58 protein-coding genes and 1 tRNA gene (2 of these 59 cut by a window edge) are annotated in these 54,780 nt (G+C 65.7%); 44 read left to right on the top strand and 15 right to left on the bottom strand.

Going from position 1 to position 54,780, the window contains the following annotated elements:
- The 9 genes from AAFN89_RS00530 to AAFN89_RS00570 form a co-directional block, all read left to right on the top strand.
- Nucleotides 1–102: the 3' end of a ScpA family protein gene (locus AAFN89_RS00530; RefSeq protein ID WP_347534805.1), read on the top strand. Its footprint begins 678 nt before the window's first position; 102 of the gene's 780 nt are visible here — the last part of the coding sequence; the start codon falls outside the window, past its left edge; it ends in the stop codon at nt 100–102.
- 41 nt (nt 103–143) lie between these two features.
- Entirely contained in the window at nt 144–752 is a 609-nt protein-coding gene (locus tag AAFN89_RS00535; protein WP_347535507.1) for an SMC-Scp complex subunit ScpB, read from the top strand.
- Between the two features lie 166 nt (nt 753–918).
- Nucleotides 919–1,152 (top strand): twin-arginine translocase TatA/TatE family subunit, encoded by a 234-nt coding sequence (gene tatA / locus AAFN89_RS00540; protein WP_347534807.1) that lies wholly within the window; start codon nt 919–921, stop codon nt 1,150–1,152.
- 63 nt (nt 1,153–1,215) lie between these two features.
- On the top strand, nt 1,216–1,713 hold the full coding sequence (gene tatB / locus AAFN89_RS00545) for a Sec-independent protein translocase protein TatB (protein ID WP_347534809.1): 498 nt from the start codon (nt 1,216–1,218) through the stop codon (nt 1,711–1,713).
- Nucleotides 1,714–1,764: 51 nt separating this feature from the next.
- Nucleotides 1,765–2,532 carry a twin-arginine translocase subunit TatC gene (gene tatC, locus AAFN89_RS00550; protein WP_347535509.1) on the top strand — a complete coding sequence of 256 codons (768 nt, stop codon included), beginning with the start codon at nt 1,765–1,767 and terminating at the stop codon, nt 2,530–2,532.
- A gap of 95 nt (nt 2,533–2,627) precedes the next feature.
- The gene (gene serS, locus AAFN89_RS00555; protein WP_347534811.1) at nt 2,628–3,905 is read left to right on the top strand and encodes a serine--tRNA ligase; all 1,278 of its coding nucleotides are present in this window, start codon (nt 2,628–2,630) and stop codon (nt 3,903–3,905) included.
- A 7-nt stretch (nt 3,906–3,912) separates the two neighbouring features.
- A complete protein-coding gene (gene surE, locus AAFN89_RS00560) occupies nt 3,913–4,683 on the top strand; it encodes a 5'/3'-nucleotidase SurE (RefSeq protein ID WP_347534813.1) in 771 nt (256 codons plus the stop codon).
- Nucleotides 4,680–5,348 (top strand): protein-L-isoaspartate(D-aspartate) O-methyltransferase, encoded by a 669-nt coding sequence (locus AAFN89_RS00565; protein ID WP_347534815.1) that lies wholly within the window; start codon nt 4,680–4,682, stop codon nt 5,346–5,348. The genes surE and AAFN89_RS00565 overlap by 4 nt, the downstream gene beginning before the upstream one ends.
- 77 nt (nt 5,349–5,425) lie before the next feature.
- Nucleotides 5,426–6,196: a M23 family metallopeptidase gene (locus AAFN89_RS00570; RefSeq protein WP_347534817.1), complete on the top strand. Its 771-nt coding sequence runs from the start codon at nt 5,426–5,428 to the stop codon at nt 6,194–6,196.
- Here the strand turns inward: AAFN89_RS00570 and AAFN89_RS00575 are convergent.
- Nucleotides 6,193–7,272: a LacI family DNA-binding transcriptional regulator gene (locus AAFN89_RS00575; RefSeq protein WP_347534819.1), complete on the bottom strand. Its 1,080-nt coding sequence runs from the start codon at nt 7,270–7,272 to the stop codon at nt 6,193–6,195. The genes AAFN89_RS00570 and AAFN89_RS00575 overlap by 4 nt on opposite strands.
- A 119-nt stretch (nt 7,273–7,391) precedes the next feature.
- Between AAFN89_RS00575 and AAFN89_RS00580 the strand changes: the two genes are divergently transcribed.
- Genes AAFN89_RS00580 through AAFN89_RS00590 form a run of 3 tightly spaced genes read left to right on the top strand, consistent with a single transcriptional unit; the run spans nt 7,392 to nt 8,397 of the window.
- Entirely contained in the window at nt 7,392–7,667 is a 276-nt protein-coding gene (locus AAFN89_RS00580) for a hypothetical protein (RefSeq protein WP_347534821.1), read from the top strand.
- A gap of 32 nt (nt 7,668–7,699) precedes the next feature.
- Nucleotides 7,700–7,951 (top strand): hypothetical protein, encoded by a 252-nt coding sequence (locus AAFN89_RS00585; RefSeq protein ID WP_347534823.1) that lies wholly within the window; start codon nt 7,700–7,702, stop codon nt 7,949–7,951.
- Entirely contained in the window at nt 7,948–8,397 is a 450-nt protein-coding gene (locus tag AAFN89_RS00590; RefSeq protein WP_347534825.1) for a hypothetical protein, read from the top strand. The genes AAFN89_RS00585 and AAFN89_RS00590 overlap by 4 nt, the downstream gene beginning before the upstream one ends.
- 17 nt (nt 8,398–8,414) lie before the next feature.
- Here the strand turns inward: AAFN89_RS00590 and putP are convergent, their stop codons facing one another.
- Both putP and AAFN89_RS00600 read right to left on the bottom strand, forming a co-directional pair.
- Entirely contained in the window at nt 8,415–9,914 is a 1,500-nt protein-coding gene (gene putP, locus AAFN89_RS00595; protein WP_347534827.1) for a sodium/proline symporter PutP, read from the bottom strand.
- A 59-nt stretch (nt 9,915–9,973) separates the two neighbouring features.
- On the bottom strand, nt 9,974–10,837 hold the full coding sequence (locus tag AAFN89_RS00600) for an ATP-binding protein (RefSeq protein WP_347534829.1): 864 nt from the start codon (nt 10,835–10,837) through the stop codon (nt 9,974–9,976).
- A 169-nt stretch (nt 10,838–11,006) separates the two neighbouring features.
- Between AAFN89_RS00600 and yajC the strand changes: the two genes are divergently transcribed.
- From yajC to AAFN89_RS00615, 3 genes are read left to right on the top strand one after another with little or no spacing between them, the layout of a single operon-like run.
- Nucleotides 11,007–11,444, top strand: a complete 438-nt coding sequence (gene yajC, locus AAFN89_RS00605) for a preprotein translocase subunit YajC (RefSeq protein ID WP_347534831.1) — start codon at nt 11,007–11,009, stop codon at nt 11,442–11,444.
- A gap of 57 nt (nt 11,445–11,501) precedes the next feature.
- A complete protein-coding gene (gene secD / locus AAFN89_RS00610; protein ID WP_347534833.1) occupies nt 11,502–13,091 on the top strand; it encodes a protein translocase subunit SecD in 1,590 nt (529 codons plus the stop codon).
- A 13-nt stretch (nt 13,092–13,104) separates the two neighbouring features.
- On the top strand, nt 13,105–13,482 hold the full coding sequence (locus AAFN89_RS00615; RefSeq protein ID WP_347534835.1) for an Mth938-like domain-containing protein: 378 nt from the start codon (nt 13,105–13,107) through the stop codon (nt 13,480–13,482).
- 72 nt (nt 13,483–13,554) lie between these two features.
- On the opposite strand, the gene AAFN89_RS00620 is transcribed toward AAFN89_RS00615, so the two are convergent.
- On the bottom strand, nt 13,555–14,157 hold the full coding sequence (locus AAFN89_RS00620) for a superoxide dismutase (RefSeq protein ID WP_347534837.1): 603 nt from the start codon (nt 14,155–14,157) through the stop codon (nt 13,555–13,557).
- Nucleotides 14,158–14,333: 176 nt separating this feature from the next.
- On the opposite strand from AAFN89_RS00620, the gene AAFN89_RS00625 reads away from it, so the two are divergent.
- Complete coding sequence (locus AAFN89_RS00625) at nt 14,334–15,200, top strand: phytoene/squalene synthase family protein (RefSeq protein WP_347534839.1); 867 nt, start codon at nt 14,334–14,336, stop codon at nt 15,198–15,200.
- 4 nt (nt 15,201–15,204) lie between these two features.
- Here AAFN89_RS00625 and trmFO read toward each other — a convergent pair whose 3' ends face one another.
- The gene (trmFO, locus tag AAFN89_RS00630; RefSeq protein ID WP_347534841.1) at nt 15,205–16,563 is read right to left on the bottom strand and encodes a methylenetetrahydrofolate--tRNA-(uracil(54)-C(5))-methyltransferase (FADH(2)-oxidizing) TrmFO; all 1,359 of its coding nucleotides are present in this window, start codon (nt 16,561–16,563) and stop codon (nt 15,205–15,207) included.
- A gap of 145 nt (nt 16,564–16,708) precedes the next feature.
- On the opposite strand from trmFO, the gene AAFN89_RS00635 reads away from it, so the two are divergent.
- Nucleotides 16,709–17,497, top strand: coding sequence for a hypothetical protein (locus AAFN89_RS00635; RefSeq protein WP_347534843.1), 789 nt, complete (start codon nt 16,709–16,711; stop codon nt 17,495–17,497).
- A gap of 220 nt (nt 17,498–17,717) precedes the next feature.
- Here AAFN89_RS00635 and uvrA read toward each other — a convergent pair whose 3' ends face one another.
- From uvrA to AAFN89_RS00650, 3 genes are all read right to left on the bottom strand, one after another.
- Nucleotides 17,718–20,582 carry an excinuclease ABC subunit UvrA gene (gene uvrA / locus AAFN89_RS00640; RefSeq protein ID WP_347534845.1) on the bottom strand — a complete coding sequence of 955 codons (2,865 nt, stop codon included), beginning with the start codon at nt 20,580–20,582 and terminating at the stop codon, nt 17,718–17,720.
- Nucleotides 20,583–20,694: 112 nt separating this feature from the next.
- Nucleotides 20,695–21,123: a PIN domain-containing protein gene (locus tag AAFN89_RS00645; RefSeq protein WP_347534847.1), complete on the bottom strand. Its 429-nt coding sequence runs from the start codon at nt 21,121–21,123 to the stop codon at nt 20,695–20,697.
- Entirely contained in the window at nt 21,120–21,419 is a 300-nt protein-coding gene (locus AAFN89_RS00650) for a hypothetical protein (protein ID WP_347534849.1), read from the bottom strand. The genes AAFN89_RS00645 and AAFN89_RS00650 overlap by 4 nt, the downstream gene beginning before the upstream one ends.
- 156 nt (nt 21,420–21,575) lie before the next feature.
- Between AAFN89_RS00650 and ssb the strand changes: the two genes are divergently transcribed.
- Entirely contained in the window at nt 21,576–22,070 is a 495-nt protein-coding gene (ssb, locus tag AAFN89_RS00655; RefSeq protein WP_347534851.1) for a single-stranded DNA-binding protein, read from the top strand.
- 1 nt (nt 22,071) lies between these two features.
- Here the strand turns inward: ssb and AAFN89_RS00660 are convergent, their stop codons facing one another.
- Nucleotides 22,072–22,758, bottom strand: coding sequence for an endonuclease/exonuclease/phosphatase family protein (locus tag AAFN89_RS00660; protein WP_347534853.1), 687 nt, complete (start codon nt 22,756–22,758; stop codon nt 22,072–22,074).
- 5 nt (nt 22,759–22,763) lie between these two features.
- Complete coding sequence (locus AAFN89_RS00665) at nt 22,764–24,899, bottom strand: VTT domain-containing protein (RefSeq protein WP_347534855.1); 2,136 nt, start codon at nt 24,897–24,899, stop codon at nt 22,764–22,766.
- 196 nt (nt 24,900–25,095) lie between these two features.
- On the opposite strand from AAFN89_RS00665, the gene AAFN89_RS00670 reads away from it, so the two are divergent.
- The 7 genes from AAFN89_RS00670 (at nt 25,096) to AAFN89_RS00700 (ending at nt 31,726) form a co-directional block, all read left to right on the top strand.
- A complete protein-coding gene (locus AAFN89_RS00670) occupies nt 25,096–26,496 on the top strand; it encodes an MATE family efflux transporter (RefSeq protein ID WP_347534857.1) in 1,401 nt (466 codons plus the stop codon).
- 142 nt (nt 26,497–26,638) lie between these two features.
- A complete protein-coding gene (gyrA, locus tag AAFN89_RS00675; protein WP_347534859.1) occupies nt 26,639–29,419 on the top strand; it encodes a DNA gyrase subunit A in 2,781 nt (926 codons plus the stop codon).
- 9 nt (nt 29,420–29,428) lie between these two features.
- Nucleotides 29,429–29,950, top strand: a complete 522-nt coding sequence (gene coaD, locus AAFN89_RS00680; RefSeq protein ID WP_347534861.1) for a pantetheine-phosphate adenylyltransferase — start codon at nt 29,429–29,431, stop codon at nt 29,948–29,950.
- 132 nt (nt 29,951–30,082) lie between these two features.
- On the top strand, nt 30,083–30,733 hold the full coding sequence (locus AAFN89_RS00685; RefSeq protein WP_347534863.1) for a LysE family translocator: 651 nt from the start codon (nt 30,083–30,085) through the stop codon (nt 30,731–30,733).
- Between the two features lie 124 nt (nt 30,734–30,857).
- A tRNA-Lys gene (locus AAFN89_RS00690) sits at nt 30,858–30,933 on the top strand.
- Nucleotides 30,934–31,034: 101 nt separating this feature from the next.
- Nucleotides 31,035–31,355, top strand: coding sequence for a hypothetical protein (locus AAFN89_RS00695; protein WP_347534865.1), 321 nt, complete (start codon nt 31,035–31,037; stop codon nt 31,353–31,355).
- A 149-nt stretch (nt 31,356–31,504) separates the two neighbouring features.
- Nucleotides 31,505–31,726, top strand: coding sequence for a hypothetical protein (locus AAFN89_RS00700; RefSeq protein WP_347534867.1), 222 nt, complete (start codon nt 31,505–31,507; stop codon nt 31,724–31,726).
- A gap of 5 nt (nt 31,727–31,731) precedes the next feature.
- Here AAFN89_RS00700 and AAFN89_RS00705 read toward each other — a convergent pair whose 3' ends face one another.
- Together AAFN89_RS00705 and AAFN89_RS00710 are read right to left on the bottom strand one after the other, a co-directional pair.
- A complete protein-coding gene (locus AAFN89_RS00705; protein WP_347534869.1) occupies nt 31,732–32,268 on the bottom strand; it encodes an NUDIX hydrolase in 537 nt (178 codons plus the stop codon).
- Nucleotides 32,269–32,539: 271 nt separating this feature from the next.
- Nucleotides 32,540–33,244 carry a Crp/Fnr family transcriptional regulator gene (locus tag AAFN89_RS00710; protein WP_347534871.1) on the bottom strand — a complete coding sequence of 235 codons (705 nt, stop codon included), beginning with the start codon at nt 33,242–33,244 and terminating at the stop codon, nt 32,540–32,542.
- Nucleotides 33,245–33,478: 234 nt separating this feature from the next.
- Here AAFN89_RS00710 and AAFN89_RS00715 point away from each other — a divergent pair, with 234 nt between their 5' ends.
- Nucleotides 33,479–34,144 carry a DUF502 domain-containing protein gene (locus AAFN89_RS00715; protein WP_347535511.1) on the top strand — a complete coding sequence of 222 codons (666 nt, stop codon included), beginning with the start codon at nt 33,479–33,481 and terminating at the stop codon, nt 34,142–34,144.
- A 2-nt stretch (nt 34,145–34,146) separates the two neighbouring features.
- On the opposite strand, the gene recG is transcribed toward AAFN89_RS00715, so the two are convergent.
- Entirely contained in the window at nt 34,147–36,228 is a 2,082-nt protein-coding gene (recG, locus tag AAFN89_RS00720) for an ATP-dependent DNA helicase RecG (protein ID WP_347534873.1), read from the bottom strand.
- A 47-nt stretch (nt 36,229–36,275) separates the two neighbouring features.
- Between recG and AAFN89_RS00725 the strand changes: the two genes are divergently transcribed.
- From AAFN89_RS00725 to AAFN89_RS00740, 4 genes are all read left to right on the top strand, one after another.
- On the top strand, nt 36,276–36,566 hold the full coding sequence (locus AAFN89_RS00725; RefSeq protein ID WP_347534875.1) for a succinate dehydrogenase assembly factor 2: 291 nt from the start codon (nt 36,276–36,278) through the stop codon (nt 36,564–36,566).
- 11 nt (nt 36,567–36,577) lie between these two features.
- The gene (gene mfd / locus AAFN89_RS00730) at nt 36,578–40,060 is read left to right on the top strand and encodes a transcription-repair coupling factor (RefSeq protein ID WP_347534877.1); all 3,483 of its coding nucleotides are present in this window, start codon (nt 36,578–36,580) and stop codon (nt 40,058–40,060) included.
- Nucleotides 40,061–40,128: 68 nt separating this feature from the next.
- Complete coding sequence (locus AAFN89_RS00735; protein ID WP_347534879.1) at nt 40,129–40,413, top strand: hypothetical protein; 285 nt, start codon at nt 40,129–40,131, stop codon at nt 40,411–40,413.
- Entirely contained in the window at nt 40,404–40,733 is a 330-nt protein-coding gene (locus tag AAFN89_RS00740) for a type II toxin-antitoxin system PemK/MazF family toxin (protein ID WP_347534881.1), read from the top strand. Before AAFN89_RS00735 ends, AAFN89_RS00740 begins: the two co-directional genes overlap by 10 nt.
- A 268-nt stretch (nt 40,734–41,001) precedes the next feature.
- On the opposite strand, the gene AAFN89_RS00745 is transcribed toward AAFN89_RS00740, so the two are convergent.
- Nucleotides 41,002–41,673: a DsbA family oxidoreductase gene (locus tag AAFN89_RS00745; RefSeq protein ID WP_347534883.1), complete on the bottom strand. Its 672-nt coding sequence runs from the start codon at nt 41,671–41,673 to the stop codon at nt 41,002–41,004.
- Between the two features lie 96 nt (nt 41,674–41,769).
- On the opposite strand from AAFN89_RS00745, the gene AAFN89_RS00750 reads away from it, so the two are divergent.
- Nucleotides 41,770–42,168 (top strand): hypothetical protein, encoded by a 399-nt coding sequence (locus AAFN89_RS00750; protein ID WP_347534885.1) that lies wholly within the window; start codon nt 41,770–41,772, stop codon nt 42,166–42,168.
- Between the two features lie 3 nt (nt 42,169–42,171).
- Here the strand turns inward: AAFN89_RS00750 and AAFN89_RS00755 are convergent, their stop codons facing one another.
- Entirely contained in the window at nt 42,172–42,741 is a 570-nt protein-coding gene (locus tag AAFN89_RS00755) for an HD family hydrolase (RefSeq protein ID WP_347534887.1), read from the bottom strand.
- A 266-nt stretch (nt 42,742–43,007) separates the two neighbouring features.
- Between AAFN89_RS00755 and rpsB the strand changes: the two genes are divergently transcribed.
- From rpsB to lpxA, 13 genes are all read left to right on the top strand, one after another.
- Nucleotides 43,008–43,856 carry a 30S ribosomal protein S2 gene (gene rpsB, locus AAFN89_RS00760; RefSeq protein WP_347534889.1) on the top strand — a complete coding sequence of 283 codons (849 nt, stop codon included), beginning with the start codon at nt 43,008–43,010 and terminating at the stop codon, nt 43,854–43,856.
- A gap of 90 nt (nt 43,857–43,946) precedes the next feature.
- Nucleotides 43,947–44,873, top strand: a complete 927-nt coding sequence (tsf, locus tag AAFN89_RS00765) for a translation elongation factor Ts (RefSeq protein WP_347534891.1) — start codon at nt 43,947–43,949, stop codon at nt 44,871–44,873.
- A gap of 50 nt (nt 44,874–44,923) precedes the next feature.
- Nucleotides 44,924–45,649 carry a UMP kinase gene (pyrH, locus tag AAFN89_RS00770; protein WP_347534893.1) on the top strand — a complete coding sequence of 242 codons (726 nt, stop codon included), beginning with the start codon at nt 44,924–44,926 and terminating at the stop codon, nt 45,647–45,649.
- 3 nt (nt 45,650–45,652) lie between these two features.
- Nucleotides 45,653–46,210, top strand: a complete 558-nt coding sequence (frr, locus tag AAFN89_RS00775) for a ribosome recycling factor (protein ID WP_347534895.1) — start codon at nt 45,653–45,655, stop codon at nt 46,208–46,210.
- 26 nt (nt 46,211–46,236) lie between these two features.
- On the top strand, nt 46,237–46,968 hold the full coding sequence (locus AAFN89_RS00780; protein WP_347534897.1) for an isoprenyl transferase: 732 nt from the start codon (nt 46,237–46,239) through the stop codon (nt 46,966–46,968).
- Nucleotides 46,934–47,755, top strand: coding sequence for a phosphatidate cytidylyltransferase (locus AAFN89_RS00785; protein ID WP_347534899.1), 822 nt, complete (start codon nt 46,934–46,936; stop codon nt 47,753–47,755). The genes AAFN89_RS00780 and AAFN89_RS00785 overlap by 35 nt, the downstream gene beginning before the upstream one ends.
- 4 nt (nt 47,756–47,759) lie before the next feature.
- Nucleotides 47,760–48,941 carry a 1-deoxy-D-xylulose-5-phosphate reductoisomerase gene (locus AAFN89_RS00790; protein ID WP_347534901.1) on the top strand — a complete coding sequence of 394 codons (1,182 nt, stop codon included), beginning with the start codon at nt 47,760–47,762 and terminating at the stop codon, nt 48,939–48,941.
- 61 nt (nt 48,942–49,002) lie between these two features.
- Nucleotides 49,003–50,127 (top strand): RIP metalloprotease RseP, encoded by a 1,125-nt coding sequence (rseP, locus tag AAFN89_RS00795; protein WP_347534903.1) that lies wholly within the window; start codon nt 49,003–49,005, stop codon nt 50,125–50,127.
- Between the two features lie 87 nt (nt 50,128–50,214).
- Entirely contained in the window at nt 50,215–52,464 is a 2,250-nt protein-coding gene (gene bamA / locus AAFN89_RS00800; RefSeq protein ID WP_347534906.1) for an outer membrane protein assembly factor BamA, read from the top strand.
- A 3-nt stretch (nt 52,465–52,467) separates the two neighbouring features.
- Nucleotides 52,468–53,055 (top strand): OmpH family outer membrane protein, encoded by a 588-nt coding sequence (locus tag AAFN89_RS00805; RefSeq protein WP_347534908.1) that lies wholly within the window; start codon nt 52,468–52,470, stop codon nt 53,053–53,055.
- Nucleotide 53,056: 1 nt separating this feature from the next.
- Nucleotides 53,057–54,079, top strand: coding sequence for a UDP-3-O-(3-hydroxymyristoyl)glucosamine N-acyltransferase (lpxD, locus tag AAFN89_RS00810; protein WP_347534910.1), 1,023 nt, complete (start codon nt 53,057–53,059; stop codon nt 54,077–54,079).
- A 4-nt stretch (nt 54,080–54,083) separates the two neighbouring features.
- Nucleotides 54,084–54,551, top strand: coding sequence for a 3-hydroxyacyl-ACP dehydratase FabZ (fabZ, locus tag AAFN89_RS00815; RefSeq protein ID WP_347534912.1), 468 nt, complete (start codon nt 54,084–54,086; stop codon nt 54,549–54,551).
- A protein-coding gene (lpxA, locus tag AAFN89_RS00820) for an acyl-ACP--UDP-N-acetylglucosamine O-acyltransferase (protein ID WP_347534914.1) crosses the window boundary here: on the top strand, nt 54,551–54,780 show its 5' portion. It continues 574 nt past the right edge of the window; only the first 230 of its 804 coding nucleotides appear in the window; its start codon is at nt 54,551–54,553; the stop codon falls past the right edge of the window. Before fabZ ends, lpxA begins: the two co-directional genes overlap by 1 nt.

A 54,780-nucleotide genomic window follows, 5' to 3' on the forward strand; every position in this document is an offset into this window, starting at 1 on the left:
CATTTCTCCGCCTCGCTGGAACTCGCCAAGGCCGGAAAGGTGGCGATCCGGCAGGACGGGGCTTTCCAGCCGATCTTCCTGAAAAGGACGGAAGAGCCATGACCGACTCCGGAGACAACATCATCCATCTGGCGAGACCGTCCATGCCGGAAGGAATGGCGGACCAGGTGCGGGTGGTGGAGGCGCTGCTGTTCGCCTCGCCGACGCCGATGGACGATTCGGCGATCAGGGACAGGCTGCCGGCCGATGCCGATCTGGCGGCGATCATGAACGCGTTGGAGCAGCATTATCACGGCCGCGGCGTGACCCTCGCCCGGGTTGCCGGCGGCTGGGCTTTCCGCACCGCGCCCGACCTGACGGCCCGGCTGAAGATCGAGATCCCGGCCAACCGGAAGCCCAGCCGCGCGGCGGTCGAGACGCTGGCCATCATCGCCTACCATCAGCCCGTGACCAGGGCTGAGATCGAAAGCATCCGCGGCGTCGCCACCAGCCGGGGAACCCTCGACGCGCTGATGGAGATGGGCTGGGTCAGGCCCGGCCGGCGGCGCATGACCCCCGGAAAGCCGCTGACCTGGATCACGACGCCCGCCTTCCTCGACCATTTCGCGCTCGGCTCGATCAGCGAGCTTCCGGGCGTGGAGGAGTTGAAGGCGGCCGGTCTGCTCGACAGCCGCCCCGCCGTCGTGACCCTGCCGGGCGGCCGGGCAGGGGAGGAAGCTGAGGAGGACGGGGAAGGCGACGAGGATGAGTGAGCGGCGCCTTTTCCAGTTTTGCCCGCTAAACCATTGACATAAAATCACAAATCAGTTCGGTGATACGAACCGGCAATCGTTGCGGGGGGGCACCCTTTCTGCCATTATCCCGGCCCGAGGGAGGGCTGGCGCGGGAAATGCCGGCTGAAGAGCGGAGTCGTCTTCAATGAGCATCGGTATCTGGCAGGTCGTCCTTATCCTTTTGATCGTCCTGATCATCTTCGGCGCGGGCAAGCTGCCGAAAGTGATGGGCGACGTCGCCAAGGGCGTGAAGAACTTCAAGTCCGGCCTGAAGGACGAGGAAGACACGCCGGAAGGGCGGAAGATCGAGGGCGAGAACGTCGTGCCCCCGACGGCTCGCTCCACCGAGAAGGATGAAACGACCTCCAGGACGCCCTGAGCTTGACGACCATGACCGCTGGAGCGTGGCGGCCAGGTCCGTCGCGAGCGTGGATCCCCGAACATGTTTGATATCGGATGGCCTGAACTTGCCGTCATCATAGTGGTCGCCCTGGTGGTCATTGGCCCCAAAGACCTGCCCAAGGCGCTCTACACCGTCGGCAAATGGGTCCGCGCCGCCCGCAAGGTCACGGGCGACTTCCAGCGCCATGTCGACGACATGATGCGCGAGACCGAGCTGGACGAAATGCGCAAGACCGTCCAGAAGGCGGGCCAGCTCAACATCAAGAAGCAGATCGAGGACAGCATCGACCCGGAGGGCGAGCTGAAATCGACGCTCGGGACGAAGCCGGGCGGCGTCGCCAAGGCCTCCACCAGGACCGACAAGCCGAAATCCGACGGCGCAAAGCCGAAGACGCCACCGCCATCACCTGACGCCGCGCCGGAGACGGCCCCGCCCTCGGCCGAAGTCGACAAGCCCGCCACGGAGCCTGAAGGTTCGGCCTCCAAGGACTCGGGCCAAGACGCCGGCGACCGGCGCACTCCCGTTTCGCGCGCTTAGGAACTGACGCCCGTGCCCGCCTCATCCTCAGAGAACATCAACGACAAGCAGATGCCGCTGATCGACCATCTGGTCGAACTGCGGAACCGGTTGATGTGGGCCGTGGGCGCTTTGTTCATCGCCTTCCTGGTCTGCTACTTTTTCGCGTCGGACCTCTACGGTTTCCTGGTCCAGCCGCTGGCCGACGCCATGACCGGAGAGGGAAGGCGGCTGATCTATACCGGCCTGACGGAGGTGTTCTTCACCTACATCAAGGTCGCCTTCTTCGCCGCGTTCTTCTTCTCTTTCCCGATCGTCGCCGGGCAGCTCTACATGTTCATCGCGCCCGGCCTTTATAAGAACGAGCGTCACGCCTTCCTGCCGTTCCTGGTGGCGACCCCGGTGCTGTTCGTGACCGGCGCGGCGCTGGTCTACTACATGATCATCCCGCTCGCCTGGCGTTTCTTCCTGGGATTCGAGACGCCGGGCGGGCCGAACACGTTGCCGATCGAGCTGGAGGCGCGGGTCGGCGAATATCTGAGCCTCATCATGAAGCTCATCTTCGCCTTCGGCCTCGCCTTCCAGCTTCCGGTCGCGCTGACGCTGATGGCGCGGGCGGGGATCGTCACCGCCGACGGGCTGGCGAAGAAGCGGCGCTACGCCATCGTCATCACCTTCATCGTCGCGGCGGTTCTGACGCCGCCGGACATCATCAGCCAGGTCGGCCTCGCCGTGCCGATCCTGATTCTCTACGAGATCTCGATCTTCCTGGCCCGGATGATGGAAAAGAAGCGGGCGGAGCGCGAGGCGGCGGACGAGGCGGAAACCCCCGACGGTTGAGGCGCGGGGTGGATTCGATCCCCGGCGCGCCCTATAACCGGCGTCCCTGTCCCGCCCTCCTGATATCCAAGCTCCAGATACGCAAGCCTTGACCCATGCATGACATCCGCTGGATCCGCGAAGCGCCCGAAGCCTTCGACCGGGCGATGAAGCGCCGGGGGCTCGCCCCCCAGGCCGGCCGCATCCTCGGGCTGGACGAGACCCGCCGGTCCGTCCAGACGGAGTTGCAGGCCCTGCAGAGCCGCCGGAACGAGGCGTCGAAGCAGATCGGCCAGGTCAAGCGGGAAGGCGGCGACGCCCAGGCGCTGATGGACGAGGTTTCCGCGCTCAAGGACCGCATGGGCGCGCTGGAGGACGATCAGCGCCGGATCGAAGCCGAGGTGACGGCCGCTCTCTCGGAACTCCCCAACGCGCCGGCCGACGACGTGCCGGACGGGCCCGACGAATCGGCCAATGTCGAGGTCCGCCGGGTGGGCGAGCCGCGGCGGTCCAACTCGGCGCGGGAGCATTTCGAGCTGGGGGAGGCGCTGGGCCTGATGGATTTCGCCGGCGCGGCGAAACTCTCCGGCTCCCGCTTCGTCGTGCTGAAGGGCGCGCTGGCCAGACTGGAACGGGCGCTGGGTCAGTTCATGATCGACCTTCACGTGACCGAGCATGGCTATCAGGAGGTCGCGCCACCCTTCCTGGTGCGCGACGAGGCGCTCTACGGCACCGGCCAGCTTCCGAAATTCGCCGACGATCTTTTCCGGACCACCGCCGACCATTGGCTGATCCCGACGGCGGAAGTTCCGCTGACCAATCTGGTGGCGGGAGACATCCTCGACCTCGATTCGCTGCCGCTGCGCATGAGCGCGCTAACTCCCTGCTTCCGGTCGGAGGCGGGGGCCGCCGGGCGCGACACGCGCGGCATGATCCGCCAGCACCAGTTCCAGAAGGTGGAGATGGTGTCCATCACCACGCCGGAGCAGTCGGCGGCGGAGCTGGAGCGCATGATCGGCTGCGCGGAGGCGGTGCTGTCCCGGCTGGGGCTGGCCTATCGGGTGATGGCCCTTTCGACCGGCGACATGGGCTTTTCCGCGACCAGGACATACGATATCGAGGTCTGGCTGCCGGGGCAGAACGCCTATCGCGAAATATCCTCCTGTTCTGATTGCGGGGATTTCCAGGCGCGCCGGATGAACGCCCGCTGCCGACCGAGGGGCGAGAAGGGAACGCGGTTCGTCCATACCCTCAACGGTTCCGGCGTGGCGCTGGGCCGGGCGCTGATCGCGGTCATGGAGACCTACCAGCAGGAGGACGGCTCCATCACCGTCCCCGACGCGCTGCGCCCGCTGATGGGCGGGATCGAGATCATCCGACCGGAGCCCAGATAGGATCTTCATGGCCGACAACCGCCCCCCGCGCATCCTGCTCAGCAACGACGACAGCATCCATGCCAACGGCTTCGCCGTGCTGGAGAAGATCGCCGCCCAGATATCCGACGACGTCTGGGTCTGCGCGCCGGAGACGGAGCAGTCGGCCGCCAGCCATTCCCTGACCATCCACCGCCCGCTCAGGCTGCGGAAGCTGGGGGAGAAGCGCTTCGCCGTCGACGGCACGCCGACCGATTGCGTGCTGCTGGCGGTCAACCACATCATGAAGGATTGCAAGCCGGACCTCGTCCTGTCCGGCGTCAATCACGGCCGGAACATCGCGGAGGATGTGACCTATTCCGGCACCATCGCCGCGGCGATGGAGGCGACCCTGCTGGGCATCCGCGCCATCGCTCTCAGCCAGGAACTGCCCTACGACAAGGCGCCGGACTGGTCGGCGGCGGAGAAGTGGGGGCCGGAGGTGGTGCGTCGGGCGATGGCCGTCGATTGGCCGCCCCAGGTCCTGGTGAACGCGAACTTCCCCGCGCGCTCCGGCGACCAGGTGGCGGGCATCAAGGTCGTGGCGCACGGCAACCGGAAGATCGGGGACGAGCTGGTGGAGCGGAAGGACCCGCGCGGCCGCTCCTATTTCTGGATCGGCACCAGCCGGAACGACGATCTGATCCCGGACAACACCGACAGCCACGCCATTTCCGAAGGCCATGTGTCGGTGACGCCGCTCTATCTCGACCTCACCCATTACGACACGATCGGACGATTGAAGAAGGCGTTTTCTTGAGCATCGAGGCACGAAAGATCCGGCTTCTGATGCAGCTTCGGAAGTCGGGGGTGACCGATACCAGGGTGCTGGGCGCGATCGAGCGGGTGCCCCGGGAGATCTTCGTGCCGGAGACGTTCCACGATCAGGCCTATGAGGACATGGCGCTGCCGATCGGCATGGGCCAGACGATCAGCCAGCCTCTGATCGTCGCGTTGATGACCCAGGCGCTGGAGGTCGGCGACCGGCACAAGGTGCTGGAGATCGGCACCGGCTCAGGCTACCAGGCGGCCGTCCTGGCGCGCCTCTGCCGACGGCTCTACACCATCGAGCGGCACAAGCCTCTTCTGGACGTTGCGCAACAACGTTTGGCCCAAATGCGTATACATAATGTGACGGCGAAAGCGGGAGACGGCACGAAGGGATGGCCCGAACAGGCGCCTTTCGAACGCATCCTGGTCACGGCCGCCCATGGCGGCATTGAGGCCCCGAAGGCTTTGACCGATCAGTTGGGGGTTGGTGGGATCATGGTGATTCCGATGGGCAGCGAGCGGCGCAAGCAGCGCGTCGTCCGTTTCCGCCGGTCGGACGCCGGTATCGAGCGGGAGGATCTGTGGCCGGTACGCTTCGTTCCATTGCTGCCGGACGAACCGGAAGGGGACGCTTCGGCGGCGCATCGGGAATAGCCGCGCTGGCGCTTGCTCTGCTGGTTGCGGCTTGCGGGCCGCTGCCCCAGGGACCGCGGGTAGCCTCCGGCGGCGGCGTGATTGTCGTCGAGAGGGGGGACACGCTCTACGGCCTCTCCCGCGAATATGGCGTGGATTTCCAGGATCTGGCGCGGGCGAACGGCCTGCTGCCGCCCTACCTGATCTATGTCGACCAGCGGCTTCGCCTTCCCGGCGGCGGCGCGCAGGTCGCGTCAGGTGGCCGGCCGCCCTTCAGCCCGCCGCTGCCGCCGCCCCAGTCCAACCCGGACATTTCCATCGTTCCCGAACCGCCCGTCCTCGGCGCGCCGGAGCCCGAGCCGCTGGATGAGGAAGCGCAACCCGCGCCCGTCATCACGACAGCGCCGGTGGACGAGGTGGTCGCGACGCCTTCGGCGCTGGTTGTCCCGGAAACGCCGGACCCGCCGCCGCGCGCGGGGGCGAAGTTCCAATGGCCGCTGGTCGGCGAGGTGATCTCCGCCTTCGGCGCGAAGGATGAAGGCACCCGCAATGACGGCATCAACATCGCCGCGCCAGAGGGCACGCCCGTCCGCGCCGCGGAGAACGGCATCGTCGCCTATGCCGGGAACGAGCTTCGCGGCTTCGGCAATTTGATCCTGATCCAGCATGAGGATGGCTGGGCCACGGCCTATGCTCATAACGGCCGTATACTGGTCGAACGCGGGCAGCGGGTCTCCCTCGGCGACACCATCGCCACCGTGGGGTCGACCGGCGGGGTCGACAGGCCGCAACTCCATTTCGAGATCAGGCAGGGCACCACCGCCACGAACCCCATTGAAAACCTGCCGCCTTTGGTGACGTCGGGTTAGGGAGTCCGCGCCGTCGTCCCGCGCACGACCAGTTCGGTCGGCAGCACCAGCGATTCCGCAGCGGTTTCCGTATTGAGCAGCATCCGGGCGGCTGCGGCCGCTTTCTCGACCAGCGGCTGGCGGATCGTCGTCAGGCCGGGGTCCACTCGGGACGCTATCGGGATATCGTCGAAGCCGACGATCGATAGATCCTCCGGTACGCTGAGACCGAGGGACCGGGCAGCCTTCATCGCGCCGATCGCCAGCCGGTCGCTCATCGCCAGCAGGGCGGTGGGGCGGTCGGGCTCGCGCAGCAGCCTCAGCGCGGCGTCGACGCCCGACTGCTCCTGATTGCCGCAGCATTCCTCGATCGCCCAGCTTTCGGCCGGCAGCCCCGCCGCCTTCAGCGAATCCTCATAGCCCAGGATGCGCTTGAGGGAGATCGGGAACGCGACATCGTTCCGCCGCTCCTCCGTCACCGGTCCGGCATAGCCGTCATTCCGGAGTTCCAGTCCGATAATCCCGAACCTGCGGTGCCCGAGGTCGAGGAGATGGCGCGCCGCGACGGCGGCGGCGGCCCGATCGTCGATGCCCACGCTGGGTACGCCGGGAATCGTCCCCAGATCGACCGACACCACCGGCAGCCGTCGTTCCAGGACGGCGTCGACGATAGGATGGTCCCGCGACAGGCAATAGATGATGAAGCCGTCCACGGCTGCCGCCCGGATGGTCGCCCGCGCGCTGTCCGGGTTGCTGGCCGGCGTCACCAGGATGCTGTGGCCCGCTTCCTCGCAGACCTTGGCGACGCCCTGGAGGAAGGCGATTGAGGCCGGATCCTCGAACGCGTAGGAAAGCGAATCCTCGAACACGAAGCCGATCGCCTCCGCCCGGCCGGTCCGCAGCATCCGCGCCATCGGGTTGGGGCCGGGATAGCCCAGCGCCTTCGCCGCCTCCATCACCTTGTCGCGCAGTTCGGTGGAAAGCTGGTCCGGCCGGTTGAAGGCATTTGAGACGGTAGTGCGCGATACGCCGAGCGCCGCCGCGACATCGTTGAGGGTAGGGGCCGGCTTCGCCGGATTGCGGGAGGTCTCGCTCATTCAGGCACTAGGCCGCGAACCGTCCGATAATTCAAGCCGCCTCCATCTTGAACGATACAGAAGGAGCGTGCATATTGAACTGAATGCATTCAGAAGCCTTTCGAGAAAGGAGGATGACCATGAGCGGACTCGTTCCCCTTCTGGCGGTGACGCCGAGACTGCTGGCCCTCTGGTGGCGCCGTGCATATGACCGTCAGCGCATGGCCGCGCTCCCCGACCGCCTGCTGGCGGATGCGGGGCTGGACCGCGAGATGGCGGAGGCCGAGGCGGCCCGGCCATTCTGGCGGCCTATCGGCGGGACTGCAGCCGCGCCCGCCGAGGCAGGTCGCAAGGACACACAGGGGGAAGCTGCCCCGGCGACTGCTGTTCGACCCGATGCAATACCGGCGGCTTGACTCTTCATGTACATTAGTACATAGATACCAACATGAAATCGGGTCCAGAGCGCGTCCAGACCGGAATCCGGATTGAGAAACGTCTGCTGAAAGTCCTGAAGGGGCTTGCGGAGCATCTGGAAATCTCGGTCGGTGATCTGATCGAGGGTATCGCCCTGCATAGTTTTGAGAATAAGACACCATTTTCAGCGGAGACCATCTCGAAGATCGAACAACTGAAGGAAGTCTATGATCTGGATTGGACTGCCGAGGAAAGCCACAGGTTCAAAGAGGCCGAGCCATGAACGATCCTGCCGGATATTCGGACCTGACCCGCGCATTTGAAGCCCATGAGATTGACAATGCGGCCTTCCGTCATGCCGAGCACGTCACGGTCGCGTTTGGTCTCCTGAAGAGGTACGACTTCATTGATGCGGCCGCCATCTATGCAAGAGGCATTCGTACACTTGCCTCAAAGGCGGGCGCTCCCGGCAAGTTCAACTTGACGATCACCTATGCGTTCATGAGCCTGATCGCCGAACGCATGGCGGGGAGCGCCTGTGACGATGCTGAGAGGTTCATCCAGGACAACCCCGACTTGATGTCCAAGGACATTCTGGCGAAGTGGTACGCTCCGGATCGGCTGCACTCGGACATCGCCCGCAGCACGTTCCTGATGCCTGTGGCTTCCAAGGACGGATTGGCGGAAGTCGGTCAGGGACGCATGGGAGCCGCGTCACCGCTATACTGATGGGCTTCCGCCTGCCGTTATCCGGCTTCGCTTGGCGCCGGCCGAAATTCGTTAGACGATTCCGTCGCGAGGCTGACGGCGTAGATGGCGAGCAGCGAGGCGAAGAAGCCTGGAATGATCTCGTAGACGCCGGGACCGCCAAGGAAGCTCGCGTTCCAGCCGAGTTGGATCCAGACCCCGACGGTGACCGCTCCGACGACAAGGCCCGCGACTGCGCCGGCCCCTGTCATCCGCTGCCATGTGAGCGAAAGGAGGATGAGCGGACCGAACGCGGCGCCGAAACCCGCCCACGCGTTTGCCACGAGACCCAGCACCTGCGATTCCGGATCGGCGGCGATGAAGGCCGCGACGATCCCGACCAGCAGGACGGAGAGCCGACCGATCATGACAATCTCTTTCTCGGGCGCTTCCTTGCGCAGGAAGAGGCGGTAGAAATCCTCCGTCAGCGACGATGAGGATACGAGAAGCTGGCTGGAGATGGTGCTCATGACCGCGGCGAGCAGCGCGGCGAGCAGGAAGCCCGTGATCAGTGGGTGGAACAGCAATTCCGCCAGGATGATAAAGATCGTCTCGGGGTCGTCGACCGGCAGGCTGTTACGCTCGGCGTAGGCGCGGCCGAAAATGCCCACGCACACGGCGCCGATGAGGGAGATGATCATCCAGCCCATGCAGATATTTCGCGCCGCCGGAACGTCTTTCACGCTGCGGATCGCCATGAAGCGGACGATGATATGAGGCTGGCCGAAATAGCCGAGCCCCCAGGTGACGGCCGAAAGAAAGCCTATGACGCCGAGGCCGCTTGTCCACGACAGGAAGTCCGGATCGACCGAGCGTAGCGTCTCCGCCGCCTGATCGAACCCGCCGCCGCCGCTGCCGGTCAGGATCACGATCGGCATGATGACGAGCGCCAGCATCATGATGCAGCCCTGGACGAAATCGGTGAGACTGACCGCCAGGAAACCGCCGATGACCGTATAGACAAGGACGACCCCAAGGGTCAGCCAGATGCCGATGGAATAGTCGCTCATGCCCGGCCATCCGATGAAATCGGCGAACGCGGTTTCAAACAGCTTTCCGCCGGCGACGAGGCCTGACGCGGTATAGACCACAAAGAACACGACGATGATGACGGCCGATACGGTCCGGAGCGCCAGAGCCTTGCTCGGGAACCGGTTGGCCAGGAATTCCGGGATGGTCAGGCTGTTGTCGTAGCGCGCGGTCTGCTCACGCAAGCGCGGCGCGACGACAATCCAGTTTGCCAGCGCTCCGACGGTAAGACCGATGCCGATCCAGGCCTCGACGAGGCCGCTTACATAAAGGGCGCCGGGGAGCCCCAGCAGAAGCCAGCCGCTCATGTCGGAGGCGCCGGCGGAGAGCGCGGCCACCGGAGGGCTGAGCTGACGGCCGCCAAGCATGTATTCTTCAGAACTGGAGGTCGACTTACGCCAGGCGTAGAAGCCGATAAGGAGCATAAGCACGAAATACGCGGTCAGGCTGATCCAGACGCCCACTGCCATATCGACCTCCATCGTTCCTCAACTGAGGATAGCATCTTTCGGCGAGAGGCGCGCGGAGATCACTCCGCGGCCAGCCTTTTCCCCAGCCTGCCGGCCAAATCCTGGATGAACTGCCAGGCGACTCGGCCGGACCGCGCGCCGCGCGTGATCGACCATTCCCGCGCCTCGGCGTGCAGCGCCTCCTTCTCGATCGGCAGCCCATAGGCTTCGGCGTAGCCGTCGATCATGGCGAGGTAGGTTTCCTGATTGCAGCCATGGAACCCAAGCCACAGCCCGAACCGGTCGCTGAGGGAAACCTTCTCCTCAACCGCCTCGCCGGCGATGATGGCGGTGGAGCTTTCATTCTCGATCATGTCGCGGGCCAGCAGGTGCCGGCGGTTGGAGGTGGCGTAGAAGATCACGTTGGCCGGACGGCCTTCGATCCCGCCTTCCAGCACGGCCTTCAGCGATTTGTAACTGGCGTCGTTCTGGTCGAAGGACAGATCGTCGCAGAACAGCACGCAGTTCCGGTCCGATTCCCGCAGGATGGAGAGCAGGCGGGGCAGGGAGACCAGGTCCTCTCGATGGATCTCGATCAGCGCCAGCGCGTGCGGACTGCGGGCGTTGACGGTTGCGTGGATCGCCTTGACCAGGGAGCTTTTTCCCATGCCCCGCGCGCCCCACAGCAGCGCGTTGTTCGCCGGTAGCCCGGCCGCGAAACGCTCGGTGTTCTCCAGCAGCAGATCGACCTGGAGATCCAGCCCCTTCAGGAGGTCAAGGGGGACGCGGCTCACCTCCTCGACCGGGTCCAGCCTTCCTTCCTCCGCATGCCATACGAAGGCGTCCGAGGCGGCCATGTCGGTGGTCTTCGGCGGCGGCGGGGCGAGCCTTTCCAGGGCATCGGCGATCCGCGAAAGCAGGCTTTCCAGCGCCGGGTCCGTCATCGTCTGTTCTTTTCCTGAGAGCGGGGATGAGCGGGCGACCCTATCACAGCGATTCCATGGCTGGAAATGGCCCCGCATCGCCGCTGACGGGTGGTTTCCATTGCAAGTCGCCGAAGGGTGGCTATAGTGCGCGCGATCCGGCGGGGCCGGTCGTACAAGGAGTTGATTTATGTTCGTTTCCGAGGCTTTCGCCCAGTCCGCCGGTGGCGCCGCGGGCGGCGGCAATATGATCATGCAGTTTCTGCCGCTGGTCCTGATCTTCGTCGTCTTCTATTTCCTGCTGATCCGTCCGCAGCAGAAGAAGATGAAGCAGCATAAGGAGATGCTGGCATCGGTTCGGCGCGGCGATCGCGTGGTCACCGGCGGCGGCATCATCGGCCAGGTCGTCAAGGTCGGCCAGGACGACGAGCTGACGCTGGAGATTTCCGATGGCGTGCGCGTCAAGGCGCTCCGCTCCACCATCAGCCTCGTGCTGGCGAAGACGGAGCCGGCGAAGGCCCGCGCCGCCGCGGAGGACGATGTCGAAGATTCGGACGCCGATTCCGTGCCGCCGCCGCCCCCGGCGGAAGAGCGCAAGGGCTTGAACAAGTTCCTTCCCCGGAAGTGAGTTTGATGTGGGCCGTCGCCATGGCGGCCCCGGCAGGGTGCGAAGGGCGCTGAATTCATGGTTTATTTCGCGAAGTGGAAGGTCATCCTCGTCCTTCTGGTCTGCGCGCTCGGGATCATTTACGCGGCGCCCAACCTGCTCAGCCGCGAACAGGTGGTTTCCTGGTCCGAGGAGTTGCCGGGCTGGCTGCCGGTGCGGCAGGTCAATCTCGGCCTCGACCTCCGCGGCGGTTCGCACCTTCTCCTGGAAGTCGACTATCGCGCCGTCATCACCGAACGGATGGAATCGCTGGTCGACACGCTGCGCGGGGAATTGCGGGCGGCCGATGTCGGCTATACCGATCTCGGCCTGCGGGGCGCCGACGGCGTAGGGCTGACCCTGACCGATCCCGCGACCGCCGACCAGGTCCGGGAGATCGTGCTGGGGCTCGATCCCACCTTCGACGTCCAGATCGAGGATGGCCAGGTCACCGTGCGGTTCTCGCAGGCCGCCGTCGAGCAGCTTCGCGACAGCGCCATCAGCCAGTCGATCGAGATCGTCCGCCGGCGCATCGACGAGTTGGGCACCAACGAACCCAACATCCAGCGCCAGGGCGAAAGCCGCATCCTGGTCCAGCTTCCGGGCGTCGACGACCCGGAGCGGGTGAAGGACCTGTTGGGCCAGACGGCGCGGCTGACCTTCCATCTGCTAGATGAGAACACCTCCCTGTCACAGGCCCTGTCGGGGAACGTCCCCGCCGGGTCCGAAGTCCTGCCCGGCAATGAGGTCGGCCCGGATGGGGAGCCGCTGCGCCAGTACGTCGTCCGCCGCCGGGTGATGGTGAGCGGGGAGACGCTGGTCGACGCTCAGCCGACTTTCCAGCAGGGGCAGCCGGTCGTCAGCTTCCGCTTCGACAGCGTCGGCGCCAGCCGATTCGGCGACGTGACGTCGGAGAACGTCAACCGGCAACTCGCCATCGTGCTGGATGAAAGGGTCATCAGCGCACCCGTCATCCGGGGTGCGATCCTCGGCGGCAGCGGCGTGATCGAAGGCAGCTTCACGGTGGAGCAGGCGAACGATCTGGCGCTGCTGCTGCGCGCCGGCGCACTGCCCGCGCCGCTGACGGTGCTGGAGGAAAGGACGGTCGGTCCTGGGCTGGGTGCGGACAGCATCGAGGCGGGCGCGATCGCCAGCGTCATCGGCCTCGTCGGCGTCCTCATCTTCATGGTGATCGCCTACGGCCTGTTCGGGGTTTTCGCCAACATCGCGCTGCTGTTCAACCTGGCCCTGCTGATCGCCGTCCTGTCGGCGCTTCAGGCGACGCTGACGCTGCCGGGCATCGCCGGCATCGTGCTGACCATGGGCATGGCGGTCGACGCCAACGTGCTGATCTTCGAACGCATCAGGGAGGAGATGGCCTCCGGCCGGTCCCCGATCTCCGCCATCGACGCCGGCTTCAGCCGGGCGCTGACCACGATCATCGACAGCAATCTGACGACTCTGATCGCCGCCATATTGCTGTTCGCGCTGGGCTCCGGCCCCGTCAAGGGCTTCGCCGTGACGCTGGCGCTGGGCATCCTGACATCGATGTTCACCGCGATCATGGTCACCCGCCTGATCGTCGTCACCTGGCTGCGCCGCACCCGCCCGAAGGCGATCCCGATCTAGGAGGCGGCGGGGCATGGATGTCACGCCCATTATCCCCGGCGACCGGCAGGTCATAGACAGCTACTGGCCGGGCCATTTCCGCGTTTCAGGTCAGGTTCATGGAGGGCCGATCATCGTCTTTCCGGACCGGACGGTCGGCTGGTCCGTGACCGATGTCTCAGGCTTGGACGCCGAAGCGTTCCGACCGCTGGCCGGCGGTGACGTGGAAGTCCTCCTGCTGGGCTGCGGGTCGAAGATCGCGTTCCTGCCGCCTTCGCTCAGAAGGGCGCTCAAGGAGGAGATGGGCGTCCATGTCGACAGCATGGACACAGGCGCGGCCTGCCGGACCTATAACGTGCTGCTGGCCGAGGGCCGCAGGGTCGCCGCAGCGTTGATCCCGACGGTAGATTGAACCGGGGCGACTGAAACGAAACGGGGGGCCGCGAAGACCCCCCGACGATCCGATCCGGCGATGCCGGCGGGATCACGCGGCTTTCGAATAAAGCTCCGCGACATACTCCCAGTTCACGAGGTTGTTGATGAAGGCCTCGAGGTATTTGGGCCGCGCGTTGCGGTAGTCGATGTAGTAGGAGTGCTCCCACACATCCACGCCCAGAAGCGCCGTCTTGCCGTGGGCCAGCGGGTTCTCCGCGTTCGGCGTCTTCATGACGGTCAGCTTCCCGCCATCCAGCGCCAGCCATGCCCAGCCGCTGCCGAACTGTCCGGCGCCGGCGGCCTGGAAGTCCTGCTTGAACTTGTCGACGCTGCCGAAATCCTCGACGATCTTCTTCTCAAGCTCGCCGGGGATCGACCCGCCGCCGTTCGGCTTCATCCAGTTCCAGAAATGGAGATGGTTCCAGTGCTGGCCGGCATTGTTGAAGACGCCCTGCTTGGAGGCGTCGCCATAGCTTTCCTTGACCACCTCCTCAAGGCTCTTGGACGCCAGCGGCGTGTCCTTGACCAGGTTGTTCAGGTTGACGACGTAGGTGTTGTGGTGCTTGTCGTGGTGATACTCCAGCGTCTCGGCCGACATGTACGGGCCAAGCGCGTCCTTGGAGTAGGGAAGATCGGGAAGTTCGAAAGCCATGTGAGCCCCTCGTTTTTCGTTCGGGTGATGTAATGGTGGCTACGAGGCAGAAATATGCCTCCCGCGCCCTCTTTTGAAGGGCGCGTGCGTCTGCCGGTCGCTTTTAGCAAGGTCCCGTACCCGACGAACCCCTCCGCCGAAATATCGTTCCTCTTCACTCGATCTCCTGGAAGCCAATGGCCGCCCGATCAACGCCGGAAACCGACAGCCTATCTCCCTGTGGCCGCATCGCCCGCGACCTGGATCGCGACCGGTACCTGACGGCGGTGATCGCCCCGCCGGAGATTCGGGAGGCGCTGTTCGCGCTCTACGCCTTCAATGTGGAGGTTGCGAAGACCAGGGAGATGGTCAGCGAGCCGATGATGGGGCAGATCCGCCTGCAATGGTGGCGCGACAGCATCGACGGCATCTACGAAGGAAACGAACGCCGGCACGAAGTCGTGACGCCGCTGGGCGAGGCGGTCCGCCGGCACGGCCTGGATCGGGACGGATTCCTCCGCATCATCGATTCCAGGGAGCGGGATCTGGCCGACGCGCCGCCGACGACCCTGGCGGAGCTGGAGCGCTATGCGGACGACAGCGCCGGGACGCTTCTTCTGCAGGCCCTGCGGATCGCGGCCCCCGGATCGCCGGACGAGGCGGAAAAGGCCGCCCGTGGCATCGGAGCCGCCTGGGCGCTCATCGGCATCGCGCGCGCCGTTCCTTTCCTGGCGCAGTCGCGGTCGACCCTGCTGCCCGACGACCTCGTCGCGGAGGCCAGGGTGGACAAGGGGCTGCTGTGGGAGTTGAAGCCTCATCCCGGCCTCTTCCGCGCGGTGGAGATCCTGTGCGCGAAGGCGTCCGAGCGGCTGCGGGCGGCGAGGGCCGTCCGCCGGGATATCCCGAAGCCCGCCCTGCCGGTCCTCCGCTCCACGGCGATCCTGGACAGCCATCTGAGGGTGCTGCGGCGCGCCGGGCATAATCCGTTCGACGCGCGGGTGGTGCTGGGCAGCCCGCTCCGGCAATGGCGGCTGATGGTCTACGCGCTGTCGGGTCGGTACTGACCGCTCAGGCCGCTTCGGCCGGCCGGTCCAGCCATCGATCGAGATCGGCCAGCGCGCGAGAGGTATAGGCCCGCTTGCGGTCGCGCCCCTTGATTTTCCGCTGGCCCGCCGGGATCTCCGGTTCCGGGAACAGGCCGAAATTCACGTTCATCGGCTGGAACGTCTCCGCCTCCGCCCCGCCGGTGATGTGGGAGAGAAGGGCCCCCAGCGCCGTCGTCGCCGGCGGGAAGGACAAGGGCGTCCCCAGCCGTTCGGCGGCGGCGAAGCGCCCGGCCAAGAGGCCGATGGCCGCGCTCTCCACATAGCCTTCGACCCCCGTCACCTGTCCGGCGAAACGCAGGCGGGGCATGGCCATCAGCCGCAGGGAGCCATCCAGCACCTTGGGGCTGTTCAGGAAGGTGTTCCGGTGCAGCCCGCCCAGCCGCGCGAACTCCGCATTCTCCAGCCCCGGGATCATCCGGAGGACGCGGGTCTGGTCGCCATACTTCATCTTGGTCTGGAAGCCGACGAGGTTGTAGAGCGTGCCCAGCGCATTGTCCTGGCGAAGCTGGACGACTGCCCAGGGCCGCTCCTCGCTATGCGGGTTGGTCAGGCCGACCGGCTTCATCGGGCCGTAGCGCAGCGTGTCCGGTCCGCGAGAGGCCATCACCTCGATCGGCAGGCAGCCCTCGAAATAGGGTGTGTCCTTCTCCCACTCCTTGAACTCGGTCTTGGGCGCGTCCAGCAATTCCTGGAGGAACGCCTCATACTGCTCCCGGCTCATGGCGCAGTTGATGTAGTCCTTGCCGGTGCCGCCCGGTCCCGGCTTGTCGTAGCGGGACTGGAACCAGGCGCGCGACATGTCGATGCTGTCTCTGTGGACGATCGGCGCGATGGCGTCGAAGAAGGCCAACTCCGCCTCCCCGGTCAGCGCCCGGACGGCTTCGGCCAGGCTGGGGGAGGTGAGGGGGCCGGTCGCGACGATGACGCTGTCCCATGCCTCCGGCGGCAGCCCGCCGACCTCGCCGCGTTCCACCGTCACCAGCGGATGGGCGGTCAGCCTCTCGGTGACCTGGCGGGAGAAATCGTCCCGGTCGACCGCCAGCGCGCCGCCCGCCGGCACCTTGTGCGCGTCGCCGCTGGCGATGATGATCGAATCGCAGCGGCGCATCTCCTCATGCAGCAGGCCGACGGCGTTCTGTTCGGCATCGTCCGACCGGAAGGAGTTTGAGCAGACAAGCTCCGCGAACCCCTCCGTCTGATGCGCCTCGGTCATGCGGACCGGCCGCATCTCATGCAGCGTGACGGGCACGCCCGCCTGCGCCAGTTGCCAGGCTGCCTCGCTGCCGGCCAGGCCGCCGCCGATCACGTGAACGGGGGTCATCTCTGTCTCTCCTGAAAGCATGCGCCACACATAGCGAAGGCGCCGGGCGGGCGCAACGCGGCGGGAGGTTTTCCATAACCGTTGACGGGCGGGACGGGGCCTGTCACGATTCCCGTCTGCTTGTCCTTCCGGAGGAAACCGGGCCATGAAACGGCTGCTCGCCTGTCTGGCATGGATTCCGCTGGCGGTTTTGATGGCCGCGTCGCCGACGCTCGCCGCCGATCCGCAGATACTGGGCGTCATCGCCAGCGCCGATCCCATCCCCTTCACCTGCGACGACCGGGAATGCACGGTCGAAATCTCCACCTTCTGCCTCCAGGCGCAAAAGCCGGTGCCGGAGGAGGGAACTCCCTACCGCCTTGCCTCCGCCGGGGGCTTCGCCCTCGTCGATCGTGACGGCGGCATGGCGTCGCCCGTGGCGCTGACCGCTGCGGCAATGCGCTTCAACGCCGCGCGCGCCAATCGCGCCGTGACCGTGTCCATAGATCGGGAGATTGTGGATCGCCTGGGACTGCAGGACGCGGCGCTGGTGGTCGGCGAAAGCGTATCGCTGGTACCTGACAGCCTACTGGACCGGTCAGCCGAACCCGCCATAGCGCGAGAGATCGAACTGACGACGGGCCCGCTGCGCCAGGTCGGCGTCACCTATGTCGACAAGGCGGGGCCGTCGATCGCCGCCGTCCGGACGCTGGGCGTCTGGCTCAATACCGTACCGGACACGCGACGCGGCGACCTGCCGGACCGCACGGTGCTGCTTTCCGCCGTCGCCGGGTCGGAAACGGAGGGCGACGCAATCGCGCGGACCGTCTTCGCGCGGTGCGACGATCCGGGCAGCGGCTTCATGAATTTCCGCCAATGCCTCGCCTCCCACCACGACCACCTGCTGGACCCGGCCAACAGGGCCTATTGGGCGGCGGTGGGGACGGGAAGCTGACCACCCCCTCACCTTGAGCCTGTCGAAAGGTGTGGGCACACATGGTTCGACAGGCTCACCATGAGGGAAGGGGCGAAGATTTTCCCTTGTTGGTCATTCCGGACTTGATCCGGAATCCATAGGCCATCGCCGCCTCACCGGCCGCGAAGAACGGGCGCGGTCCCGCTTCCATCGACACCGTATGGATGCCGGTGAGGTCCGGAATGACGAGCTTTTTGAGTCAGGCCCGCTTCAGCGTCTCGGCGCGTTCGATGTAGGGCGCCAGATACTGGCCGGTATAGCTTCGCGGCTCCTCCACGATCGCGTCCGGCGGGCCAGCGGCCACGATCTCGCCGCCGCCGTCGCCGCCTTCCGGCCCCAGGTCGATGATCCAGTCCGCGGTCTTGATGACCTCCAGATTATGCTCGATCACCACGACCGTATTGCCCTGATCGACAAGCTGATGCAGCACTTCAAGAAGCTTCCGCACATCCTCGAAATGCAGGCCGGTCGTGGGTTCGTCCAGGATGTAGAGCGTCTTGCCCGTCGCCCGGCGCGACAGCTCCTTGGACAGCTTCACCCGCTGCGCCTCGCCGCCTGACAGGGTGGTCGCCGACTGGCCGATCTTGACGTAGCTGAGGCCCACCCGCGACAGGGTCTCCATCTTGTCCCGGATCGACGGCACGGCCTTGAAGAACTCCGCCCCTTCCTCGACCGTCATATCAAGAACGTCGGCTATCGATCTGTCGCGATAGTGGATTTCCAGCGTCTCGCGATTGTAGCGCTTGCCCTTGCAGACATCGCACTGGACATAGACGTCCGGCAGGAAATGCATCTCGATCTTGATGACGCCGTCGCCCTGGCACGCCTCGCACCGCCCGCCCTTGACGTTGAAGGAGAAGCGGCCCGGCCCGTAGCCGCGCGCCTTGGATTCCGGCAGCCCGGAGAACCAGTCGCGGATGGGCGTGAAGGCCCCGGTATAGGTCGCGGGGTTGGACCGCGGCGTGCGGCCGATCGGCGACTGGTCGATGTCGATGATCTTGTCCAGGTACTCCAGCCCCTCGATCCGGTCATGGTCGCCCGGATGCTCCCGCGCGCCGTTCAACTGCCGCGCCAGGGACTTGTAGAGCGTCTCCACGATCAGCGATGATTTGCCGCCGCCCGACACGCCGGTCACGCAGGTGAAGGTGCCCAGCGGGATTTCCGCCGTCACGTTCTTCAGGTTGTTCGATCGCGCGCCGACGACGCGGATGACGTGCTTCTTCCTGTTCTTCCGCCGCTTCTCCGGCACCGGGATCTGCTTCGCGCCGCTCAGATACTGGCCGGTCAGGCTGGCCGGGTTCGATATCACCTCCTGCGCCGCGCCCTGGGCGATCACCTCGCCGCCATGGACGCCGGCGCCCGGGCCCATATCGACCAGATAGTCGGCCGCCCGGATCGCGTCCTCGTCATGTTCGACCACGATGACCGTGTTGCCCAGGTCGCGCAGCCGACGGAGCGTCGCCAGCAGCCGGTCATTGTCGCGCTGGTGCAGCCCGATCGACGGTTCGTCCAGCACGTAGAGCACGCCCGTCAGCCCCGACCCGATCTGCGAGGCCAGCCGGATGCGCTGGCTCTCCCCGCCGGACAGCGATCCGGATCCCCGGCTCAGGGTCAGGTAGGACAGGCCGACGGAGGTGAGGAAGCCCAACCGCTCGTTGATCTCCTTCAGGATGCGGTAGGCGATCTCCTGGTCCTTCGCGGACAGCTTGTCGTTCAGCCCTGCGAACCATTCCGCCACCTGGCCGATCGACATCTCCGCGACCTGGGAGATGTTCAGCATCCCGACCTTCACCGCCAGCGCCTCCGGCTTCAGCCGCAGCCCGCCGCAGGCCTCGCAGGGCATCGCGCTCTGGTACTTGCCCAGCTCCTCCCGGACCCAGGCGCTGTCGGATTCGCGGAAGCGCCGCGCCATGTTCGGGATGATGCCCTCGAACGGCTTGGTCGTCTTGTAGGCGCGCAGCCCATCATCGTATTTCAGGGTGATCGGCGTCGTGCCGGTGCCGTACAGCACCTTCTCCCGCACCTCTTCGGGCAGTTCGCACCACGGCGTCCGGGTGGAGAAGCCGTAATGCTGCGCCAGGCTGTCCAGCGTCTGGAGGTAGTACTGGGAGGAGGAGTTGGCCCAGGGCGCGATCGCGCCCTGATAGAGGCTCTTGCCTTCGTCCGGCACCACCAGCATGGCGTCGAATACCAGCTTCTGCCCCAGCCCGTCGCAGGTCGGGCAGGCGCCGAACGGGTTGTTGAAGGAAAAGAGGCGCGGCTCGATCTCGTCGATGGTGAAGCCGGAGACCGGGCAGGCGAACTTGGCGGAGAAGACGGTGCGCTCCGCTGTCCCATCCTCGCCGGCATCGGCGTTCTCCGCGATGCAGAGCCCGTCCGCCAGCTCCAGCGCCGTTTCAATAGAATCGGCCAGCCGGTTGCCCAGCCCGTCGCGGACCACGATGCGGTCCACCACCACCTCGATATCGTGCTTGAGCTTCTTGTTGAGGGCGGGAACCTCGTCGATCTCATGAAGCGTTCCGTCGACCTTCACGCGCTGGAAGCCGCGCTTGCGAAGGTCCTGGAACTCCTTTTTGTATTCGCCCTTCCGGCCCCGGACGATCGGCGCCAGCAGGTAGAGCCGCGTACCCTCCGGCATCGCCAGGATGCGGTCGACCATCTGGCTGACCGTCTGGCTTTCGATCGGCAGCCCGGTGGCGGGAGAGTAGGGGACGCCCACCCGCGCGAACAGCAGCCGCATATAGTCGTAGATCTCCGTCACCGTCCCGACGGTGGAGCGGGGATTCCGGCTGGTTGTCTTCTGTTCGATGGAGATCGCCGGCGACAGCCCGTCGATCGAATCGACGTCGGGTTTCTGCATCAGCTCCAGGAACTGGCGCGCATAGGCCGACAGGCTCTCGACATAGCGCCGCTGGCCTTCGGCGTAGATCGTGTCGAACGCCAGGCTGGACTTGCCCGAACCCGACAGGCCGGTGATGACCACCAGGCTGTCGCGGGGCAGATCGACGTCGATATTCTTCAGATTGTGCTCGCGCGCGCCGCGGACACTGAGGTATTTGTTCATGACTTGTTCTTATCAGGGAAGCCCAATGCGGGGAAGGGGAGAAAAATGGGGCGGAAATTCCGGCCACTGAATATGGGTGAGCCGGGGCGGATTTTCGACTCCTCCTGCTGTATCAGCACTCACGCAACGGGTTGACGATCTGAAGCCCCGCGAAATCCCTCTCATTGTCCGTCACCACGACGCACTCGTTCGCGCCGGCGATGGCGGCGATGATCATGTCGAGCCCGCTTCGCGGCCGGCCGACGGATTTCCCGTCCACCATAAGCTGCGCCCAGATCAGCCCCGCTCTGTCGTCGAAGGGCAGGATACGGCCCGCGAACAGCGCTTGCGGCCCTTCCGGTCCGGAGAACCAGGCGTCGAGGGCGCCACGTTTCCTGCCGCGCGGCTTCTCCAGGATGCCGCGCCGGATTTCCGCAACGGTCAAGGAGGCGATGAACAGGTCTTCGTCCCGTTGCGCGGCCATCCATGCCAGCAATGGTTCCGACGGCTGCGGTTTGACGACATTGCTGATGATGTTGGTGTCGAGAAGGTAGCGGGTCACAGATCGACCTTGCGCCCCTCTTCATGCGCCCGGCTGAAGTCGAGATCGGAATCCACGAGCGGCGACCTGCGCAACGCGGCGAGGATGCCCCCTGTCCTGGGAGGCTCACCGGCGACAGCCCGGTCGACGATGGCGCGCAATCTGGATGCCTCCGCATCATCCTCGGCGAGGCGACGCGCCAATGACCGGAGGAGATCGCGGTCCGAATCGCGGCCAAGCACCTCGAAGCGCGCAAGGCCGCGCTCGGTCAGGCGAGAGCGGTAGTTCCGGACGGCGCGCCTCTGCGAAGTTCCCATCGATACCTCCAACGTCTATCCGGTAATATATCCTGAAATCGATGGAGAAGCAATCCGGGTAGCCATCTCGATCGGCGTCTCTCAGCCATTGGCCTTCCGGACTCATGATAGTAAGGTGCCGCCTCGTTCCCACCCTCAAAGACAAGCGCGAAGCACATGGCAGGAAGCGTCAACAAGGTCATTCTCGTCGGCAATCTGGGCCGCGATCCCGAAGTCCGCACCATGCAGTCGGGCGGGCGGGTCTGCAACCTGTCGCTCGCCACGTCGGAAAGCTGGAAGGACCGCAATTCCGGCGAACGGAAGGAGCGGACCGAATGGCACCGCGTCGTGGTGTTCAACGACGCGCTGGTCGGGGTGTGCGAGCGGTTCCTGAAGAAGGGATCGAAGATCTATATCGAAGGCCAGCTCGAGACCCGCAAATGGCAGGACCAGAGCGGCCAGGAGAAATATTCGACGGAAGTCGTGCTGCGCCCGTTCCGGGGCGAACTGACGATGCTCGACGGAAGGGGCGAGGGCGGCGGTGGCGGCTCCTACGACTCCGGGCCGGATTACGGCAGCAGCAGTGGCGGTCGCAGCGGCGGCTCCCAGGACCGCGACCGGTCGCCGGGCCCCGGCCCGATGAACGATCTGGACGACGAGATCCCGTTCTGACCTACCATTCCAGCGTCACCACGAAGGGCAGGTGGTCCGACGCGCTCCGGGCGCCTTCGGTCCGCCAGACCAGGCTTTCGGCGCGGTAGGGTTTCGGGGCGGCGTAGATCCGGTCGAGCGCGAAGACAGGCGTTCGCGACGGCCATGTACGGCCGTACCAGCCTTCGGGGAAGCGGCCGGTCAGTTGGCGGAGCCGCCGGTTGCTTCCCGGCAGCCACTCGTTCAAATCGCCAAGCAGCAGGATCCGGCCGCCGACCCCGCCCAGCCCGCCGATCAGCCGGTCGATCTGGACGCGCCGTTCCGCGCCCCTCAGCCCAAGATGGGTGGCGACGACGCGGATATCCCCCAGCGGCGTCTCCAACTCGACATCCAGCGCGCCCCTCGGTTCCCTCCGGTCCACCGACAGGTCGATCCGCCGGCTGCTTGCGACTGTGAACCGGGTGAACAGGGCGTTCCCGTACTCGCCGGTATGGTCGCGGATATTGCCGCCGGGCACGCCGGTCAGTCCGGTCTCCGCGGCGATCAGCTCGAACTGGTCCAGCCCGCCATGGCGCGGCCGGCGGGTATCGACTTCCTGCAGCGCCAATATGTCGGGGTCGATCGCCCTGATGACGCTGACGATCCTCATGGGATCGTAGCGGCCGTCCGTGCCGACAGCGCCATGGACGTTGTATGTCGCGATCCGCAACGCGGTCACCGGCGCTTTGCCAGCCAGTGATCCGTGGCCAGCGCCAGCGCCACCAGGAGGAGGATAGCCGCGCCCAGCAGCGTGATGCTGCGTGGCGTCGGGTCCTCGATCATCGCCGCGAACCTGTCGCCCAGCAGGATCAGCGCCACCGTCCCCGGCCCCATGCCCATGATCGTGCCGATCATGAAGTCCCGGAACCGGATGCGCAGCGCGCCGGCGGCGACGTTGACCAGGCTGAACGGCGCGATCGGCACCATCCTGATGATCGCCACCGTCGTTATGCCCCGCCGGCCCAGCCGGTCGTTGATCGCGGCGAAGGTCCGGCCGCTCAGCCGGCTGATGGCGTCACGCCCCAGCGCGAAGCCGATGAAGAACAGCAGCGACGCGCTGAGCAGGATGCCGACGAAGGCGTAGAGCGATCCCCAGAAGGGATGGAAGACCACCCCGACCATCGAGATCATGACCGTGACCGGGAAAGAGACCAGGCCGCCGAGCACGAACAGCCCGATGACGATCAGCGGCGCCAGCGTCGCATCCTGCCAGCCCCGCGCCCAATCGATGGCGGCCGACGGATTGGCGTAGTCCGAAAGCGGCGTCCAGATCCATGCCGCCGCCAGGAAGGCCGCCGCCAGGAGGATCGCGATCGGCCGGCGCAGCCTGCGCCAACGCGACGCCTCGTCCGGTTCCTGCCCGTCGGGACTCTCGAAATCCTCCGGCGTGATCAGGCGGGCGGCGATCTGTTCGGGTGGCACCGGCCGGTCGGGATCGATCAGTTCGAATTCCGGAACCATGACATCCCGCGTCTCGGGCGCCGGTTCGTCGAAGACCTCCAGCCTCCGGCCGCCGCCGGTCAATCTTCCGATGGTCTCGATCAGCGATCCCGTCTCCGCGATCGTCTCCCGCACGGTATCGGTCGTCTGGTCCAGATGTTCGGCCAGCAGGCGGTCGCGGAAGCGTGCAATGGCCTGCCGCACCTCCGGCCGCTCCCCGGCCTCGACCAGCAGGTCGCATTCCGTGTCCAGCCCCATCGACCGGTTCGACAGATTGCTCGATCCCACCCGCATCAGCCGGTCGTCGACGACCATCACCTTGGCGTGGATGTTCAGATCCGGCGGATGGTCGCCGGCCAGGACGGGATGGCATATCCGAAGGCGATCCCGCCTGTCGGCCCGCCGCAGCCGGCGGATCAGCCGGTCCCGGCCGACGCCCATCGTCTCTTCCTCAAGCCATCCGTTATTGCGGCGCGGCAGGACGATGACGATCTCCGGACCGTCCTCCTCGTCGAGCCGCCGGGCGATGGCGTCGCCGACGCGGCCGGAGGTGAAGTACTGGTTCTCGATATAGATATGGCGCCGGGCCGCCTCCACGGCCGTCACCCACGCCTTCTCGACCTCCCGGACCTCCTGCCGGTCGCGCCAGGGCGATTCGGTCCGCGCGATGGCGACCTGAACGCTCCGGACGTCGGGGACGGTCTCGACCGGCCAGGGATCGCCGTCGCCGCTTTTCCAGTCGGCGAAGCGCCGGCCGGCCGCGCGCCGCCACCGGTCGCGGGCCAGGTCGCCCAGCGCGCGGGCGGCGTCGCCGTCGACCATCATCTGCACATCGTGGAACGGCTCGTAGCGGTCGCCGTCGGGATTGGTGCGCCGGGGATCGGCGGCCCGATGATCGCTCGTGTCCCACCGGTTGGCGGTGATGTCCAGCCCGCCGCAGAAGGCGAGATTGTCGTCGATCACCACCAGCTTCTGGTGATGGGACGCCGTCGGCGGATGATGCCCGTCAGTCCGGAAGACGATCCGCCGCCTGTTGTCCCAGGGCCGCCTGATGCGGGGGAACAGCTCCCGCTCCAGCGCATAGATGACGGCATAGTCCCACAGCAGCACCCGCACCTGCAGGTCGCGGTTTTCATCCACCGCTCGGCGCAGCAGCGCCCCCAGCGCCACCGGCCAGCCATCGTCGGGCGGCGCTCCCCGCACCAGTTCGACCTTCGTGTGAAGCTCCCACGCCAGGATGACGATGGATTTGCGCGCCTGCATGATCGCCGATCGCAGGGCGGCGAAATAGGCCTCCCCGTCGATCAGCAGGGCGACCCGGTCGGCATGTTCCACCCGCCAGCAACTGTCTCCCGGCTCCAGGATGCTCATTCATTGGTCCGTGATCGTGAAAGACTGGGCCGTTCCCTGCGTTTGGCCCTTCTAGGAAATGAAATTGTCCTCTCGCGGTTCCACGGGTCCGGCAAACCGCCGATTGACGCCATTCAATCCAGCGCGTGTGGAAGCGCCGGGGCCGTGATATAGCGACCGACCGAGATTTTTGAGAGGGCGCGGTCGCGCGCGGTCCATGTACAGGGTCCCCGTCCAACAGGGGGAAAGCTGGCTGCTTTCCCGCGTCAGAAGGCATGTCTCCGAACTGCTGCGCCTGGCCGCGCCTGTGATCGTGGCCAGGGCCGGGCTGCTGGTGATGGCGATGGTCGATGTCGTCTTCGTCGGCCGATACGGAACGCTGGACCTCGCCCAGCTTTCCCTCGCCAACGCGCCGGTGGGCGCGCTTATCGCCAGCGGAACCGGGCTGCTCATCGGCACCCTCGCGATGACGGCGAACGCGCTGGGTCGCGGCCAGCCGCGTGAGTGCGGCGCGATCTGGCGGCGGTCGGTCGTCTATGCCGGCGGCGTCGGCCTCGTCGGACTGGCGATATGCTCGGTCGGTGAGCCAGTCTTGCTCGCGCTTGGGCAGTCACCCCGGATCGCATCGGGGGCGGCGGATGTGATGTTCATCCTGGGGCTGGGCCTGCCGGCAAGCCTGATCTTCACCACCACCGCCTTCTTCCTGGAAGGGTTGAAGAGGCCGTTGCCGGGCATGGTCGCGATGATCCTGGCCAACGTCCTGAACGCCTTCATCAACTGGCTGCTCGTCTTCGGCCAATGGGGGATGCCGGAACTGGGCGCGGCCGGCGCAGCTTGGGCGTCGACCATCGTCCGGACCTGCCTCGCCATTGGACTCGTCCTCTACGCGCTGAACATGGCGGATCACGCTGCCTACGGCGTCCGGACATGGCCCGGCTGGCGCTGGCGGGAGTGGGGGGCGCAGCGTCGCATCGGCTATGGCGGCGGCGCCTCCATCGGGATCGAGGCCGGCTCGTTCGCCAGCCTCAGCCTGTTCGCCGGCTGGCTGGGCGCGGTGGCGCTCGGCGCCTATTCGATCGGCCTCAACCTCCTTGCGCTGATGTTCATGGTCGCGCTGGGCATTGGCTCCGCGACCGCCGTCCGGGTCGGCATCGCCCACGGGCGGGAGGACGCGCCGGACCTCGCGCTGGCCGGCTGGACCGGCCTTGGCGTCAATACCGGGGTGATGATTCTGCTCGGTGTCTTCCTGTGGTTCTTTCCCGGAGCGATCGCCGCCATCTTCACGGACGAACCGGAATTGCTGGCGGCTTCCATTCCGCTCATCGCCATCACCGCCTTCATCCTGGTCGCCGATGGCGGGCAGGTGGTGGTGGCGAACGCGCTCCGGGGGAGGGGCGATGCGCTGGGCCCGACGGTGGCGCACACCATTTCCTACCTGCTGGTGATGGTCCCGACCGCGTGGTTCCTGGCGCTTCCGTTGGGACGCGGCGTGATGGGCCTGTTCGAAGGCATCCTCATCGCCAGCATCGTCTCGATCGTCCTCCTGTCCTTGCGTTTTCATTACCTTTCCAGGCGCGACCTGCGGCTTATGGCGCGGCCGGCGGAGCTTCCGGGTTAGGACGGATTCCGCCGCGCCCGCATCGATTGTTCCGGGCATCTTTGTTTGCTAGGGTGCGCGGTCTTTTTCCCGCGCGCGATTCCGCCCGAGACCCCAGGTCCGGCGCGGCGGTCGCGCTCTTTCCTGTTCCTGGATCATTCCCTTGACCGATAGCCCCGTTCAGCCGTCCGGATTCGACATCAAGCCCGTGACGATCGAGGAGGAGATGAAGCGCTCCTATCTCGATTACGCGATGAGCGTCATCGTCAGCCGCGCGCTGCCCGACGTCCGCGACGGGCTGAAGCCGGTCCATCGCCGCATCCTCTTCGCGATGAAGGAGGCCGGCTACGATTCGACCAAACCGTTCAAGAAATCCTCCCGCATCGTCGGCGACGTCATGGGTAAGTACCACCCGCATGGCGACGCCTCGATCTACGACGCGCTGGTCCGTATGGCGCAGGATTTCTCCATGCGCCTGCCGCTCATCCAGCCGCAGGGCAATTTCGGGTCGATGGACGGCGACCCGCCGGCGGCGATGCGGTACACCGAGGCGCGGCTCGCCAAATCCTCCGAATCGATGCTGGACGACATCGACAAGGAAACGGTCGATTTTCAGCCGAACTACGATGAGACGATGGAGGAAGCGGTCGTCCTGCCGGCGCGCTTCCCCAACCTTCTGGTCAATGGCGCGGGCGGCATCGCCGTCGGCATGGCGACCAACATCCCGCCCCACAATCTGGGGGAGGTGGTCGACGCCTGCATCGCAACGATCGACAACCCGCTGATCTCCCTCGACGAGCTGATGGACCATGTGCCGGGGCCGGACTTCCCGACCGGCGGCGTGATCCTGGGGCGGTCCGGCATGCGCGCCGCGCTCCATACCGGGCGCGGCAGCGTCATCATGCGCGGCAAGGCGTCGATCGAGGAGATCCGGAAGGACCGGCTGGCGATCGTCGTCACGGAGATCCCCTTCCAGGTCAACAAGTCCCGGATGCTGGAGCGGATCGCCGAGGTCGTCCAGGAGAAGACGGTCGAGGGCATCTCCGATCTGCGCGACGAAAGCGACCGGGACGGCGTCCGCGTGGTGGTCGAACTGAAGCGCGACGCCAACGCCGACGTGGTGCTGAACCAGCTCTACCGCTTCACGCCGCTACAGACCTCCTTCGGCGTCAACATGCTGGCGCTGAACGGCGGCCGTCCGGAACTGCTGAACCTGAAGCAGATCATCGAGGCGTTCCTGGCCTTCCGTGAGGAGGTCATCACCCGCCGGACGATCTTCGAACTGGGCAAGGCGCGGGATCGCGCACACACCTTGCTCGGCCTCGGCGTCGCCGTCGCCAATATCGATGAGGTGATCGCCCTGATCCGCCGCGCGCCCGACCCCCAGGCGGCGCGCGAGCAGTTGATGGCGCGGGCCTGGCCGGCCGGCGACGTGGCGCCGCTGATCCAACTGGTGGACGAACCCGACCGCCCGCTGGGGGAGGACAACACCTATCGGATGTCCGAGGCGCAGGCCAAGGCGATCCTCGATCTGCGCCTGCACCGGCTGACCGGGCTGGAGCGCGACAAGATCGGCGCGGATCTGAGCGAGGTCGTCGCCCGGATCGCGGAATATCTGGAAATCCTGCGCTCCCGCGAGCGGCTGCTGGAAATCCTCCGCGAAGAACTCCTGGAGATGAAGGAGAAGTTCGGCACCCCGCGCCGGACGATGATCGAGGACGCCGAATTCGAGGCCGACATCGAGGATCTGATCGCGCGGGAGGACATGGTCGTCACGGTCAGCCACGCCGGCTACATCAAGCGCGTGCCCCTGTCGACCTACCGGGCGCAACACCGGGGCGGCAAGGGCCGGTCCGGCATGGCGATGAAGGAGGAGGATTTCGTCTCCGACCTGTTCATCGCCAACACCCACACGCCGATGCTGTTCTTCTCCTCGCGCGGCATCTGCTACAAGCTGAAGGTCTACCGTCTGCCCGTCGGTACGCCGCAGAGCCGCGGCAAGGCGCTGGTCAACATGCTGCCGCTGGAGCGGGGAGAGATCATCACCACGGTGATGCCGCTGCCGGAGGATGAGGATAGCTGGGGCGATTTGAACGTCGTCTTCGCCACGGCCTCGGGCAATGTCCGGCGCAACCGGCTCAGCGATTTCACGCAGATCAACCGCAACGGCAAGATCGCGATGAAGCTGGATGATGGCGACAGCCTGATCGCCGTCCATACCTGCTCCGAAGACAGCGACGTGCTGCTGGCGACCCATCTGGGCATGTGCATCCGCTTCCACGCCACCGACGTCCGCGTCTTCTCCGGCCGCACCTCGACCGGCGTGCGCGGCATCCGGCTGGCCAAGGGCGACCGCGTGATCTCCATGTCGATCCTGCGCCACATGGACGCCACGGCGGACGAGCGTAAGGCCTACCTCAAGCGCGCCAACGAGATGCGCCAGGCCGAGGGCGTCGAGACCGACGGCGCCGACGAGGTCGAGACCCAGGATATCGAGCTTTCGGCCGAGCGGTTCGACCAGATGATGGCGGAGGAGGACTTCATCCTCACCATCAGCGAGCAGGGCTTCGGCAAGCGGTCTTCCTCCTACGGATATCGGCAGACCGGCCGGGGCGGCAAGGGCATCTGGGCGATGGAGATGGGCGACCGCAACCAGGCCGTCTCCGCCTGCTTCCCGGTACGCCATGACGCGGAGATCATCCTGGTCACCGATGGCGGGCAACTCATGCGCTGCCCCGTCGGCCAGATCCGCATCGCCGCGCGGAAGACGCTGGGAGTCACGGTCTTCCGGGTCGCGGAGGATGAGCGGGTGGTGTCGGTCGCTGCGATCTCCGATTCCGGGAATGGCGAGGTGGAGGACGACCTCGCCGGGGAGATGGGCGAGGATATGGGGGAGATCGCGGATGGAACTGATGGAAACGGGGGCGATGCCGGTGCGGAGTAGGGGGGCTGGATGAGCGAGCGGATCGCCGTCTATCCGGGCACGTTCGATCCCATCACGAACGGCCATATCGACATCATCCACCGGGCGACGCGCCTCTGCGACAGGCTGATCGTCGCCGTCGCCCGCAACGCCGGCAAGGGCCCGCTGTTCTCGACCGACGAGCGGGTGGACCTTGTCGGCGCGGAGATCGAGTCCCTGACCGCCAAGGGCCTAAGGATCGAGGTCCACCCCTTTGACAATCTGCTGATGCATTTTGCCGAGAGCGTTTCGGCGTCCCTGATCATCCGGGGGCTGCGGGCCGTGTCGGATTTCGAGTATGAATTCCAGATGGCCGGCATGAACGCCAAGATCAATCCCGGCATCGAAACCGCCTTCCTGATGTCGTCCGACCGGAACCAGTTCATCTCCTCCCGGTTCGTGAAGGAGATCGGGCGTCTGGGCGGCGACATAAGTCATTTCGTCAGTCCGCGCGTCGCCGAACGGCTGGCGGTCAGCTTCCGCAGCCAGAAGGACGAAGGCAGCGAGGATTGACGGGCGCGGGTGATCGGTAACGGCTCCGTAGCGGAGATGAGTCCGGAATCTAAATCAGGCGATATGTGAAGCGCGAGTTCTTCACCTGCCTTATGCATCACTGCATGAGTCAATTATCATGAGGTAGGTTTCATGCCCGATTTAACTGCCTTTCTCGCCTTTGGCGTTGCTGTATTCGTCATGCAGGTGACGCCCGGACCGGACATGATGCTAATTCTTGGGAGGGGCGTAGGGCAGGGTAGGCGGATCGCTCTCTGTACCATGCTTGGCATGACTCTTCTCGCCGGATTGGTCCAGCTCCCTTTGTTGGTGCTCGGCGTCGCCTCGCTGCTCTATGCCTCACCTGTCGCCTTCACGTTGCTGCAATGGGCAGGGGCAGCCTATCTCCTGTGGCTCGGCGTGCGGCTCATTTGGAAGAGCGCCCACACTCGCCCCGAAACGGCCGGTACACGACGCTCTGCTGCCTGGCCAGCCATGCGCGAGGGCATGATCAATAACCTGATCAATCCGAAACCTCTGCTCTTCATGTTCGCCTTCCTGCCGCAGTTCGTCGATCCGGGGGCCGGACCGGTGGGGCCACAGCTCCTCATGCTCGGAATATTGCAGAAGCTCTCTGGCGTTCTGGTGCTCGGTTCGGCCGCGCTGGCTTCCGGTGCTGTCGGTGGTTGGCTCGCGCGACGACCGGGTTGGCTGGCGTGGCAGGAGCGGTTCGCGGGTGCGGTAATGATCGTCTTGGGAATTCGGCTGCTGATGTCGGGCGACGCTCGTCCCGCCCCATCTTAAAGGCGATGCATCATGCGCAAAACATGATGATGCGAAGTGACCCCGGTTGACCCCGTCCCAATCCGCTTTTATGGTCCGCCCCGCTGCGGATGCGGGGAAATTCTCGGCCGCGAAAGCCGGCGATGACCGCTTAGCTCAGCTGGTAGAGCAACTGACTTTTAATCAGTAGGTCCAGGGTTCGAGCCCCTGAGCGGTCACCACCAAACAGCATGATCTTGACAGTCCGGGTTTCCAAAAACCCGTGAACCTTCCCGCAGGCAGCCTGTTGGGAGCCACACAGCCATTTTGTGAGGTTTTCATCATGCCTGCGGACGCCAAGCGACAACTCGTCGACTTCCTGATCGACCACTCTTTCGAACCCGTCATGAAGGCGCGGCCTGACGGACGGTCTGAGGCGGAGAAACGCAAGCTGGATCATGTCCAGGAAGCGACGCGCAAGGAGATAGACCGCTATCACGGCTATGATTCCGCGCGGGACGTGGTCGTCAATTTCCGGCGCGATCTCAACTCCCACGCCGCCGAGAAGGTCCACGCCGAGCTTCGGGATCTTGACCTGCCCACCATCAACGATATCCGCGACGAGTTCGAGGCGAAGGTCCGCGACCTCCACGTCGACACCTAATTCTCGCCTAAGCGTTATCCGGCCTTTGATCCATTCTCCGATTTACCATATTATCTAAGAGAACAGGTTAAGAAACGACTTCGGGAAGTCGGGACAAAACATCAATAAAATCCGACAACCAATTGATATTTCTATTATTGGAGGGACTCATGCTGTTATGGCTCAGCATCGTGATCCTGCCGGTGGCGCTGGCGCTGATCATCGCGATCGGTCGGGCCCGTCGGGATGAGCGCCCGGTCAGCCACGACCAGATGCAGGATACGCCCACGCTCCGACGGACCGAACCGTCGCGTTCGATGGCTCCGGCCGGCCCGCAACTCGGCGTACGGGGATTCGAACGCCGGCGGGCGTCGCCGGGCGGATGGTTCTAAAGCGGTCAGGCCTCGGCGAAGGTCCGGCGCAGGGCATCCAGGGTAGCGGACGGTAGTTCGCCACGGATCATCATGGCGTGCAGCTTGAGAAGGCCGGCGACGGTGATCGCGTCGGTTATCTCGCCGCGCCAGATTTCCTCAAGCGCTTCGGAAAACGGTATCGTGCGGTGTTTCAAATCCTCGTCCTCGTCGGGCGAGGGCGGCGCGGTGCGGCGGACGTCGAGCGCCAGATAGCAGCGGCTATGTTCCGTTGTGACGCTGTTCGACAGGTGCATCTCCAGGATCGGCCGCCAGTCCGACGATTCCAGCCCAGTCTCCTCCAGCAGTTCGCGCTTCGCATGCTCCAGCGGATCGCTGTCCAGCGGCGCGCCGCCTTCCGGTATCTCCCAGGAATACCGACCGAGCGGGTAGCGGTACTGTCCCACCAGATGGATGAAACCGTCAGCGTCCACGGGCACGACGCCCACCGCGCAATTCTTGAATCGCACCACGCCGTAAAGGCCGGACCCGCCCGCCGGATTCAGGACTTCATGATGCGTCACCGATATCCATGGATTTTCATAAACCGTTTCGGAAGAAAAGGTTGTCCATGGATTTTCAGGTGAACTCATAGCCGCTCCGGATCGCGCACAAAAAAGGACCGGTTGGTGGGGTACCCAACCGGTCCGGACCGAGGTGGTTCAGAGGTTGAAGGCTGGAGGGAACCGGTGGGGGACCGGACCTCCCTTAACCTTCATATATTAGAATATCGCTCATTGAGCGTTAATTGAAAGTGACAAAACGCACACTTAGTTCCTTGTCCGGCAAAAATATTCAGCCGCCGTCGCCCCGCACGTCTTCAACCATCTCCTGAAGTTCGGCCAGGTCGGTGATCAGCAGGTGATCGGACCGGCGCTGCACCAGCCCCGTGCGGGCCAGGTCGCCGAACACCCGCGCGACGGTCTCGCGCGTGGTGCTGACCCGGCTGGCAATGTCGCCATGGACGGGAATGGGCTTGACGATCGCGCTCCGGCCGTCCTCGGTCTGGCTTTTGGCGAGCCGCAATATCTCCGCATGGACCCTGTTGTTCGCGCCAAGCGTGCTCAGATCCATGATCCGTTCCGTCGCGCGCCGAACGACATAGGCGAGATTCTTCATGACGCCGAGCGCGAGCGTCGGGTTCTCCGTCACCGTCCGCTCGAAGACGCCCTGCGGCATGATCAGGACGTGGCTGTCGGTCAAGGCGATGACGTTCGCCGACCGGGGCAGGCCATCGATGGCCGACAATTCGCCGAAATAGCTTCCGGGATCGAGATCGTCGAAGCTGATCTCCCGCCCGGAGAGGGAATAATTCACGACCCGCACCCGACCCTCGACCAGGAAATAGACGTCGCGCCCTTCATCCTGGCGGTCGATGATCTGTTCGTTGGGCGCGAACCGGCGCCACCGGCATTGCTGGCCGACCGCCTCTCTCGTCCGATGGTCGAGAGGGGCGAAGAACGCCAGATTGTCCAGGGAATTCTGCGTCGCCACCGTCACCTGTGCCCCCAGTTCGTTTATTGGCGGCCACAATAGGCATTGAAGCGCCGCAGGCAAAGCCGAAGCTTCGCCGCCTTCGGCCGCTTGACCAAAAGACGTTGCCAGAGCGTTTCTCTTGAACGCACCCTGTCGGGCGAAACGCCGGGAGAGGGCCGGGAGAGGATTATCGTGGGCGAGGCTGAGAGAAGCGCCGGCATACCGGCTGACGGGCAGAGGAAGAGGCGGCCGCCGAAGATGGGGCTGGTCGCCCGTCTCCGCACCTATTTCTTCGCCGGCATACTGGTGACCGCCCCGATCGCGATCACGACCTATCTGGCCTGGCTGCTGGTGTCCTTCATCGACGATCGCGTCAACGCGGTCCTTCCGCCGCGCTTCAATCCCGAAACCTACCTTCCGTTCAGCGTGCCGGGCATCGGCGTCGTTGTGATCGTGCTGGTCCTGATCCTGATCGGCGCTGTGACCGCCGGCTATCTCGGCCGCATCATCATCCGCACGGCGGAGGGCATGGTCGGCCGCATTCCGGCGGTCCGTAGCGTCTATAGCGCGATCAAGCAGATCCTGGAGACGGTGCTGGCGAACCAGAGCAGCGCCTTCCGGGAGGTCGTGCTGGTCGAATATCCCCGGAAGGGAATATGGGCCATCGGTTTCATCACGGGCGCGACGAAGGGTGAAATCCAGGATCTGACGGAGGACGAGGTGATCAACGTCTTCCTGCCCACGACGCCGAACCCGACCTCCGGCTTCCTGCTCTTCGTGCCGCGCGGCGAACTGGTGACGCTGGACATGACGGTTGAGGAGGGAATCAAGATGGTGGTCTCCGGCGGCATCGTGACTCCGCCCGACCGGCGATTGCCCCAGGAGCGGAAACCGGACGTGATCCCGTCCCGGTCCACCGGATAGGATCAGCCGGACCGGAGGTAGCGGACGGCGGCGTCCCGTTCGAACAAATAGAGCAGCACGCGCAACGCCTCTCCGCGCGGGCCTGAAAGCTCCGGATCGCGATCCAGGATCAGCTTCACATCGTCCCGCGCGGCCTGAAGCAGATCGCCATGGATGGCGATGTCCGCCAGGCGGAAAGTCGGCATCCCGCTCTGCCTTGTGCCCAGAACTTCCCCCGCGCCGCGCAGGCGAAGGTCCTCCTCCGCGATCCGGAACCCGTCCTCCGTCTCCCGCAGCGTCGCGATCCGCGCTTTCGCCGTTTCGCCCAGCGGCGCGGCGTAGAGCAGGAGGCAGGAGGAAGCGCCGTCGCCGCGCCCGATGCGTCCGCGAAGCTGGTGAAGCTGGGCGAGCCCGAACCTTTCGGCATGTTCGATCACCATCACGGTCGCGGCGGGCACGTTGACGCCGACCTCGATGACCGTGGTCGCGACCAGTATGTCGACCCCGCCCTCGATGAAATCCGCCATCACCCGATCCTTCTCCGCCGGCTTCAGCTTGCCGTGGACCAGGCCGACGCGATCGCCGAACCGCGCCCGCAGGAAGGCGTGGCGTTCGGTGGCGGCGGCCAGGTCGCTGACCTCCGATTCGTCGACCAGCGGGCACACCCAGTAGATTTTCTCTCCTCCAGCCAGCTTGCGCTCCACCGCGTTCACGATGTCCGACAGCCGGTCGAGGGGGAGGGCGCGCGTGTCCACCGGCTTCCGGCCGGGCGGCTTCTCCGTCAGGCGCGACACCTCCATGTCGCCATAGGCGGTAAGCTGCAGCGTGCGGGGGATCGGCGTCGCCGTCATGACCAGCACGTCCATGCCCGCCCCCTTGGCGGACAGCGACAGCCGCTGATGGACGCCGAACCTGTGCTGCTCGTCGATGACCGCGAAGGCCAGGTCGCGGAACGCCACATCCTCCTGCAACAGGGCGTGGGTTCCGATCACGATATCGATCTCGCCGCTGGCCAGCCGCTCCAGCAGCTCCGCGCGGGGGCGGCCCTTGGCGCGTCCGGTCAGAAGGGCGATCGTCAGGCCGGCGGGCTTCGCCATCGCCTCGATCGTCTCCAGGTGCTGGCGGGCCAGGATGTCGGTCGGCGCCAGCAGGGCCGCCTGCGCGCCGGTCTCCACGGCCGTCAGCATCGCCATCAGGGCGACGGCCGTCTTGCCCGACCCGACATCGCCCTGAAGCAGCCGCAGCATCCGTTTCGTCGACGCCATATCGGCGTCGATTTCCCCGATGACGAAGTTCTGGGATCCCGTCAGCCCGAAGGGAAGCCCCGCCAGCACCTTCTCGCGAAGCCGTCCTGTCCCCTTGAGCGGCCGTCCCTTAACTCCGCGCTGGGATCGCCGCACCAGCGCGAGGGCAAGCTGGTTGGCCAGAAGCTCGTCGAAGGCCAGCCGCTGGCGCGCCGGGTGGGAAGGATCGACCGCCGCCAGATCGTCCGGATTGTGCGCCTCCTTCACCGCCGCCGCCCAGTCCGGCCATTTACGCCGCGAAAGCCAGTGCGGATCCTGCCATTCGGGCAGGGTTGGCAAGGTCTTCAGCGCCGCCTCCGACGCCTTGGCGAGCATCCGTGAGGTAAGGCCCGCCGTCAGCGGATATTGCGGCTCCACCACCGCGATGGAGTCCAGTTCCTCCGGCGTTCCGATCCGGTCCGGGTGCGGCATCTGCGCCGTCGCCTGGAAGAACTCCACCCGCCCGCTGACCACCCGGTCCTGGCCGACCGGGAACTGTTTCAGCAGCCAGTCTCCCCGCGCATGGAAGAAGACGAGGTCCAGGACGCCCGTGGAATCGGCGCAGCGAACGCGGTAGGGCTGACGGGCGCTCCGGCCGGGAAGATGCTCCTCGACCCGCACCGTGAAGGTGGCGATCTCGCCGGGCGCGGCCTGGCCGACAGGAACGATCCGCCGCCGGTCGACGACGCCGTTCGGCAGGTGCCACAGCAGGTCGACGACCTTGCCGCCGGTCAGCCGCTCGACCAGCTTCAGGGATTTCGCCCCGATGCCCGGCAGCGTCGCCGCCGACGCGAAAAGAGGATAGAGGATTTGCGGTCGCACGAGCCGGGTTCTATATCCAGTCCATTCTCACATCGACAGGGGCCACCATGCCGGACGCATCGGTATCCGCAGACATCGATCGCCGCCGCCGCCAAATCAGGTTCCGATGCTGGCATCGCGGCACACGCGAGGCCGACCTGCTGCTCGGCAGCTTCGCCGACGCCCGCATCGACGGATTCGACGCGCGGCAGCTTAGCCTATTCGAAGCGTTGTTGGAGCATAGCGATCCCGATATCTACAACTGGTTCTCCGGACGCGAGCCTCTGCCGCCCGCCCTGGACACCGAAATCGCCCGCCTCCTGATGGCCCACAAGGTCCCGTCCCCCGCCAGACCGTAAGCCTGATCGACATGCTGCCAGCCAATTCCGTCAGCCCCGGCCGCCACCTTCTGGGAGGCGCCCCGGAGGGCCTCGACGCCCGTCTCATCGCCCATCTTGCCGGATCGGGCGGAAGGCCCGTGCTCCATATCGCGCTGGACGATTCGCGGATGGCGCGGATCGTCGAGATGCTGGCATTCTTCGCGCCGGCGCTGGAGGTGATCCAGATTCCCGCCTGGGATTGCCTTCCCTACGATCGCGTATCGCCCAATGTCGACGTGGTGGGCAGGCGGATCGACGCGCTGACGCGGCTGGCGAACGGCGCGCCGCCGGCTTCGGGCCGGGTCGTGGTGACCACCGTGAACGCCGTGCTCCAGAGGACGCCGCCGCGCGACGCCTTCTCCGCCTCGACCTTCGTTACGAAGGTGGGGGCGCAGGTCGATATCGCGGCGTTGCAGCACTTCCTGGCCCAGAACGGCTATTCCCGGACCCAGACGGTGCGGGAGCCGGGGGAGTTCGCCGTGCGCGGCGGCATCGTCGATATCTTTCCGCCCGGATCGGCCGCCGGAGAGGCCTACCGGCTGGATCTGTTCGGGGAGGATCTGGAGGGAATCCGCGTCTTCGACCCGATGTCGCAGCGGACGACCGGATCGATCGACGGAATCGCGCTGAAGCCGATGTCCGAAGTGCTGCTGAACGATGCCTCGATCGCGCGCTTCCGGTCGGGCTACCGGGAACTGTTCGGCGCCGTCACCGACGACGATCCGCTCTATGAGGCGATCAGCGAGGGGCGTCGCCACGCCGGGATGGAACATTGGCTGCCCCTGTTCCATGAGGGGCTGGAGACGCTGTTCGACTACCTGCCGGACGCCTCGGTCACGCTCGACCATCAGGCGGATGAGGCGACGGACACGCGCCTGACCCAGATCGATGATTTCCACGACGCCCGCCGATCGATGCAGGAGATCGAGAAGCGGACGAACAATCCCGTCTACAAGCCCCTGCCGCCCGACCGGCTCTATCTGGACCGGAAGGAGTTCGACAGGCTGCTGGCCGGCCGCTTCGTCGGGGCTTTCTCTCCCTTCGCGCCGCCCGAAGGCGTGGCGGGGAGCGTCGATCTCGGCGGCCAGCGTGGCAGGGATTTCGCCGACGCCCGCGCCAACCCCGACATCAACGTCTTCGACGCGCTGCGCGACCATCTGAAGGCACTGGCGAACAAGGAGAGGCGACTGGTCGTTGCCGGCTCCACCCGCGGCGCGCGCGAACGACTCCAGGGCCTTCTGGCCGATCACGGCATCGCGCCGCTGACGCCGGTCGAGGATTGGCCGGAACTGCAGGCCATCAAGCCGGGCGCGGTCGCCACCACCATCCTGCCGATGGAGAACGGCTTCGTCTCCGGAGACCTGGCCGTCGTCTCCGAACAGGATCTGTTCGGCGACCGGCTGACCCGTCCGGCCCGCCGCCGGCGTCAGTCGGACAAGTTCATCCAAGAAGTCTCCTCCCTGTCGCCCGGCGACCTGGTCGTTCATGTCGATCATGGCATCGGCCGCTATGACGGCATCGTGACGCTGGAAGTGTCGGGCGCGGCGCATGACTGCCTGCGCATCATCTATGGCGGCGACGACAAGCTGTTCGTGCCGGTGGAGAATATCGAGGTCCTGTCCCGCTTCGGATCGGACGACACGCCGGCGCAACTCGACAAGCTGGGCGGGGCGGGCTGGCAGGCGCGGAAGTCCAGGGTCAAGAAGCGGCTGAAGGACATGGCCGACCATCTCATGCGCATCGCCGCATTGCGGGAGGTCAAGCGGTCGGACCCGATCATGCCGGCGACCGGCGCCTATGACGAATTCTCCGCCCGTTTCCCTTATCCGGAGACCGACGATCAGTTGAAGGCGATCGAGGACGTGCTGGACGATCTGGGATCCGGCCGGCCCATGGACCGCCTCGTCTGCGGCGATGTCGGCTTCGGCAAGACGGAAGTCGCAATGCGCAGCGCCTTCGTCGCGGCCATGGCAGGGCATCAGGTGGCCATCGTGGTGCCGACGACCCTTCTGGCCCGCCAGCACTTCAAGACCTTCAGCCAGCGCTTCAAGGGACTGCCGCTGAAGGTGGCCCAGCTCTCGCGGCTGGTCGGCGCGGCGGAGACGAAGCAGGTCAAGGAAGGGCTGGCTTCGGGCGATATCGACATCATCGTCGGCACTCACGCGATCCTCGGCAAGTCGATCAACTTCAAGCGGCTCGGCCTGGTCATCGTGGACGAGGAGCAGCATTTCGGCGTCAAGCAGAAGGAGCGGTTGAAGGAATTGCGCCAGGACGTCCATGTCCTGACGCTGACGGCGACGCCGATCCCGCGCACGCTTCAACTGGCGCTGGCCGGGGTGCGGGAGCTGTCGCTCATCGCCACGCCGCCGGTCGACCGGCTGGCGGTCCGGACCTTCGTCCTGCCCTTCGATCCCGTGGTGATCCGCGAGGCGATCATGCGGGAGCACTTCCGCGGCGGCCAGACCTACTATGTCTGCCCCCGGATCGAGGATCTGACGAAGGTCCACCAGCGCCTGAAGGAGCTGGTGCCGGAGGTCAAGATCGTGGAAGCACACGGACGCATGGCTTCCGCCCAACTGGAGAACGTCATGACCGCCTTCTATGACGGTCAGTTCGATGTCCTGCTGTCGACGACGATCGTGGAAAGCGGGCTGGACGTGCCCTCGGCGAACACGATCGTCATCCATCGCGCCGACATGTTCGGGCTGGCCCAGCTCTACCAGCTTCGCGGCCGCATCGGCCGGTCGAAGACGCGCGGCTATGCCTATCTGACATACGCCCCGCGCACCGCGCTGTCCGAGGTCGCGCAGCGCCGCCTGCATGTGATCGAGACGCTGGACACGCTGGGCGCGGGCTTCTCGCTCGCCTCCCACGACATGGACATACGCGGCGCCGGCAATTTGCTGGGCGAGGAGCAGTCGGGCCATATAAGGGAGGTCGGGGTCGAGCTCTACCAGCAGATGCTGGAGGAGGCGGTCGCCGCCGCCCGCCATGGCGGCGGCGTCGCGGCGGAGATCGAGGATCAATGGATCCCCCAGATCAATCTCGGCATCGCGGTGATGATCCCGGAAGACTACGTGCCGGACCTCAACGTCCGGCTGGAGCTCTACCGCCGGATATCGCGGCTGGTCGACGCGGTGGAGATCGACAGCTTCGCGGCGGAGCTTGTCGACCGGTTCGGCTCCCTGCCGCCGGAGGTCGAGAACCTGCTGACCCTGATCGCGCTGAAGCGCCTCTGCAAGGAAGTCGGCGTGGAGAAGCTGGAGGCCGGCCCGCGCGGCGCGGTGCTGACCTTCCACAACAACAGCTTCCGCCATCCCGAAAGGCTGATCGACTTCATCGCCCGCCAGGCCGGCTCGATGAAGGTCCGGCCCGACCACAAGGTCGTCTACACCCGCGCCTGGGACGACACGCCGGCCCGCGTGAAGGGCGTCCAGCGCCTCATGCAGGACCTGATGGCCGTCGCGGCGTGAGGGAGGCGGCTTGTTAGTTCTTACGCCACGTCTTATATTTTGTCTTACACAGACGAAGCGAGGACGCCATGCCTGCATCTTCGAAGGCGGACACCTTCACCTTCCGTCTCGATCCCGCCCTGAAGTCCGCGTTCACGCGGTCCGCCGCCTCTGAACACAGGCGGCCGGCAGAGTTGCTGCGTGATCTGATGCGCGATCATCTGGCGCGGAACGAGCGCCGTGCGTTCGAGGAGGAAGCCCGCCGTCAAAGCCTCGTCATCGCCGCCGCCGCCCGCGATCCGGAAAGCGACGAAGCGCGCGTTATTCGGGAACTGGAGAACGATCTCGACGCGTTCGGTGACGAATGGAAATAGCCCGGGGCGACCTGGTCACCATCGCGATCGCCGGCGATTACGGGAAGCCGCGCCCGGCGCTGGTGGTGCAGGCCGATTCCTTCACGGCGCTGGACTCCGTGACCGTACTTCGGCTCACCAGCGATCTTCATGACACACCGTTGCTCCGGGTGACGGTCAGGCCGACGCCGGAGAATGGCCTCAGGCTGGTGTCTCAGATCATGGTCGACAAGGCGGCGACGGTCCCGAGGACGAAGATCCGTCAGAAGATCGGGAAAGCCGATACGGAGACTCTTCGCACGGTCAACCGGGCGCTCGCCCGCTTTCTCGGTTTGGCGTGAAGTTTCCCCCTCATGGTGAGCCTGTCGAACCATGACTTTCTGGTCATGCCGGACTTGATCCGGCATCCATACGATGTTGATGAAGGCTGCGGCCGGGCCCGTTCCTGCACCGCCGGCGAAGCTGCGAGGGTCTATGGATTCCGGCTCGGGGGCCGGAATGACCAAAAAGGGGAACTTGCCCCTTCTTCCTCATGGTGAGCCTGTCGAGCCATGTGTGCCCGCATCTTTCGACAGGCTCAAGATGAGGGACCGCTCCGGCGCTCCGAGCCTACCCCGGCGGCGAACTCCGGCTAGCCGCCATCTGGTCGATGCCGATGGTGTCCGCCATGTCGAACATCGGGCCGAACGCCTTGGGCTCCTGGGCGCCGGAGAGGGCGTAGCGGCGTTCGAAGACGAAGCAGGGGACGGCCTGGATGCCCAGCCGCCGGGCCGCCGCATCCGCCTTCTGGACGCCGTTCACATCCTCCTCGCTCGCCAGATGGTCGAGGATCGCCCGGCGGTCCAGCCCCATCGCCTCACCCGCCGCGGCCAGAATTTCCGGGTCCCCGATATCCTTCCCGTCCTTGAAATAGACCTCGAACAGGCGGTCCACGGCGTCCGACGCTTCCATTCCCTTGTCCGCGGCGTAGCGGACGAAACGGTGGGCATCGAGCGTGTTGGGCGTGCGCTCGATGTTGGAAAGGTCGATGTCCAAACCGTCCCGCCGCGCCGTCTCGGCGATGACGGCGTAGATCTGAACGGCCCGCTCCTCACCGCCGAACTTCATCGACAGGTAGGCCCGGCGGTCCATGCCCCTGCGCGGCATTCCGGGATTGAGCTGGAACGGCATCCAGCGGAAGGACGGCCGCAGCGACGGTCGCTCGCCCAGCGCCCGCTCCATCCGCTTCTTGCCGATATAGCACCAGGGGCAGACGAGGTCGTAATAGATGTCGATCAGCATCGGACCATCATAGCCCCGCCGGGGGCTGGGAAGGTCAACAACTTCTCGTTAACGAAGATGAACTAGATTTGATCGATTGCCATCGTGGAGGATCCGATGAGCCTGCATCCCTATGTCGGCGACCGTGTGACCGAGGCTCTGGAGAAGTCGAAGGGCGATCCGGCCGCCGCCCAGCGGCTGTTGCTGGCGCTCTGTGACCGGGACGAGCATTTCCTGAAGCTGATCGCGGGACCCTTCCTGAAGGGCATCGTCGCCCACGCCATCCAGGCCGGCGGGCGTCAGGAGAAGCCGGCATCCCGCCCGCGCCGGGAGTTGAGCGGCCAGGCCTTCGACGACATTGTCGGCGCGATGGGGCGCAGGATCGGCGTCGGCGCGCAGCCCAGCGGCATGACGGCGCTGGTCAGGCCGCCCCAGCCGGTGGCGGCGGGCCAGGGCCATCAGGAAACCATCCGCCACCTCGCCGCCGCCTATTCCAGCGGCCGACGGAAAGGCTGATCCTTAGCGGACCAGCGCGTCGAACCGCTTCAGGAAGGCCGCCTTGGCGTCGTCCGGCGCCATCGGCGCCAGCCGCTCCGTCCTTACCTTTCTGCGATATTTCAGCACCTTGCGTGCTTCTTCCTCGCCGAAACCGGCAAGGTCGACGGCTTCGGAATAGGCGCAGACGCGGTCGGCTTCCTTGATCGCCCGGGCGATCGTGACCGGCAGCGACGCCGGCAGGTCGAAGCGAATGTGTATCGCCCGCTGCAAACCCTTCTCCACGATCTTGTAGTCCGGCCCGATCGCCCCCTTGAAGGGCGAGATCATGTCGCCGATTACATACTCTGCCCCGTCATGCAGCAGGGCCGCCAGCCGCCAGCGGCGGTCGGCGGCGGGTTTCTCGCGACCGAAAACCTCCTCGACCAGCAGGGAGTGCTGCGCCACCGACAGCGCGTAGGCTCCGGAGGTCTGGCCGTTCCAGCGCGCGACGCGGGCGAGGCCGTGGGCGATGTCCTCGATCTCGATATCGAGCGGGGAGGGGTCGAGCAGATTGAGTCTCCGTCCGCTCAACATCCTCTGCCAGGCGCGCATGGGTTGTCCCCGCAATCTCGGTTCGGTAATGAAGGTCATCGCTGCCACGGCGCGGAGGCTTCTGTAAAGCTCCGCTTGCGCTCCTCATCGGGCTTGCAAAGGGCCGCCCGGCGGGCTATCTAGCCGCCGTTGCTTAACCACACACGCGGGCATGTGGGCTGTCGGATGGACCGGCGGCTCTCTCCGGTGTCTTTTCGCGCGTTCTCCTTGAGGGGACGACGGAAGGACGGAAACCCGCGGAGGACCAACCGGAAAAGGATTATTCCATGGCCACCCCGACATTCACCATGCGCCAGCTTCTCGAAGCCGGCGTCCATTTCGGTCACCACACCCGCCGCTGGAATCCCAAGATGGCGCCGTTCATCTTCGGTGTCCGCAACGGCGTTCACATCATCGATCTGGAACAGACCGTTCCGATGATGCATCGGGCGCTCGAAGCCGTCCGCGAAGTCACCGCCAATGGCGGCCGCGTCCTGTTCGTCGGCACCAAGCGCCAGGCGCAGGAGCGCATCGCCGACGCGGCCTCCCGCTGCGGCCAGTACTACGTCAACCACCGCTGGCTCGGCGGCATGCTGACCAACTGGAAGACGATCTCGCTGTCGATCAAGCGCCTGAAGGAGATGGACGAGGTGCTGGGCCAGCCGGAAACCGGTCTGACCAAGAAGGAGACGCTGACCCTGACGCGCGAGCGGGACAAGCTGCAGCGCGCGCTGGGCGGCATCCGCGACATGGGCGGCCTGCCGGACATCCTGGTGATCATCGATACCAACAAGGAATCGCTGGCCGTCCAGGAAGCCAACAAGCTGGGCATCCCGGTCGCCGCGATCCTGGACAGCAACTCCGATCCCGACGGCATCACCTTCCCGGTCGCCGGCAACGATGACGCGCTCCGCGCGGTCGAGCTCTATTGCGACCTGTTCTCCCAGGCCGTCCTGACCGGCATCGAGGCGGAGATGTCCGCTTCGGGCATCGATATCGGCGAGAGCGAAGCGCCGGTCGAGCCGGCGCTGCCGGAAGAGGCGCCCGCGACCGCTGAGACTGGAACCGCTGAGACCGGAACCGCCGAGACCGAGACCAAGGCCGAAGCGGTCGAGGGCGAGAAGGCGAGCGCCTGACATTGAACGAGGGGTCGGGCGGCTTCGGGCCGCCCGATTTCTTCGCGACCGACCGTTTGTTTCTGACTGGATTTTTGAAGAGGTAAACCCATGGCGGAAATCACCGCTGCGCTGGTGAAGGAGCTCCGGGAGAAGACCGGTGCTGGCATGATGGACTGCAAGAAGGCGCTGGCCGAAAGCGGCGGCGACGTGGAAGCGGCCGTCGACTGGCTGCGCAAGAAGGGCCTGGCCGCCGCCGCGAAGAAGTCCGGCCGCGTCGCCGCCGAAGGACTGGTCGGCGTCGCCACGCGCGGCACGGCGGGCGCCGTGGTCGAGGTCAATTCCGAAACCGATTTCGTCGCGCGGAACGACAAGTTCCAGGCGTTCGTCGCCAAGCTGGCCGAACTGTCGCTGGATGCGGACGGGGATGTCGAGGCGCTGAAGGCGACCGACTATCCCGGCACAGGCCGGAACGCCGCCGACGAGCTGACGCACATGATCGCCACCATCGGCGAGAACATGAATCTGCGCCGCACCGCCTCCCTGTCGGTCGCAGAGGGCGTCGTCACCTCCTACGTCCACAATTCGGTGGTTCCGGGGCTGGGCAAGATCGGCGTCATCGTGGCGCTGGAATCCGCCGCGCCGGCCGACAAGCTGAATGAGCTGGGCCGGTCGATCGCGATGCACATCGCCGCCGCCCGGCCTGAGGCGCTGGACGTCTCCTCGGTCGATGCGTCGCTGCTGGACCGCGAGCGCGAGGTCCTGTCCGATCAGGCGCGCGCCAGCGGCAAGCCGGAGGAGATCATCGCCAAGATGGTCGAAGGCCGCCTGCGCAAGTACTACGAGGAAGTGGTGCTGCTGGAGCAGGTCTACGTCATCGACGGCGAGACCAAGGTGAAGGATGTCGTCGCCAAGGCCGGCAAGGATCTGGGCGCGCCGGTCGCGCTGAAGGGCTTCGTCCGCTACACCCTCGGCGAGGGCGTGGAGAAGGAGGAAAGCGATTTTGCGTCCGAGGTGGCGGCAACCCTTGCCGGTTGATCGCGTTCAACACCAGACGTTCTAGGACTCCACCATCCAGAGAGGGATCGATGCCGCCCGCCCCACGCTATCGACGCGTTCTGCTCAAGATCTCGGGCGAGGCGCTGATGGGAGGCCGGGATTACGGCATCGATCCCGAAATGGTGAATCGCGTGGCCGAGGACGTGGCCCAGGTCCATGCGATGGGCACGGAGATCTGCCTTGTCATCGGCGCCGGCAACATCTTCCGGGGCATCAGCGGCGCGGCCCAGGGCATCGAGCGGGCCACGGCCGACTATATGGGCATGCTGGCGACCGTCATTAACGCGCTGGCGATGCAGAGCGCCTGTGAAAAGGCTGGGCTGCACACCCGCGTCCTCTCCGCCATCCCCATGGCGACGGTCTGCGAACCCTATATCCGGCGTCGCGCCGTCCGGCATATGGAGAAGGGCAGGGTGGTGATCTTCGCCGCCGGCACCGGCAACCCGTTCTTCACGACAGACACCGGTGCTGCCCTGCGCGCGTCGGAGATGGATTGCGATGCTCTTCTGATGGGCAAGCAGGTCGATGGCGTCTATGACGCCGATCCGAAGAAGGTCGACGGCGCGAGACGTTACGACCGGCTGAGCTACATGGATGTCCTGTCCAACGACCTTCGGGTCATGGACCATTCCGCCATTTCGCTTGCGCGCGAAAACAATATCCCAATCCTGGTCTTCTCGATCGACGCTCCGGGTGAGTTCGCCGAAGTGGTCGCCGGTCGGGGCCGTTACACAATCATAAGCGAGGAGCGCTGAAAAATGGCGGAGCCCGATCTCAAGGACATCGCGAAGCGGATGGACGGCGCGGTCAGCGTGCTGAAGACCGAATTCGGCGGGCTTCGCACCGGCCGCGCGTCGACCAGTCTGCTCGAACCCGTGACGGTCGAGGCCTATGGCAACCCGGTGCCGCTCAACCAGGTCGGCACCGTCGGCGTGCCCGAACCGCGCCTGCTGACGGTCCAGGTCTGGGACCGGGGGATGGTCAAGGCGGTGGAGAAGGCGATCCGGGAAGCGGGGCTGGGGCTGAACCCGCAGCCGGACGGCAATCTGATCCGCGTGCCGATCCCTGAACTGAACGAGGAACGCCGCCGCGAATTGACCAAGGTTGCCGGCAAATATGCCGAACAGGCCCGCATCGCGGTCCGGAACGTCCGTCGCGACGGCATGGACATGCTGAAGAAGGCGGAAAAGGACAACGAGATCAGCCAGGACGACCACAAGCTCTATGCCGACGAGATCCAGTCGATGACCGATGCCCACACCAAGGCGATCGACGACGCTCTCGCGACCAAGGAAAAGGAGATCATGCAGGTCTGACCCCCTGCATGGCCGGAACTCCGCCGATGCAGCCTCTTTCATCTCCCGCTCTGCCCGCGCCCGCGCATGTCGCCATCATCATGGACGGCAATGGCCGCTGGGCGCGCATGCGCGGCCTGCCCCGCACCGCCGGCCACCAGCGCGGCGTGGAGGCCGTGAAGGGCGCCGTGGAGGCGGCGGGCGAACTCGGCGTCGGCTATCTGACGCTGTTCGGCTTCTCCACGGAGAATTGGACACGCCCGTCCGATGAGGTCGGGGAGCTGATGCGTCTTCTCCGCTTCTACCTCCGCAGCGAGGTGGCGGAGCTTCACCGCAACAATGTCCGCCTGCGCGTGATCGGGGAGCGCGACCGGCTGGCCCGGGACATCGCCGACCTGATCGGCCATGCGGAAGAGATGACGCGGTCGAACACCGCGCTCAACCTCACCATCGCGCTCAGCTATGGCGGTCAGCAGGAGATCGTGGCCGCTGCCCGTGGGCTGGCGGAAGATGTGAAGGAGGGCAGGGTCGCCATCGGGGATATCGACCAGGCCATGGTCTCCTCACGGCTCTTCACCCACGATCTGCCGGACCCCGACCTCGTCATCCGGACCAGCGGAGAGAAGCGGATCAGCAATTTCCTGCTCTGGCAGGCCGCCTATGCGGAACTGGTTTTTCTGGATACGCTGTGGCCCGACTTCACTCGCGCCGATCTGGAGAAGGCTATTGGGGAGTTTCACCGGCGTGAACGGCGCTTTGGAGCGGTCGGCAGTCAGTAAGCGCAGCAATCTCAGGCTCAGGATTCTCACATCGCTGGTGTTGGCGCCCGTCGTTCTGGCGGCGATCTATGTCGGCGGGGCGATCTACGCCTGCACGATCGCGCTCGTCATCGCTCTCGGCTTCGCCGAATGGCTGGCGATCACGCTGCCGAATGAACGGGGGGTGCTGCGCGACCTGGCTATCGGCATGTCGATCGCGCTGGTGCTGGCGACGGCGGCAGCCGGTATGATGACAGGGCTGGTCCTGCTTGTCGCCATGCAGGGCCTGCTGCTGCTGGCGCTGGGATTTCGCGGCGGCGCGGCGGCCGCGCTCGGCCTCTCTTATCTGGGCGCGTTCGCGCTGGCGCTCCTCTGGATCCGGTCCAGCGGCACGCTGGGCGGCTTCTGGACGGTCGCATGGCTTGTGATCCTGGTCTGGGCCACCGATATCGGCGGGTACGTCTTCGGCCGGTGGATCGGCGGCCCGAAGCTGGCGCCGGTGATCAGCCCGAACAAGACCTGGGCCGGCCTCATCGGCGGCGCTGGGCTGGCTCTTGTGATCGGACTGGCCCTGCTGCCGCTCGCGGGGCTGGCGATGCCGGTCTGGGGCGTCGCCGTGCTGGCCATATGCCTGGCTGTGGTCGCGCAGGGCGGCGACCTGTTCGAAAGCGCCATCAAGCGCCGGTTTGGCGTGAAGGACAGCGGCACGATCATCCCCGGTCATGGCGGCGTCCTCGACCGGGTCGACGGGCTGATCGCCGCCGCGCCGGCGCTGGCGCTGCTCCATCTCGGTTTTGGGATTTTTTGAAGCGATGGTCGTCGGTCTTTCTCACAACTCTCCGCGCCGGGTGACGGTCCTGGGCTCCACCGGGTCGGTCGGGCGCAGCACGGTCGATCTCCTGTCCCGAAACCTTGAGGATTTCCAGGTCGAGGCGCTGACCGCGAACCGGAATGTCGATCTTCTGGCGGATCAGGCGAAACGGCTGGGCGCGCGTCTCGCCGTGGTCGCCGACGAAAGCTGCTATCTGGCGCTGAAGCAGGCGCTGTCGGGGACTGGAATCGCCGTGGCGGCCGGCCCCGACGCGGTCATCGCCGCGGCCGAGCGTCCCGCGGACTGGGTGATGTCCGCCATCGTCGGGGCGAGGGGGCTCGCGCCCACCCTGGCGGCGGCGCGGCAGGGCGCCATGGTCGCCTTCGCCAACAAGGAATGCCTCGTTTGCGCCGGCCCCCTCCTGCTGGAGCAGGTGCAACGCCACGGCGCGACGCTGCTGCCGGTGGACAGCGAGCACAATGCGATCTTCCAGGTCCTGGACGCCCGCAACCGCGACAGCGTCGACCGGCTGATCCTGACCGCCAGCGGTGGGCCCTTCCGCTCCCGAACCTTCGGTGAGATGGCGGCGGTCACGCCGGAGGAGGCGGTTGCCCATCCGACCTGGGACATGGGCGCGAAGATCTCCGTCGACAGCGCGACAATGATGAACAAGGGGCTGGAGATCATTGAGGCCTCCCTGCTGTTCGGCCTGCCGGAAGATCGCATAGACGTGCTGGTGCATCCGCAGTCGGTGGTCCACAGTATGGTGGAATATTCCGACGGTTCGGTGCTGGCGCAGCTTGGCACGCCGGACATGCGGATACCGATTGCCCATGCGCTGGCCTGGCCGCGCCGCATGGCGACCCCCAGCCGCCGTCTGGGGCTTGCCGACATCGGACGGCTGGATTTCGAGCCGCCGGACCCGGAGCGGTTTCCGGCGCTCAGGGTGGCGCGGGAGGCCCTGCGCCGGGGCGGCGGCGCGCCGACGGTGCTGAACGCGGCGAACGAGGTCGCGGTGGAGGCGTTCCTCGCCGGCGGACTCCGGTTCCTGGACATCGTCGGCGTGGTCGAGCATGTGATGGAGGCGCTCCCCACCGGGGAAGTCGCCGACCTGGACATGGTCGCCGCGCAGGACGAAGAGGCGCGCCGGATCGCGCTGGCGCGGGTGCGCGATCTTCGTTAGACATTCTTCTGGCTTAGGCAAGGGGCCGCCCGGCCGGCGCGCGCCTTGGAGGATTTGACCGATGGACTTTATTGGCGGGTTCGCCTCCTACCTTCTGCCCTTCCTGATCGTCCTGACGGTTCTGGTCTTCGTGCATGAGCTGGGCCATTACTGGGTGGCTCGCAGGAACGGCGTCAGGGTGGAGATATTCTCCATCGGCTTCGGGCCGGAAATCTTCGGCTTCAACGACAGGGCCGGGACGCGCTGGAAGTTCAGCGTCATCCCGTTGGGCGGCTATGTGAAGATGTTCGGCGATGCCGGGGTGGCGTCGACGCCGGGCGGCGAACTGCCGACCATGACGGCCGATGAGCGGGCGGAATCCTTCCATCACAAGCGGGTAGGGCAGCGCGCCGCCATCGTGGCCGCCGGGCCGGCGGCGAACTTCATCTTCTCCATCCTGTTGCTGGCCGCGCTCTTCATGACCAGCGGCCATCCCTTTCCGGCGGCCGTCGTCGGCAGCGTCGTCCCCGGCAGCCCGGCGGAACAGGCGGGCTTCCAGCCGGGTGACGAGGTGGTGAGCGTCGCCGGCCGCCCGGCCGACCGTTTCGCGGAGCTTTCGGGGCTGATCCAGGCGGCGGGACCGGGGCCGATAGAGATCGACATCGAACGCGAAGGTGAGGAATCGACCCTGTCCGTCACGCCGGAATTTGTGACGGTGGAAGGCGCCGATGGGCAGCCGGTGGAGATATTGCGCGTCGGCATCGGAGCCGAATCCGGCCCGTTCGGCATCCTCCGGTCGGTGGGGATGGGCGTCAGCGAGACCTTCACCCTGTCGGCCATGACCCTGTCGGCCGTGGGGGAGATGATCACCGGCGAACGCAGTACGGAGGAACTGGGCGGCCCGCTGCGCATCGCGCAGATGTCGGGCGACGTGGCCCAGGTCGGAATCATCGCCCTGCTCTGGTTCATGGCGATCCTCTCGATCAATCTCGGCCTCATCAATCTTTTCCCGGTGCCGATGCTCGATGGCGGGCATCTGCTGTTCTACGCGGTGGAGGCGATCCGGGGACGGCCGCTGGGGGAACGCGCCCAAGAATATGGTTTTCGCGTTGGGCTGGCTTTGGTATTAACGCTCATGATCTTTGCGACCTGGAATGATTTGGTTCAACTCAAGGTCGTAGCGTACGTAAAGAACCTGATTTCTTAGGGCCGGGCGGCAAATCAAAATCTGGGGGAAGTCTTGGCGCGTTTTATCGGGCGGACGGTTCGACTTTGCGCTTTGGTCGGCGCAGCCATGTGGGTCTCCACTCCGCCAGCCATCGTATCGGCTCAGACCGCCATCAGCGGTAATGTCATCCAGGATATCGAGGTCGTCGGCACCCAGCGTATCGAGCCGTCGACCGTCATCTCCTATCTGACGATCCGGCCCGGCGACGCCTTCAGCCAGGCCGAACTCGACGCCTCGCTCAAGAGCCTGTTCGACACCGGCCTGTTTGCCGACGTGACCCTGCGCCAGGAAGGGTCGACGCTGGTCGTCTCGGTGGTCGAGAACCCGATCATCAACCGGATCGCGTTCGAGGGGAACCGCCGGCTGGACGACGATGTGCTGCTGGCCGAGGTTCAACTTCGCCCGCGCGTCGTCTTTACCCGCACCCGCGTCCGCGGCGACGTCTCCCGCCTGCTGGAGGTCTACCGCCGCAGCGGCCGGTTCGCCGCGACGATCGAGCCGAAGGTCATCGAGCTTGACCAGAACCGGGTCGACCTCGTGTTCGAGATCGATGAAGGCCCGATGACCGGCGTCCGCCGCATCAGCTTCGTCGGCAACCGCCGCTTCAGCGACAGCGCGCTGCGTGATGAGCTGCAGACCACCGAATCCCGCTGGTGGCGGTTCCTCACCTCCGACGACACCTACGATCCCGACCGGCTGGCGTTCGACCGCGAATTGCTGCGGCGGTTCTACCTATCGGAAGGCTATGCCGATTTCCGCATCATCTCCGCCGTCGCGGAGTTGACGCCCGATCGGGAGGATTTCTTCATCACCTTCACCATCGATGAGGGCGAGCGGTACAAGTTCGGGGAGATCGACGTCTCCACCGTGCTGCCCAACCTCGATGTCGAGGTGCTGAGGGACGAGATCACGACCGAAAGCGGCGACTGGTACGATAGCGAGGAGGTCGAGGAGACGATCGAGAACCTGACTGTCGCGGTCGGCAATCTCCAATACGCCTTCGTCGATGTTCGTCCCGTCATCACGCGGGACCGCGAGAACCAGACGATCAACATCACCTATGAGATCAACGAGGGCCCCAGGGTATTCGTCGAACGGATCGAGGTCACGGGCAACACCCGCACCATCGACGAGGTGATCCGTCGGGAGATGGAACTGGTCGAAGGCGATCCGTTCAACTCGACCCGCCTGCGCCGGTCGGAGACGAACATCCGGAACCTCGGCTTCTTCGAACGGGTGGAGGTGACGACCCAGCCGGGATCGGCGCCCGACCGGTCGGTGGTGAATGTCGATGTCAGCGAGCAGTCGACGGGCGAACTGACGATCGGCGCCGGCTTCTCCAGTTCCGACGGTCCGCTGGGCGACATCCGGATCAGGGAGCGCAACCTGCTCGGCCGCGGGCAGGATCTCAGCGCCTCCTTCACGATCTCCGGATCGACGCAGGAATTCGACATCAGCTTCACCGAGCCCTATTTCCTGGACCGCGACCTGGCGGCGGGCTTCGACATCTTCCACATCACCCGCGACAACCAGGACGAAAGCTCCTACGACGAGAAGAACCTGGGCTTCGGCCTGCGGCTGGGCTACGCGCTGGGCCGCAATCTGCGGCAGACGCTGAACTACCGGCTGGCCGACCGGACGATCGAGAACATCGACCCCGACGAATCGATCTATATCCGCAATCAGGAAGGCCAGACCCTGACCTCCTCGATCGGGCATGAGATCACCTATGACCGGCTGAACAGCCGCATCAACCCGACCGAAGGCTACATCCTCAGCTTCGGCAACCAGATCGCGGGGCTGGGCGGCGATGTCCGCTATATCGACGCCACCGCCAGCGGCAGCATCTACTTCCCGGTGTTCGACCAGGTCACGCTGCGCCTGGGCGCGCAGGCCGGCGTCATCTACGGGCTGGGCGAGGATGTTCGCATCAACGACCGCTTCTTCGTCGGCGGCAGCAACCTCCGCGGTTTCGAGAGCGCGGGCATCGGGCCGCGCGATTTCGACGGCAACGCGCTGGGCGGCAATCAGTTCGCCGTCGGCACGGTGGAGGTCGCCTTCCCGCTGGGCCTGCCGGAGGAGCTGGGCGTCAGGGGGCGCGCCTTCACCGATGTCGGCATGCTGCGCGATTTGGACGAGGAGGAGATTGCCGGCGCGCCGATCTTCCAGGAAAATTCCATCAGGGCCTCCGTCGGCGTCGGCATCACCTGGACTTCGCCACTGGGGCCGATCCTGATCGACTTCGCCGTGCCGGTCATGAGCGAGGATTTCGACAAGGAGGAGAATTTCCGCTTCAGCTTCGGGACGAGATTCTGATCCATGCGCTTTTCGCCGGTAGCGGCGGCCTGCCTGCTGCTGTTGTTGGCCTGCTGGGGTTTCCCCGCGGCCGCTCAGGAAGGCGAGGCCGAGAATGCCACCCAGCAGGGGGTGACGGTCGCGATCGTCGATTTTCAGCGCGTGGTCCGTGAAAGCGTCGCGGCGGAAGGGATCCAGGAGCAGATCGACGTCTATCGGCAGAGCTATCAGGATGAGTTCGGCCAGATCGAGGAGCGGCTGCGCGCCATCGAGGACGAGCTGGCGGAGGCGCGGGCGACCCTGCCCGCAGATGAGTTCGCGCAGCGCCGCCGCGATTTCGAGGAGCAGATCACCGAAGCGCAGCAGCAGGCCCAGGTCAGCCGCGCGGCGCTGGACCAGGCGCTGGAAACGGCGATGGACGAGGTCCGGTCCACCCTGGTCGACATCATCGCCCAGATCGCGAGGGAGCGTGATGCCAATCTGGTGCTGAGCCAGTCGCAGATCATCCTGGCCGATCGCGAACTGGACGTAACGGAAACCGCTCTGGAACGTTTGAATGAAGAGCTGCCGGAGGTCGAGGTGATCATCCCGCCGCAGCCTGAAGAGGAATGACTTGGCCGATCCCCGTTTCTTTCAGAAGGCAGGACCCTTCACGGTAGGCGACCTCGCCGAAGCGGCGGAGGCGGAGCTGGCCTCCGGCGCGCCCGCCGACAGGCTGATCCAGGATGTCGCTCCTCTGGAGGCCGCCGGTCCCGACCATGTCAGCTTCCTGGATAACAAGAAATATCTCGATGCCTTCGCCACTAGCGCGGCCGGCGTCTGCATCGTCCATCCGGCCTTCGCGGACCGCGCCCCGGCCGGGATGGCGCTCCTGCTCAGCAAGTCGCCCTATCGGTCCTACGCGCTGGTTGCCCAGCTTTTCTATCCCTCTCCGCGCGCCGCCGGCGGGGTGGCGCCGTCGGCCAGCGTCGACTCCTCGGCCGTCATCGACCCGGAGGCCCGGATCGAGGCGGGTGCGGTCGTGGGGGCGGGCGCCAGGATCGCCGCCGGCGCGGTGATCCGGCCGAACGCCGTGATCGGCGCGGGCGTAGAGATCGGCGAGGATACGGAGGTCGGGGCCTGCGCCTCGCTCAGCCATTGCCTGATCGGCAGGCGCGTCAGGATCTATCCCGGCGTCCGCATCGGCCAGGACGGGTTCGGCTTCGCCATGGACCCGCGGGGGCACCTCAAGGTCCCGCAGCTCGGCCGGGTGATCGTGGAGGATGATGTGGAGATCGGGGCCAACGCCACGATCGACCGTGGCGCGGGTCCGGACACCGTCATCGGCCGGGGGTGCATGATTGATAATCTGGTGCAGATCGGGCACAACGTCGAAATCGGCGCGGGCTCGGTTCTCGTCGCCCAATCCGGCATCGCGGGCAGCAGCAAGCTGGGAGATTTCGTGGTTCTGGCGGCCCAGGCCGGCATCGCCGGACACCTCAAGGTCGGCTCGGGCGTCCGCATCGGCGGGCAGAGTGGCGTGATGCGGGATGTCGATCCGGGCCAGGAGGTCATCGGATCGCCCGCCGTGCCGGTGCGCCAGTTCTGGCGGCAATATGCCCGGTTCAGCAAACTGAGTGACGAGAAAGGCCGTTAAGACGATGGACGCAAACGCGGCGGGCGCAACCGTGGCCAATATCGACATCAACCGGGTGATGGAGATGATCCCCCATCGCTATCCGATGCTGATGGTCGACCGGATCCGGGAACTGACGCCCGATGTCGGCGCGATCGGCATCAAGAACGTGTCGATCAACGAGCATTTCTTCCAGGGCCATTTCCCGTCCCAGCCGGTCATGCCGGGCGTCCTGATCATCGAGGCGATGGCCCAGACGGCGGCCGTGCTGGTGGTGCATACGCTGGGCAAGGATGCCGAAGGGAAGCTGGTCTACTTCATGTCCGTCGACGATGCGCGCTTTCGTCGTCCCGTGACGCCGGGCGACCAGCTCGAAATCCATGTCTCCAAGATCCAGCACCGCCGGAATGTCTGGAAATTCGCCGGGGTGGCCAAGGTCGACGGGAACGTCCATGCCGAAGCGACCTTCGCCGCCATGATCATGGATCGCTGATGGCGTCCGACATCCATCCTTCCGCGGTCGTCGATCCCGACGCCCGGCTGGCCGACGGCGTCTCGATCGGGCCGTTCTGCGTCGTCGGCGCGGGCGTCAGCCTGGGGCCGGACGTGAAGCTGCTCTCCCATGTCGTGGTCGAGGGCGACACGACGATCGGCGCGCGCACTATCATCTATCCCTTCGCCTCCATAGGCCATATCCCGCAGGACAAGAAGTTCCAGGGGGA

It is taken from the genome of Inquilinus sp. CAU 1745 (assembly GCF_039839375.1).
GTDB lineage: Bacteria > Pseudomonadota > Alphaproteobacteria > DSM-16000 > Inquilinaceae > JBDOQU01.

Coding starts and splice junctions, on each gene's coding strand:
- AAFN89_RS00535 (WP_347535507.1), top strand. CDS start 144: ATGCCGGAAGGAATGGCGGACCAGGTGCGGGTGGTGGAGGCGCTGCTG.
- tatA (WP_347534807.1), top strand. CDS start 919: ATGAGCATCGGTATCTGGCAGGTCGTCCTTATCCTTTTGATCGTCCTG.
- tatB (WP_347534809.1), top strand. CDS start 1,216: ATGTTTGATATCGGATGGCCTGAACTTGCCGTCATCATAGTGGTCGCC.
- tatC (WP_347535509.1), top strand. CDS start 1,765: ATGCCGCTGATCGACCATCTGGTCGAACTGCGGAACCGGTTGATGTGG.
- serS (WP_347534811.1), top strand. CDS start 2,628: ATGCATGACATCCGCTGGATCCGCGAAGCGCCCGAAGCCTTCGACCGG.
- surE (WP_347534813.1), top strand. CDS start 3,913: ATGGCCGACAACCGCCCCCCGCGCATCCTGCTCAGCAACGACGACAGC.
- AAFN89_RS00575 (WP_347534819.1), bottom strand. CDS start 7,272: ATGAGCGAGACCTCCCGCAATCCGGCGAAGCCGGCCCCTACCCTCAAC.
- AAFN89_RS00580 (WP_347534821.1), top strand. CDS start 7,392: ATGAGCGGACTCGTTCCCCTTCTGGCGGTGACGCCGAGACTGCTGGCC.
- AAFN89_RS00585 (WP_347534823.1), top strand. CDS start 7,700: ATGAAATCGGGTCCAGAGCGCGTCCAGACCGGAATCCGGATTGAGAAA.
- AAFN89_RS00590 (WP_347534825.1), top strand. CDS start 7,948: ATGAACGATCCTGCCGGATATTCGGACCTGACCCGCGCATTTGAAGCC.
- putP (WP_347534827.1), bottom strand. CDS start 9,914: ATGGCAGTGGGCGTCTGGATCAGCCTGACCGCGTATTTCGTGCTTATG.
- AAFN89_RS00600 (WP_347534829.1), bottom strand. CDS start 10,837: ATGACGGACCCGGCGCTGGAAAGCCTGCTTTCGCGGATCGCCGATGCC.
- yajC (WP_347534831.1), top strand. CDS start 11,007: ATGTTCGTTTCCGAGGCTTTCGCCCAGTCCGCCGGTGGCGCCGCGGGC.
- secD (WP_347534833.1), top strand. CDS start 11,502: ATGGTTTATTTCGCGAAGTGGAAGGTCATCCTCGTCCTTCTGGTCTGC.
- AAFN89_RS00615 (WP_347534835.1), top strand. CDS start 13,105: ATGGATGTCACGCCCATTATCCCCGGCGACCGGCAGGTCATAGACAGC.
- AAFN89_RS00620 (WP_347534837.1), bottom strand. CDS start 14,157: ATGGCTTTCGAACTTCCCGATCTTCCCTACTCCAAGGACGCGCTTGGC.
- AAFN89_RS00625 (WP_347534839.1), top strand. CDS start 14,334: ATGGCCGCCCGATCAACGCCGGAAACCGACAGCCTATCTCCCTGTGGC.
- trmFO (WP_347534841.1), bottom strand. CDS start 16,563: ATGACCCCCGTTCACGTGATCGGCGGCGGCCTGGCCGGCAGCGAGGCA.
- AAFN89_RS00635 (WP_347534843.1), top strand. CDS start 16,709: ATGAAACGGCTGCTCGCCTGTCTGGCATGGATTCCGCTGGCGGTTTTG.
- uvrA (WP_347534845.1), bottom strand. CDS start 20,582: ATGAACAAATACCTCAGTGTCCGCGGCGCGCGCGAGCACAATCTGAAG.
- AAFN89_RS00650 (WP_347534849.1), bottom strand. CDS start 21,419: ATGGGAACTTCGCAGAGGCGCGCCGTCCGGAACTACCGCTCTCGCCTG.
- ssb (WP_347534851.1), top strand. CDS start 21,576: ATGGCAGGAAGCGTCAACAAGGTCATTCTCGTCGGCAATCTGGGCCGC.
- AAFN89_RS00665 (WP_347534855.1), bottom strand. CDS start 24,899: ATGAGCATCCTGGAGCCGGGAGACAGTTGCTGGCGGGTGGAACATGCC.
- AAFN89_RS00670 (WP_347534857.1), top strand. CDS start 25,096: ATGTACAGGGTCCCCGTCCAACAGGGGGAAAGCTGGCTGCTTTCCCGC.
- coaD (WP_347534861.1), top strand. CDS start 29,429: ATGAGCGAGCGGATCGCCGTCTATCCGGGCACGTTCGATCCCATCACG.
- AAFN89_RS00685 (WP_347534863.1), top strand. CDS start 30,083: ATGCCCGATTTAACTGCCTTTCTCGCCTTTGGCGTTGCTGTATTCGTC.
- AAFN89_RS00695 (WP_347534865.1), top strand. CDS start 31,035: ATGCCTGCGGACGCCAAGCGACAACTCGTCGACTTCCTGATCGACCAC.
- AAFN89_RS00700 (WP_347534867.1), top strand. CDS start 31,505: ATGCTGTTATGGCTCAGCATCGTGATCCTGCCGGTGGCGCTGGCGCTG.
- AAFN89_RS00715 (WP_347535511.1), top strand. CDS start 33,479: ATGGGGCTGGTCGCCCGTCTCCGCACCTATTTCTTCGCCGGCATACTG.
- AAFN89_RS00725 (WP_347534875.1), top strand. CDS start 36,276: ATGCCGGACGCATCGGTATCCGCAGACATCGATCGCCGCCGCCGCCAA.
- mfd (WP_347534877.1), top strand. CDS start 36,578: ATGCTGCCAGCCAATTCCGTCAGCCCCGGCCGCCACCTTCTGGGAGGC.
- AAFN89_RS00735 (WP_347534879.1), top strand. CDS start 40,129: ATGCCTGCATCTTCGAAGGCGGACACCTTCACCTTCCGTCTCGATCCC.
- AAFN89_RS00740 (WP_347534881.1), top strand. CDS start 40,404: ATGGAAATAGCCCGGGGCGACCTGGTCACCATCGCGATCGCCGGCGAT.
- AAFN89_RS00745 (WP_347534883.1), bottom strand. CDS start 41,673: ATGCTGATCGACATCTATTACGACCTCGTCTGCCCCTGGTGCTATATC.
- AAFN89_RS00750 (WP_347534885.1), top strand. CDS start 41,770: ATGAGCCTGCATCCCTATGTCGGCGACCGTGTGACCGAGGCTCTGGAG.
- AAFN89_RS00755 (WP_347534887.1), bottom strand. CDS start 42,741: ATGCGCGCCTGGCAGAGGATGTTGAGCGGACGGAGACTCAATCTGCTC.
- rpsB (WP_347534889.1), top strand. CDS start 43,008: ATGGCCACCCCGACATTCACCATGCGCCAGCTTCTCGAAGCCGGCGTC.
- tsf (WP_347534891.1), top strand. CDS start 43,947: ATGGCGGAAATCACCGCTGCGCTGGTGAAGGAGCTCCGGGAGAAGACC.
- pyrH (WP_347534893.1), top strand. CDS start 44,924: ATGCCGCCCGCCCCACGCTATCGACGCGTTCTGCTCAAGATCTCGGGC.
- frr (WP_347534895.1), top strand. CDS start 45,653: ATGGCGGAGCCCGATCTCAAGGACATCGCGAAGCGGATGGACGGCGCG.
- AAFN89_RS00780 (WP_347534897.1), top strand. CDS start 46,237: ATGCAGCCTCTTTCATCTCCCGCTCTGCCCGCGCCCGCGCATGTCGCC.
- AAFN89_RS00790 (WP_347534901.1), top strand. CDS start 47,760: ATGGTCGTCGGTCTTTCTCACAACTCTCCGCGCCGGGTGACGGTCCTG.
- rseP (WP_347534903.1), top strand. CDS start 49,003: ATGGACTTTATTGGCGGGTTCGCCTCCTACCTTCTGCCCTTCCTGATC.
- bamA (WP_347534906.1), top strand. CDS start 50,215: ATGTGGGTCTCCACTCCGCCAGCCATCGTATCGGCTCAGACCGCCATC.
- AAFN89_RS00805 (WP_347534908.1), top strand. CDS start 52,468: ATGCGCTTTTCGCCGGTAGCGGCGGCCTGCCTGCTGCTGTTGTTGGCC.
- fabZ (WP_347534912.1), top strand. CDS start 54,084: ATGGACGCAAACGCGGCGGGCGCAACCGTGGCCAATATCGACATCAAC.